Source organism: Oceanobacillus locisalsi (assembly GCF_042675985.1).
GTDB classification, from domain to species: Bacteria; Bacillota; Bacilli; order Bacillales; family Amphibacillaceae; genus Oceanobacillus; species Oceanobacillus locisalsi.
Window position 1 is genome coordinate 1 of sequence record NZ_JBHTKK010000017.1, and the last position, 57,671, is coordinate 57,671.

Annotated in this window: 50 protein-coding genes and 6 tRNA genes (1 of these 56 running past the window's edge); 47 read left to right on the forward strand and 9 right to left on the reverse strand. The window is 38.1% G+C overall.

Going from position 1 to position 57,671, the window contains the following annotated elements; translation table 11 throughout:
* From ACFQ19_RS13340 to ACFQ19_RS13375, 8 genes are all read left to right on the forward strand, one after another.
* The coding region (locus ACFQ19_RS13340; RefSeq protein WP_379592873.1) for a transposase at nucleotides 1–394 on the forward strand (394 nt) is incomplete at its 5' end.
* Between the two features lie 507 nt (nucleotides 395–901).
* Entirely contained in the window at nucleotides 902–1,144 is a 243-nt protein-coding gene (locus tag ACFQ19_RS13345) for an HPr family phosphocarrier protein (protein WP_080876014.1), read from the forward strand.
* 240 nt (nucleotides 1,145–1,384) lie between these two features.
* Nucleotides 1,385–1,780: a dihydroxyacetone kinase phosphoryl donor subunit DhaM gene (gene dhaM, locus ACFQ19_RS13350; protein ID WP_379592875.1), complete on the forward strand. Its 396-nt coding sequence runs from the start codon at nucleotides 1,385–1,387 to the stop codon at nucleotides 1,778–1,780.
* 90 nt (nucleotides 1,781–1,870) lie between these two features.
* Nucleotides 1,871–2,863 (forward strand): dihydroxyacetone kinase subunit DhaK, encoded by a 993-nt coding sequence (locus tag ACFQ19_RS13355; protein ID WP_379592877.1) that lies wholly within the window; start codon nucleotides 1,871–1,873, stop codon nucleotides 2,861–2,863.
* Nucleotides 2,864–2,919: 56 nt separating this feature from the next.
* A complete protein-coding gene (gene dhaL / locus ACFQ19_RS13360) occupies nucleotides 2,920–3,573 on the forward strand; it encodes a dihydroxyacetone kinase subunit DhaL (protein WP_379592879.1) in 654 nt (217 codons plus the stop codon).
* On the forward strand, nucleotides 3,519–4,346 hold the full coding sequence (locus ACFQ19_RS13365) for a triose-phosphate isomerase family protein (RefSeq protein WP_379592880.1): 828 nt from the start codon (nucleotides 3,519–3,521) through the stop codon (nucleotides 4,344–4,346). Before dhaL (ACFQ19_RS13360) ends, ACFQ19_RS13365 begins: the two co-directional genes overlap by 55 nt.
* A 57-nt stretch (nucleotides 4,347–4,403) precedes the next feature.
* The gene (gene glpK, locus ACFQ19_RS13370) at nucleotides 4,404–5,897 is read left to right on the forward strand and encodes a glycerol kinase GlpK (protein WP_379592882.1); all 1,494 of its coding nucleotides are present in this window, start codon (nucleotides 4,404–4,406) and stop codon (nucleotides 5,895–5,897) included.
* A 155-nt stretch (nucleotides 5,898–6,052) separates the two neighbouring features.
* Complete coding sequence (locus tag ACFQ19_RS13375; protein ID WP_379592884.1) at nucleotides 6,053–6,535, forward strand: RpiB/LacA/LacB family sugar-phosphate isomerase; 483 nt, start codon at nucleotides 6,053–6,055, stop codon at nucleotides 6,533–6,535.
* Between the two features lie 92 nt (nucleotides 6,536–6,627).
* Here the strand turns inward: ACFQ19_RS13375 and ACFQ19_RS13380 are convergent, their stop codons facing one another.
* A complete protein-coding gene (locus ACFQ19_RS13380; protein WP_379592886.1) occupies nucleotides 6,628–7,407 on the reverse strand; it encodes a DeoR/GlpR family DNA-binding transcription regulator in 780 nt (259 codons plus the stop codon).
* Between the two features lie 190 nt (nucleotides 7,408–7,597).
* Between ACFQ19_RS13380 and ACFQ19_RS13385 the strand changes: the two genes are divergently transcribed.
* Nucleotides 7,598–8,365 carry a GolD/DthD family dehydrogenase gene (locus tag ACFQ19_RS13385; RefSeq protein ID WP_379592888.1) on the forward strand — a complete coding sequence of 256 codons (768 nt, stop codon included), beginning with the start codon at nucleotides 7,598–7,600 and terminating at the stop codon, nucleotides 8,363–8,365.
* Nucleotides 8,366–8,450: 85 nt separating this feature from the next.
* Here the strand turns inward: ACFQ19_RS13385 and ACFQ19_RS13390 are convergent, their stop codons facing one another.
* Nucleotides 8,451–10,106: a ribulokinase gene (locus ACFQ19_RS13390; protein ID WP_379592890.1), complete on the reverse strand. Its 1,656-nt coding sequence runs from the start codon at nucleotides 10,104–10,106 to the stop codon at nucleotides 8,451–8,453.
* A 339-nt stretch (nucleotides 10,107–10,445) separates the two neighbouring features.
* On the opposite strand from ACFQ19_RS13390, the gene ACFQ19_RS13395 reads away from it, so the two are divergent.
* Complete coding sequence (locus tag ACFQ19_RS13395) at nucleotides 10,446–11,540, forward strand: alcohol dehydrogenase catalytic domain-containing protein (RefSeq protein WP_379592892.1); 1,095 nt, start codon at nucleotides 10,446–10,448, stop codon at nucleotides 11,538–11,540.
* A gap of 59 nt (nucleotides 11,541–11,599) precedes the next feature.
* On the opposite strand, the gene ACFQ19_RS13400 is transcribed toward ACFQ19_RS13395, so the two are convergent.
* Nucleotides 11,600–12,376 (reverse strand): SDR family oxidoreductase, encoded by a 777-nt coding sequence (locus ACFQ19_RS13400; protein ID WP_379592894.1) that lies wholly within the window; start codon nucleotides 12,374–12,376, stop codon nucleotides 11,600–11,602.
* A gap of 144 nt (nucleotides 12,377–12,520) precedes the next feature.
* The gene (locus tag ACFQ19_RS13405) at nucleotides 12,521–13,462 is read right to left on the reverse strand and encodes a hypothetical protein (protein ID WP_379592896.1); all 942 of its coding nucleotides are present in this window, start codon (nucleotides 13,460–13,462) and stop codon (nucleotides 12,521–12,523) included.
* Nucleotides 13,463–14,137: 675 nt separating this feature from the next.
* Here ACFQ19_RS13405 and ACFQ19_RS13410 point away from each other — a divergent pair.
* The 18 genes from ACFQ19_RS13410 (at nucleotide 14,138) to ACFQ19_RS13495 (ending at nucleotide 34,065) form a co-directional block, all read left to right on the forward strand.
* Nucleotides 14,138–14,953, forward strand: coding sequence for a sugar phosphate isomerase/epimerase family protein (locus tag ACFQ19_RS13410; RefSeq protein WP_379592898.1), 816 nt, complete (start codon nucleotides 14,138–14,140; stop codon nucleotides 14,951–14,953).
* A gap of 51 nt (nucleotides 14,954–15,004) precedes the next feature.
* A complete protein-coding gene (locus tag ACFQ19_RS13415; RefSeq protein ID WP_379592900.1) occupies nucleotides 15,005–15,967 on the forward strand; it encodes a 3-hydroxyacyl-CoA dehydrogenase family protein in 963 nt (320 codons plus the stop codon).
* A gap of 126 nt (nucleotides 15,968–16,093) precedes the next feature.
* Nucleotides 16,094–17,476, forward strand: a complete 1,383-nt coding sequence (locus ACFQ19_RS13420) for a GntP family permease (protein WP_379592902.1) — start codon at nucleotides 16,094–16,096, stop codon at nucleotides 17,474–17,476.
* 83 nt (nucleotides 17,477–17,559) lie between these two features.
* A complete protein-coding gene (locus tag ACFQ19_RS13425; RefSeq protein WP_379592904.1) occupies nucleotides 17,560–18,393 on the forward strand; it encodes a sugar phosphate isomerase/epimerase family protein in 834 nt (277 codons plus the stop codon).
* Between the two features lie 434 nt (nucleotides 18,394–18,827).
* A complete protein-coding gene (locus tag ACFQ19_RS13430) occupies nucleotides 18,828–18,971 on the forward strand; it encodes a hypothetical protein (protein WP_379592906.1) in 144 nt (47 codons plus the stop codon).
* Between the two features lie 82 nt (nucleotides 18,972–19,053).
* Nucleotides 19,054–20,064 (forward strand): C-terminal binding protein, encoded by a 1,011-nt coding sequence (locus tag ACFQ19_RS13435; RefSeq protein WP_379592908.1) that lies wholly within the window; start codon nucleotides 19,054–19,056, stop codon nucleotides 20,062–20,064.
* 1,290 nt (nucleotides 20,065–21,354) lie between these two features.
* Nucleotides 21,355–22,260 (forward strand): sugar phosphate isomerase/epimerase family protein, encoded by a 906-nt coding sequence (locus ACFQ19_RS13440; RefSeq protein ID WP_379592910.1) that lies wholly within the window; start codon nucleotides 21,355–21,357, stop codon nucleotides 22,258–22,260.
* A gap of 65 nt (nucleotides 22,261–22,325) precedes the next feature.
* Entirely contained in the window at nucleotides 22,326–23,306 is a 981-nt protein-coding gene (locus ACFQ19_RS13445; RefSeq protein ID WP_379592912.1) for a 2-hydroxyacid dehydrogenase, read from the forward strand.
* A 48-nt stretch (nucleotides 23,307–23,354) separates the two neighbouring features.
* Nucleotides 23,355–24,341, forward strand: coding sequence for a tripartite tricarboxylate transporter substrate binding protein (locus tag ACFQ19_RS13450; RefSeq protein ID WP_379592914.1), 987 nt, complete (start codon nucleotides 23,355–23,357; stop codon nucleotides 24,339–24,341).
* Nucleotides 24,342–24,463: 122 nt separating this feature from the next.
* A complete protein-coding gene (locus tag ACFQ19_RS13455) occupies nucleotides 24,464–24,898 on the forward strand; it encodes a tripartite tricarboxylate transporter TctB family protein (RefSeq protein ID WP_379592916.1) in 435 nt (144 codons plus the stop codon).
* A gap of 15 nt (nucleotides 24,899–24,913) precedes the next feature.
* Entirely contained in the window at nucleotides 24,914–26,395 is a 1,482-nt protein-coding gene (locus ACFQ19_RS13460; protein ID WP_379592918.1) for a tripartite tricarboxylate transporter permease, read from the forward strand.
* 64 nt (nucleotides 26,396–26,459) lie between these two features.
* Nucleotides 26,460–27,368: a dihydrodipicolinate synthase family protein gene (locus ACFQ19_RS13465; RefSeq protein WP_379592920.1), complete on the forward strand. Its 909-nt coding sequence runs from the start codon at nucleotides 26,460–26,462 to the stop codon at nucleotides 27,366–27,368.
* An 83-nt stretch (nucleotides 27,369–27,451) separates the two neighbouring features.
* Nucleotides 27,452–28,441, forward strand: coding sequence for a dihydroxyacetone kinase subunit DhaK (locus ACFQ19_RS13470; protein WP_379592922.1), 990 nt, complete (start codon nucleotides 27,452–27,454; stop codon nucleotides 28,439–28,441).
* A 21-nt stretch (nucleotides 28,442–28,462) separates the two neighbouring features.
* Nucleotides 28,463–29,122, forward strand: a complete 660-nt coding sequence (gene dhaL / locus ACFQ19_RS13475) for a dihydroxyacetone kinase subunit DhaL (protein ID WP_379592924.1) — start codon at nucleotides 28,463–28,465, stop codon at nucleotides 29,120–29,122.
* A 104-nt stretch (nucleotides 29,123–29,226) separates the two neighbouring features.
* Nucleotides 29,227–31,245, forward strand: a complete 2,019-nt coding sequence (gene tkt, locus ACFQ19_RS13480; RefSeq protein ID WP_379592926.1) for a transketolase — start codon at nucleotides 29,227–29,229, stop codon at nucleotides 31,243–31,245.
* A gap of 96 nt (nucleotides 31,246–31,341) precedes the next feature.
* Nucleotides 31,342–32,145 carry a class I fructose-bisphosphate aldolase gene (locus tag ACFQ19_RS13485; protein ID WP_379592928.1) on the forward strand — a complete coding sequence of 268 codons (804 nt, stop codon included), beginning with the start codon at nucleotides 31,342–31,344 and terminating at the stop codon, nucleotides 32,143–32,145.
* A gap of 84 nt (nucleotides 32,146–32,229) precedes the next feature.
* On the forward strand, nucleotides 32,230–33,225 hold the full coding sequence (locus ACFQ19_RS13490) for a dihydroxyacetone kinase subunit DhaK (RefSeq protein ID WP_379592930.1): 996 nt from the start codon (nucleotides 32,230–32,232) through the stop codon (nucleotides 33,223–33,225).
* A 60-nt stretch (nucleotides 33,226–33,285) separates the two neighbouring features.
* On the forward strand, nucleotides 33,286–34,065 hold the full coding sequence (locus ACFQ19_RS13495) for a DeoR/GlpR family DNA-binding transcription regulator (protein WP_379592932.1): 780 nt from the start codon (nucleotides 33,286–33,288) through the stop codon (nucleotides 34,063–34,065).
* Between the two features lie 165 nt (nucleotides 34,066–34,230).
* Here the strand turns inward: ACFQ19_RS13495 and ACFQ19_RS13500 are convergent, their stop codons facing one another.
* A complete protein-coding gene (locus tag ACFQ19_RS13500) occupies nucleotides 34,231–34,605 on the reverse strand; it encodes a helix-turn-helix domain-containing protein (RefSeq protein WP_379592934.1) in 375 nt (124 codons plus the stop codon).
* 771 nt (nucleotides 34,606–35,376) lie between these two features.
* Between ACFQ19_RS13500 and ACFQ19_RS20345 the strand changes: the two genes are divergently transcribed.
* The 4 genes from ACFQ19_RS20345 to ACFQ19_RS13525 all read left to right on the forward strand — a co-directional run bounded on the left by ACFQ19_RS20345 (nucleotide 35,377) and on the right by ACFQ19_RS13525 (nucleotide 42,505).
* Nucleotides 35,377–38,409, forward strand: a complete 3,033-nt coding sequence (locus ACFQ19_RS20345) for an adhesive domain-containing protein (protein ID WP_449290093.1) — start codon at nucleotides 35,377–35,379, stop codon at nucleotides 38,407–38,409.
* A gap of 78 nt (nucleotides 38,410–38,487) precedes the next feature.
* On the forward strand, nucleotides 38,488–40,182 hold the full coding sequence (locus tag ACFQ19_RS13515; protein WP_379592936.1) for a hypothetical protein: 1,695 nt from the start codon (nucleotides 38,488–38,490) through the stop codon (nucleotides 40,180–40,182).
* An 88-nt stretch (nucleotides 40,183–40,270) separates the two neighbouring features.
* Nucleotides 40,271–41,761 carry a glycosyltransferase gene (locus ACFQ19_RS13520; RefSeq protein WP_379592938.1) on the forward strand — a complete coding sequence of 497 codons (1,491 nt, stop codon included), beginning with the start codon at nucleotides 40,271–40,273 and terminating at the stop codon, nucleotides 41,759–41,761.
* Nucleotides 41,762–41,893: 132 nt separating this feature from the next.
* Nucleotides 41,894–42,505 carry a class D sortase gene (locus tag ACFQ19_RS13525; RefSeq protein WP_379592940.1) on the forward strand — a complete coding sequence of 204 codons (612 nt, stop codon included), beginning with the start codon at nucleotides 41,894–41,896 and terminating at the stop codon, nucleotides 42,503–42,505.
* Between the two features lie 92 nt (nucleotides 42,506–42,597).
* Here ACFQ19_RS13525 and ACFQ19_RS13530 read toward each other — a convergent pair whose 3' ends face one another.
* From ACFQ19_RS13530 to fabI, 3 genes are all read right to left on the reverse strand, one after another.
* Nucleotides 42,598–43,833, reverse strand: coding sequence for a metal ABC transporter solute-binding protein, Zn/Mn family (locus ACFQ19_RS13530; protein ID WP_379592942.1), 1,236 nt, complete (start codon nucleotides 43,831–43,833; stop codon nucleotides 42,598–42,600).
* Nucleotides 43,834–44,101: 268 nt separating this feature from the next.
* Entirely contained in the window at nucleotides 44,102–45,529 is a 1,428-nt protein-coding gene (locus ACFQ19_RS13535) for an aldehyde dehydrogenase family protein (protein ID WP_379592944.1), read from the reverse strand.
* A gap of 189 nt (nucleotides 45,530–45,718) precedes the next feature.
* A complete protein-coding gene (fabI, locus tag ACFQ19_RS13540) occupies nucleotides 45,719–46,495 on the reverse strand; it encodes an enoyl-ACP reductase FabI (protein ID WP_379592946.1) in 777 nt (258 codons plus the stop codon).
* Nucleotides 46,496–46,793: 298 nt separating this feature from the next.
* Here fabI and ACFQ19_RS13545 point away from each other — a divergent pair.
* The 10 genes from ACFQ19_RS13545 (at nucleotide 46,794) to ACFQ19_RS13590 (ending at nucleotide 52,303) form a co-directional block, all read left to right on the forward strand.
* Nucleotides 46,794–46,868: transfer RNA gene (locus ACFQ19_RS13545), tRNA-Glu, on the forward strand.
* Nucleotides 46,869–46,939: 71 nt separating this feature from the next.
* Nucleotides 46,940–47,012: transfer RNA gene (locus ACFQ19_RS13550), tRNA-Val, on the forward strand.
* A 7-nt stretch (nucleotides 47,013–47,019) separates the two neighbouring features.
* Nucleotides 47,020–47,095 (forward strand) — tRNA-Thr (locus tag ACFQ19_RS13555).
* A gap of 42 nt (nucleotides 47,096–47,137) precedes the next feature.
* Nucleotides 47,138–47,222, forward strand: a tRNA-Tyr gene (locus ACFQ19_RS13560).
* Nucleotides 47,223–47,232: 10 nt separating this feature from the next.
* Nucleotides 47,233–47,304 (forward strand) — tRNA-Gln (locus ACFQ19_RS13565).
* A 44-nt stretch (nucleotides 47,305–47,348) separates the two neighbouring features.
* Nucleotides 47,349–47,421: transfer RNA gene (locus ACFQ19_RS13570), tRNA-Lys, on the forward strand.
* Nucleotides 47,422–47,854: 433 nt separating this feature from the next.
* Nucleotides 47,855–49,144: a hydroxymethylglutaryl-CoA reductase, degradative gene (locus tag ACFQ19_RS13575; RefSeq protein WP_379592948.1), complete on the forward strand. Its 1,290-nt coding sequence runs from the start codon at nucleotides 47,855–47,857 to the stop codon at nucleotides 49,142–49,144.
* Nucleotides 49,141–50,100, forward strand: coding sequence for a mevalonate kinase (mvk, locus tag ACFQ19_RS13580; protein WP_379592950.1), 960 nt, complete (start codon nucleotides 49,141–49,143; stop codon nucleotides 50,098–50,100). Before ACFQ19_RS13575 ends, mvk begins: the two co-directional genes overlap by 4 nt.
* 101 nt (nucleotides 50,101–50,201) lie before the next feature.
* Nucleotides 50,202–51,176: a diphosphomevalonate decarboxylase gene (mvaD, locus tag ACFQ19_RS13585; protein ID WP_379592952.1), complete on the forward strand. Its 975-nt coding sequence runs from the start codon at nucleotides 50,202–50,204 to the stop codon at nucleotides 51,174–51,176.
* Between the two features lie 11 nt (nucleotides 51,177–51,187).
* The gene (locus ACFQ19_RS13590) at nucleotides 51,188–52,303 is read left to right on the forward strand and encodes a phosphomevalonate kinase (RefSeq protein WP_379592954.1); all 1,116 of its coding nucleotides are present in this window, start codon (nucleotides 51,188–51,190) and stop codon (nucleotides 52,301–52,303) included.
* Nucleotides 52,304–52,592: 289 nt separating this feature from the next.
* On the opposite strand, the gene ACFQ19_RS13595 is transcribed toward ACFQ19_RS13590, so the two are convergent.
* Nucleotides 52,593–52,745 carry a Spo0E family sporulation regulatory protein-aspartic acid phosphatase gene (locus ACFQ19_RS13595; protein ID WP_379592956.1) on the reverse strand — a complete coding sequence of 51 codons (153 nt, stop codon included), beginning with the start codon at nucleotides 52,743–52,745 and terminating at the stop codon, nucleotides 52,593–52,595.
* Between the two features lie 135 nt (nucleotides 52,746–52,880).
* Between ACFQ19_RS13595 and sigW the strand changes: the two genes are divergently transcribed.
* From sigW to glmM, 5 genes are all read left to right on the forward strand, one after another.
* Nucleotides 52,881–53,444, forward strand: a complete 564-nt coding sequence (gene sigW, locus ACFQ19_RS13600) for an RNA polymerase sigma factor SigW (RefSeq protein ID WP_379592958.1) — start codon at nucleotides 52,881–52,883, stop codon at nucleotides 53,442–53,444.
* Between the two features lie 15 nt (nucleotides 53,445–53,459).
* Nucleotides 53,460–54,101 carry an anti-sigma-W factor RsiW gene (gene rsiW, locus ACFQ19_RS13605; protein WP_379592960.1) on the forward strand — a complete coding sequence of 214 codons (642 nt, stop codon included), beginning with the start codon at nucleotides 53,460–53,462 and terminating at the stop codon, nucleotides 54,099–54,101.
* A 253-nt stretch (nucleotides 54,102–54,354) separates the two neighbouring features.
* Nucleotides 54,355–55,176, forward strand: coding sequence for a diadenylate cyclase CdaA (gene cdaA, locus ACFQ19_RS13610; protein ID WP_379592962.1), 822 nt, complete (start codon nucleotides 54,355–54,357; stop codon nucleotides 55,174–55,176).
* Nucleotides 55,169–56,398 (forward strand): CdaR family protein, encoded by a 1,230-nt coding sequence (locus ACFQ19_RS13615; protein WP_379592964.1) that lies wholly within the window; start codon nucleotides 55,169–55,171, stop codon nucleotides 56,396–56,398. Before cdaA ends, ACFQ19_RS13615 begins: the two co-directional genes overlap by 8 nt.
* Nucleotides 56,399–56,433: 35 nt before the next feature.
* Nucleotides 56,434–57,671: the 5' portion of a phosphoglucosamine mutase gene (gene glmM / locus ACFQ19_RS13620; protein ID WP_379592966.1), read on the forward strand. It continues 106 nt past the right edge of the window; the window shows 1,238 of its 1,344 coding nt (coding positions 1–1,238); the start codon lies at nucleotides 56,434–56,436; the stop codon falls past the right edge of the window.

Below are 57,671 nucleotides of genomic sequence, written 5' to 3' on the forward strand. Positions count from 1 at the left end.
ATTTCTTTGGGAGTATCAGGCACTTGTCACGAATATGGAAGATGCTGGAGATGAGATTTGGCGCTTTTATAACCATCGCGCCTGTATGGAAAATTACATCAAAGAATCTAAAACGGGCTTTGGATCCAATCAGGTTTCTGGGGATGCGTTTTATGCCAATGCTGCCGATTTATGGCTGAAAATGATGGCTTATAATGTCTATCTTTTATTTACTCAAGAGGTTTGTCCGTCCGTCTATTCCAAGTTTACGGTTTCCAGATTCAGAAGAGTATTTTTTGAGATACCAGCTGTTTTAACGACGCATGCACGTCGATGGAAATTAAAAATAGACAACAAGTTTACTCGTTTTTCTATTTGGATGAAAATGCTTCAAAAAGTTCATCAGTTAGAATAATAAAACCCCGGTTAAATATTGGAAATAAAAACCTGCTAAGTGGGGAGGGGGGAACTGTGCGCTTTTTGAAGGGTATAAGCCATATCGAATCAAAGTGCATTACCATTTATGCAGTATAATGGAATGGAAGTAAAAATCAAGCCTGTGAATAAGTGCTGTTATCCAAAAGCTCGAAATGCAGAATGAATATAGATTTAGATGCTTATTATTACTATTTGAAGCATAAAGGAAGAATGTTACTCATACACCTAAATATTCTTAATTTTCAAAAGCAAATTCTGGTATAGGAGCACTTTTGAATAGCAGAATGGAATCAAACAACATGGCCCCCCCAAAGCTTTGAAAAGTTTACAAAGTATCAAATGAATGAGAAAATAAAGATAATTATTCCCAAGTTATGATAGAATGGTAGAAACATCCTGACACAAGGATAAACATACACTATAGCAGTTGTCTTCAGAATGATTATAGAAGGAAATGCAACCAGACATATAAAGGAGGAGTTTGATGGTTGAGCGTTATGTGAGTTTAGAAAAGATTAATGATGTAAAGGATTTTGTGGAAATCGTATCTCGCTTTGATTACAAGGCAGAGATTGTATCAGACACGTATATTTTGAGTGCGAAATCCATTATGGGGATATATAGCCTGGATTTAACAGAACCGCTGAAGCTGCGTGTTCATGCAGACAATTGTGATGATTTATTAGCAGATATTGCAACGTATCTTCGTGATGAAAAAGTAAAATAGTAACATGAATGGTAATCGTCCATTTATCAGAATAATGGAAATGAGAAAACACACGTATATTTTTGAAAAAACGAATTGAAATAAAAACAAATAACAATATATGTGCAGATTTCGAAATAAAATGATATGATATAATTATCAAATAACTGTTCAAATGGATAGATAATTAACATACATCTAAAATGTTTGTAACAGTTAAAGAAAACAGATAATCAGTACTTTGATAAAGGAGAAATGATGATGGCAAACAGCGTTCAATCATCCGTTGGTATTGTTTTGGTATCACACAGTCAAAAAATAACAGAAGGATTGAAGGATCTTATCATTGAAATGAATGGGGAGCAGGTAAATATCCGTGCTGCTGGTGGAACAGATGACGGGCGCCTGGGAACAAGTGCTACCATCATCATGAGTGAAATAGAAGAACTGCAGGATTGTGAAAATATCTTGGTTTTTTATGATATGGGAAGTGCATTGATGAGTGCAGAGACGGCAATCGATTTGTTGGATGAGGATGTCCAGCCGAAATGTAAAATTGTAGAGGGTCCTCTGGTTGAAGGCGCGTTTGTTGCTTCTGTACAGTCGACCATTACGAGTGATGTGGATGTGATTCTTGAAGAAGTGTCTAAGCTGTAATGGCTGCACTTTTCATTTTCCAATTGAAAGGGCTTTCAAAAAATAAGAATAACTTAATGGGAATAACCAGCTGGAATGGGAGGAAATAAAATGAAACGTTTAGTCAATGATGGTTATGATGTTGTGGAAGAACTCCTGGAGGGTTTTGCTGAAGCAAACAAGGAGTATGTCGAACTATTGGAACACGATAAACGCGTGATTGTCAGCAAGAAGCGCGGTAACCAAAGCAAAGTAGGAATTATCATTGGCGGCGGATCAGGGCATGAGCCGCTTTTCATTAACTACGTAGGTGAAAATTTTGCGGATGCTTCGGTTGTGGGCAATGTCAATACATCTCCTTCTCCGGAGCCTTGCTATAATGCTGTGAAAGCTGTAGATACCGGGAAAGGCTGCCTTTATATGTATGGAAACTATGAGGGCGATGTGATGAACTTTGATATGGGTGCAGAAATGGCTGCTGATGATGATATTCAAGTAGAAACCGTCATCGTAACTGATGATGTGTACTCTGCAAAAAATATTGAAAATCGTCGTGGTGTAGCTGGAGATATTTTTGTATTTAAAGCGGCTGCTGCAGCGGCTGCAAAAGGTTTAGAACTTCCAGAAGTAAAGGCTGCTGCGGAAAAAGCGAATCTGGCAACCCGTTCCATGGGTGTCGCGTTGTCTTCCAGTACGTTACCTGCGACAGGTAAAAACATTTTTGCAATGGATGATGGCGATATGGAAATCGGTATGGGAATCCATGGCGAACCCGGAATAAGAAGAGATAAGATTCGATCTGCAGATGAAGTGGTAGATGAGATTTTAGGCTATATTTTAGATGATCACAGTTTAGAAAACGGCGATGAAGCGTATGTCCTTGTTAATGGTCTTGGCGGCTTGCCGTTGATGGATCAGTATATTGTATACCGCCGTGTCGAACAGGTGTTAAGCGAAAAAGGAATTACCATTTATCAAAACCTGGTTGGAAACTATGCCACATCCATGGACATGGTAGGGATGTCTGTCACACTTGTCAAACTGGACGAAGAATTAAAGGAACTATTGGATTATCCAACCGATATTCCAAATATTAAATTCTAACAAAACATCAATTGGTATACGTTTGTATATGCAGGAATATAATGGAGGGGAAATCAATGGCAACACTTGTACTGGATAGAGCATATTTTGTAAATGTATTCCGGGAGATGCTCCCGTTTGTAGATGAACAATCGGAGCATCTGCAAAAGCTGGATTCCGAAATTGGAGACGGCGATCATGGGATTAATTTAACAATCGGTTTTCGTGAAGTTACGAAGCAGCTGGATACGATTAAAGAAGAAGCGGAAGATATTTCAAGCCTTTTTAAAAAAGTCGGCATGATTCTTTTGGGGAAAGTTGGTGGCTCTTCCGGTCCGCTTTACGGCAGCTTCTTTATGAAGGCTGGTAAAGATGTAACCGGGAAAGAGGAAGTTACCTTTGATGAATTCTGCGGCATGCTTATTAATGGTGTCGAAGCGATTCAGCATAGAGGGAAAGCAGAAATTGGTGATAAAACAATGATTGATGCTTTTCAGCGAGGAGTGGACGTGCTCAAGCAGGATACCCCGGAAGATCCAGTTGAGAAATTTACTATGTTTGTGGAAGCGATGCAAGAAGGTGCAGACTCAACCGTACCGCTTGTAGCTAATAAAGGACGTGCTATGCGCTTGGGCGAACGCGCTATCGGACATAAGGATCCAGGTGCGGAATCAGCATGGATGATGATGGAAGTATTTTTAAAACAATTGAAAAAGGTGGCATCTGCATGAGACAGCCGGTTGTTGGAATAAGCTATAAAACGTATGTCAATACAGTAGATAAAGCTACAGAATTAGTGAAGGCGCTCGCAGAAGTCGCAACAAATGAACAAGCAGTAGAAAAATTTGTCTTTCCTTCTTTAGGTGTGGTGTATCCTGTAGCACAAGCATTAAAAGGGTCTGACATTGCCTTTGGCGCGCAAAATATTTCACCTTATGAAAATGGCGCTTATACCGGAGAGGTATCGATTGAGTCAATTATTGATATGGGCGGGACACATGTGGAAATTGGACATGCCGAACGACAGCATATTTTCCATGAAACATTGGATATGATTCATTTGAAAACAAAACTTACCCTGGAAAAGGGATTAACGCCTGTTTTATGTGTCGGCGAAGAAGAGCGTCTGGATAATAAAGAAGAACGGAAAGACGTATTAAAGGAACAAATTCTTACATCCTTTGGGGATGTGGACAAAGTACTGATTCCAAAAGTTATCTTAGCTTATGAGCCGGTTTGGGCAATCGGTAAAGCAGAAGCAGCCGAAGCGGTCTATGTGCATGAAACGCATGAAATTATCCGGGAAATTGTCCAAGAAGCATACACGACAGAACCAGCAGAGGCTGTCCGTATTATCTACGGCGGTTCTGTGAGCAAAGATAATGTTCATGAGATTATTTCCCATGACGATGTGGATGGGGTATTTATTGGGCGGTTTGGCCATGACCCCGCAAATTATAAGCAAATTCTTGAGACGGTAAAACAAGTAAAGCGAAAAGGTTAATCACTCCATATCTTTCAAGGATAGGCGGAGGAAATATATAGAAGGAGATGTTTCAAAATGAGTAAGAAGTATATTCTATCCATTGACCAGGGTACGACCAGTTCACGGGCGGTTTTATTCGATCATGATGGCACGATTGTAGAAGTTGCTCAAAAAGAATTCGAACAATTCTTCCCGCATCCGGGTTGGGTAGAGCACGATGCGAATGAAATTTGGACATCTGTATTAGCCTGTATTGCGGAAGTATTGCGAAAAGCGGATATTGAACCAGATCAAGTAGAGGGGATTGGTATCACCAACCAGCGGGAAACGGCGATTGTTTGGGATAAAAATACCGGCAAACCCATTTATAAAGCGGTTGTCTGGCAATCCCGCCAAACAGAAGGAATTTGTAAAGAATTGAGAGAAGCGGGATATAATGATTTATTCAGAGAGAAGACAGGTTTATTACTAGACCCTTATTTCGCTGGCACAAAAGTGAAATGGATTCTTGATAACGTAGAAGGTGCAAGGGAAAAGGCGGATAACGGAGACTTGCTATTCGGGACGGTTGATACATGGCTGGTGTATAGGCTGTCAGGCGGCAAAACGCATATTACAGATTACTCGAACGCATCCCGTACCCTCATGTTCAATATCTATGATTTAAAATGGGATAATGAACTGTTAGATATTTTAGGCATACCAAAAAGCATGCTTCCAGAGGTGAAGCAATCCTCTGAAGTGTATGCACATACCGTGGATTATCATTTCTTTGGAGAAGAAGTGCCGATTGCAGGAATTGCGGGCGATCAACAGGCTGCGTTATTTGGTCAGGCGTGTTTTGAAAGAGGGATGGCGAAAAATACGTATGGTACAGGCTGTTTTATGTTAATGAACACAGGAGAAAAAGGTGTCGCATCGAAAAACGGTCTGTTAACAACATTGGCTTGGGGAATTGATGGCAAAGTAGAATATGCATTGGAAGGAAGTATTTTCGTTGCCGGTTCTGCCATTCAATGGCTGCGTGATGGTTTGAAAATTATAGAAAACGCTCCGGCAAGTGAGGACTTTGCTAAAAAAGTGGATTCCACGGATGGTGTCTATATGGTGCCTGCTTTTGTGGGGCTGGGGACTCCATATTGGGATAGTGATGCACGAGGCGCGGTGTTTGGTTTAACGCGCGGTACCAGCAAAGAGCATTTTATCCGTGCGACATTAGAGTCTCTTGCTTATCAGTCCAAAGATGTGCTCGATGCAATGATTTCAGATTCGGAAATTGATTTGAAAGCATTACGGGTGGATGGAGGAGCTGTAAAGAATAACTTCTTAATGCAATTCCAGAGTGATATTCTAAACGTTCCGGTTGAACGTCCTGTTGTACAAGAAACAACAGCACTCGGTTCTGCTTATCTTGCGGGCTTGGCAGTAGGTTATTGGAAAGATCGGGATGAAATCGCGAAACAATGGCAAAATGAAAAAACATTCAGAGCGGAAATGGATAAAGCAGAAAGTGATAAGCTTTATAGCGGCTGGCAAAAAGCTGTCGAAGCTGCTCGTGTGTTTAAATAATACGAAAACAATGAAAGAACCTTTCATTTGGTAAAATATCAAAGGAAAGGTTTTCGTTTATTGTTACTTTGATTGAAAATGAAAACAAAAGTTGATAAAAGAAAAAATAAGCGTTATAATAAAAATAGATAAAATAAAGAGGAGGCGTTTGTATCATGAAAATTGGTATTGGCGGAGACCATCATGGATATGGCTTAAAAGAAACGCTAAAGAAATTTATTGAAGAATCCACAGATCATGAGACAGTAGATTTTGGAGCTCATTCCAGCGATGCGGTTGATTATCCTGGTGTAGCTTTTGAAGTAGCGGAAGCAGTTAGTGAGGATAAGGTAGACCGTGGTGTTCTTATTTGCGGAACAGGACTCGGTGTAGCTATTGCGGCTAACAAATATCCGGGCATTCGCGCTGCAACCACGCATGATACGTACTCTGCAGAACGCGCGCAGTTAAGTAATAATGCGCAAATCATTACGCTTGGCGCGCAAGTTATCGGTCCGGAAGCAGCTAAAAAAGTAGTGGAAGCCTATCTGAATGTCGAATGGTCCGGCGGATCTCAACGCAAAGTAGACCAAATTGTAGATAAAGAAAGCCAGTTCCTGGATCAAAACTTCAAAGACGCAGCAAAAAGCTCGTGCTAAGGCTTTTTACGTGAATAAAAAGCACTGTATGTTTTTACCATACAGTGCTTTTAAGTATCTGAAAAAATAATTCCCTTCTGAAAAAGAAAGGATTAAGAAGCAGAGATTGCTTGGATGTGATGGCTGTTAAGTATTTGCTCTGTATCGGAATCAATCGTACTATTTGTAATAAGCACGTCGACTTGATTGGTTGTTGCAAATGGGGCACTCGATGTCACACCAAGTTTAGAATGGTCAATGACAGCGATTATTTTCTGTGCCTTGTGAACCATCCGTTTTTTTAATTCAACTTCATATAGATTAAAATCGGTCAGACCATTTTCTACGGAGAATCCACTGGCCGATGTGAAAAGAATATCAATATGAAGCTTTTCTAATAACTCGATTCCGAGTGTGCCTTCAATGGTTGACGACCCTTGTGTCACTACACCGCCGATCAGAATTACGGTGACATTCGGATTATCTTTTAATTCCAAAGCAGTTTGAATCCCGCTTGTTACAACTGTCAGCCGAATCATTTTTTCATTAAGGTAACGCGCTAATTCTAAAGCGGTGGAACTGGCATCGAGTAAAATGCATTGTTTTTCCTCAATAAAATGAAACGCTTCTTTGGCAATCAGCGATTTTTCTGCCCGGTTTTGTTTCTCCCGTACAGAGAAACTCGTATCATGATCAACAGGGCTTTGCTGATTTAACATTGCACCGCCATGCGTACGCGTCAAAAGACCATTTTGCTCCATTTTATTTAAATCCGTACGCAAGGTTGCTTCCGACACGCCGATTTGCGTTGACAATTCTTTCACAGTCAAGCGTTGCTTCTCATGCAAAAGTTCCATTATTTTGTTTCTTCTTTCCGTTACAAACATTTTCATTATCCGTCATCCTCGTAAATAAGCTTTTTCTACCCCTAATTTATCATAGTTATACACTGTATTGTACCATAAAATGAATAAATAAAATAATAAATGAAAATGTTTGTTGCTTTATTAAGAGGGTATACTAAGTGTGTAAGCGTTATATAAAAGATATTTTATATATAAAACATAAAAGGAGTCGTTGTAAATGAGTTTCGAAGGTTATGACAAGGATTTCAAAATTACTGACAAAGTAGCTATTATCACAGGCGGGGCAAGTGGAATTGGAAGGGCCATTGCAGAGTTCTACGTTGAAAAAGAGGCAAAAGTGGCGCTTTTTGATGTGAAAGATGATGTTTCGGACGCAGCGAAAGAAGTCAGTGCAGAGAACGCAATCGGTGTCAAAGTAGATATCACGGATGGCGATAGCATTCAAGGAGCTGTTAACCAAACGGTAGAGCATTTTGGCAAAGTGGATATTCTGGTAAACTGTGCAGGCGTAGCGTTATTGGATGATGCAGAGAACCTTTCGGATGACTATTGGCAAAAAACAATGGATTTAAACTTAACAGGTACATTTAAAATGTCTCAACTCGTCGGCAGGCAGTTGATTGAACAAGGTCACGGCGGAAAAATCATTAATATGGCTTCTCAAGGAGCGATTATTGCACTTGATAACCATGTTGCTTACGGCGCAAGTAAAGCGGCTGTTGTTAACATGACAAAAGTGCTGGCTGTAGAGTGGGCGCAATTTGATATTAAAGTAAATGCCATTTCACCAACCGTTGTTTTAACAGAACTCGGGAAGAAAGCTTGGGCAGGTGAAGTCGGAGAAAAAGCAAAACGCGAAATTCCGCTTGGCCGATTCGGTTATCCGGAAGAAGTTGCAGGAATGGCTTTATTCTTGGCAAGTGATGCTGCAAACCTAATTACTGGTGAGAATATCGTAATGGATGGCGGTAATACGGTGAAATAAGAAGGATAAAGACAAGCCCCGTTTTCTGTTTAAAAAGAAAGCGGGGCTTTTTAGGGAAGGAAAACATTGCGTTAGAAAGAGTTGTTTATACTTTTTTTTGTTCCTCTTCTTCCTGGATTTCTTTTAAGTCTTTCATAACATGGTAGGAATGTTTAAATCCGAATTCATCATGCAGCTTATTATAAATTTGGAATAGCTTTTCGTATTTTTCAACATTCTCCGGAATGGGTTCCACTGTTTTCAGAAACGGCTGTTTCATTTTTGAAATCGTTGCATCCATGTCTTCATGTGCATTCCCTGCCACAGCTCCTAAAATAGCCGCGCCGACACCAGAAGCATAGTCACTTGCTGATACGGTAATAGGACGGTTCAGGACGTCTGCATAGATTTGCATGAGCAAATCAGATTTTTGCGGTAAGCCTCCTGAAGCAAATACATCATTTACTTCCATCCCCCAGTCCTCGTAAGATGCCATGATGATTTTTGTACCAAAGGCGGTAGCTTCCATATATGCTCGATAAATATCTTCTGCTTTGGTGTGGAGCGTCAAACCGATTAACAATCCACTCAAGTTACTATCGCTTAGTACAGAACGGTTTCCGTTATGCCAATCTAATGCAACAAGTCCGGATTCTCCAACTGCTTTTTGGCTTGCTTTCTCTTCCAATAATTGATAGATACTAATGCCGCGCTCTTCTGCTTCCTCAGTGTATTCTGCAGGAGTTTGTTGTACTGCATATCCAAATAAATCACCCACAGCGGATTGGCCGGCCTCATATGCATATAGACCAGGGATAATAGCATCTTTGACACTTCCGGATATGCCGGGAATTTTCACATGTTCTTCATGAAGCATAATATGACATGTGCTTGTTCCCATAACCAGCGTTAATTGATTTTTTTTCTTGGATCCAATCCCCAATACGCCGGAATGTGCGTCAATGATAGCAGGTGCTACGGGAAGGTTTTCCGGTAAACCGAGCATCCGGCTGCATTCCTCTGTTAACTTGCCGGCCTGTTCGCCAATTTTAACCAGGCGCCCTTCCAATTTTTCCTGGACGATATTTGGTAGTTCAGCATCCAATTTTTCATAAAAATCATAAAAGAACCCTTCTTCTTCATTCCAAAATGTTTTAAATCCGCGACCGCAATTACTGCGGACATTTTCATTGATAAGATTGGAAATAACCCAATCACCGGCTTCCATTACATACGCCGTTTGTTCCAGTACGTCAGGAGCATGGTTTTTCACTTCCAAAAGCTTTGGAATAAGCCACTCGCTGCTAATATTAAAACCGTAATAACCAAGCCAGCGGTTTTGATTCTTTACCGCAGTTTGAAACATATATTGTGCTTCTTCCTCTGCGCCATGATGCTTCCAAAGTTTTGTATAAGCATGCGGGTTATCTTTATTTTCTTCTTTGACATTTAGTGGTGTAAAATTTTTATCTGCAAATACAACTGTGGAAGCAGTAAAATCGATTCCTAAACCAATAATGTCATCTGGCTGTATATCAGCTTGTTTTAAAACTTCAGGTACGCCGCGCTTAAGAACATCCATATAATCTGTAGCATCTTGTAAAGCGAACGAGGAGGGAAGAGGTTGTCCATTTAAATTTTCTTCTATCGTTCCCGAACGGAAGTCTATCACACTCATAGCTGCGATATCACCGTTATCTGTATCAACAATCATTACTCTTCCGGAACCAGTTCCAAAATCAACACCAATGGAATAAGGCATAAGAATATCCTCCTTTAGATGTAAGCGTTCTCTTTATTGAATTATACTTTATAAATAATACAAATGCTAGCAAATGAATGCAAACGATTGTAAATAAAAACAAAAAATTGACGCGGAATTGTAAACGTTTTACTATGAAGATAGAAGATTGTATAGGGTAAGAAGAGGCTTAAAGATATACCAATTATTTCGATAGAAGGTTTCATTGCGGATCCTTAGCCTGATGATTTTAGCGATTGTTTTTGGTCTAGTGCTAGATTGTGTCGCAATTATCTGTTCACTTGAGAAGAGAAGGTATTTTTTAAAAAGGCATAAAAATAGAGGAATGAGGTATGCAAAATGTCCGAAAAAGTAATTTCAAATGTTTACCGCTTAACGGCTCCTGGAACGTTTGAAGCAGTGGAGGTGGAACGTGATGTTCATGATAACGATGTGGTTGTTCGTCCGCATATTGTGAGTGTTTGTCACGCAGATCTTCGTTACTATACGGGAAATCGCAGAAAAGACGCTCTGGAAAAGAAGCTGCCAATGGCTTTGTTTCATGAAGGTATCGGAACAGTAATAGAATCCAAGCACCCTTCTTTTAAAGCGGGGGATCGTGTGGTCGTTGTACCAAGTATTCCTGGTTTTGTTTTAAATAATGTACCCAAAGAGGAGTGCTGTCGTAATTGCCGTGATGGCGGAGATGATAACTATTGTTTAAACGGCAAATTTCTTGGGAGCGGTTATGATGGAATTGGCCAAAGTAACTTAGTAATTAGTGGAGAAAACCTGGTGCCTGTGCCAGAAGAGTTAGAAGATAATGTGGCTATTTTAGCAGAATTATGCTCTGTTTCTCTTTATGCAATTAATCAAGCAGAACAGACTTTGACAACAGCAAATTCTCCTAAGGTTGCTGTATTTGGCGATGGTCCGCTTGGCTATTTAACAGCAGCAGCATTACATTTTGTACATGGTATCAAGAAGGAAAACTTACTTGTGTTCGGAGCAATAAAGGATAAAACTAACCAGTTCGACAATTTTGCTACTACTGCACTTGTTCAAGATTATGATTTTAAAGCTGTGGAAGGCGTCCATACAGTATTTGAATGTACCGGCGGAAAATTCAGCTCCTCTGCTATTAATCAGTCCATTGATTTATTGGATAATGAAAGTAACCTGGTATTATTAGGCGTGACAGAGGATTTGGTTCCAATCAATACAAGAGACATTCTTGAAAAAGGAATCACAGTAAAAGGAAGTTCTCGCAGCACCGTGAAGGAATTTGAACAGCTGATGGAAGCATTTAAAAATCCGGATTATCGCAAGGTTCTCAGTAAATTGATTCCCGAGGAGCATTTTATAGTAGAATCCCCCGAAGATATGCGAAAAGCAATGGAACATGATGCCAATAACCGTGGCTGGATTAAAACGTATATAACATTAAAGTGGTAAGGAAGCTGATAAAAGAACAACCTCTATTCGAATGAGAGGTTGTTCTTTTGAATGTCCTATTAAACAATTGTGTATCCGCCATCAATGATAAAGTCTGAACCAGTAGCATAAGAGCTGGCGTCACTTGCCAGGAATAGAGCGAGGCCTTGCAGCTCTTCTGCTTTTCCTAAGCGTTTTTGTGGTGTTGCAGCTTCCCATTCCGAAATTAATGGTTTCAGCTTATCATTTTTGTATAGTAAATCTGTACCGATATATCCCGGGCTGATTGTGTTGACGCGAATATTATGATCTGCCCATTCCATCGCCAATGATTTTGTTAAATGGATAACAGCTGCCTTAGAAGCATTATAGGAACTTTGCGGTTGTGGTTTGTTCACAATACTTCCGGACATGGATCCGGTGTTAATAATCGTTCCACCGTCACCTTGTTTTATCATTTGTTTTCCAACTGCCTGGTCTGTGAGGAAGACACCATTTAAATTGAGATTAATCACTTTGTTCCATTCATCAAAAGTCATTTCTTCCGCGGGAATATTCAGTGTAATTCCTGCATTGGCAAAAGCGATGTCGATACGGCCAAATTCGTCCACGATTGTTTCTATCATGGTATTAACGGCTTCTTCATTTGTAACATCTGCTTGTACTGCAATCACTTTCGGGCCGATAGATGAAAGTTCTTCTGCTACGTTCTGAGCTGTTTCCAAATTAATATCGACAATAGCTACCTCAGCACCAGCTTCCAATAATCCTGTTGAGATTGCTTTCCCAATTCCGCCAGCTCCCCCTGTTACAAAAGCTTTCTTACCATCTAATCGGAATTTGTCAATAATCCCCATGAATGTCATCTCCTTTTAATATATTGAAATGAATTATTATAATTAATTTTACTCCGGTCATTATTCGTTTCCAATGAAAAAGTCCTGCAATGGATAAGGTTATCCTTCCCGTAAAAAATAATGTTATGTCTGAATATTTTCGTTTTAAATAAATGGTGCGATAACTCCCAGAATAATAAAACTCCAAAACGCGATTGTAATTGCTGGCATATCGACATGTGTATCAACATGTGTATTGAATAGACGTTGTACATATTCTCCTGTAATAACAGCAAATAAGCCAAATAACGCTGCTAGCCATGGACTGCTAAGCGCAATCGCAGCATGCCCTGCAACCATGGAAACATGGTGGGATACAGGAAATTTCAGTCCAAAATAGAGGAAAATAAGAGATGTTGCACTAATGGAGAATCCGATGTTGTCTACACCTAATGTAATGGCTGTATAACCGACTAAACCAGATAATGCAAATCCCCAAATAGCATTGAAAAGCAGCATTTTACCGGTGAAAGGGAAACGTTTTTCGTTTTTAGGGAATATACCGGTCAAACCAGAAGTACCAAATACATAACGCGTAATAATTGCGAAGGTGACAACTGTTAAAGCAACAGTGTCGATGGGTATTTCCCAAATGGAACTGAATACATATTCAACCAAAACTCCCAGGATACCAAAAACCCCGCCTACGAGGAGTACCATTGGATCTGTGGTTTTGAAAAGAGGGACGGTAACATCTGCACCATCAACATGTCTGTCATCTTCAGCAAATATCTTATCTTTATCCGAATGATCTCCAAGAACTGTTTTAGCATTGACAGGGTTGGTGAGAAATTCCGCATTTTCTAAACGTTTTTTGCTGATTCTTCCTGCATATCCTGCTGCTGCCACACCTCCGACGAAGGCTACATGCGGACCAAAAAAGGGACCAAAGGCGACGGAATCTAAGATTAACGTACTTCCAGAGGCAACGGCTGTAGCTGCTCCGGCCAACCCCAAAAATCCGGTGAATACAAAGGAAGTAGTCCCTCCAATAAGGGCTCCAAAGACACCGCCGCCAAAAGCAGCTAAAATCATAACGAAAGACATTCTAATTCCTCCCAAAAAATTAAAAATTATCTTACTTGATAAAATAAACAGGTACTATTTTGATATTGCATGAAATTAGCACCAGTGATCTTCTTTCGGGTCTATAAAACAAATAATATTGGCAACGCTTACAATACGGTAAATTAATTATATTACTTCATCCAAAATTTGTCTATGTTTCATACGAGGGTTTCCTATTATGATTCAACAAGACGGGTTTTTCATACATGTTTGATTAGTTGTTGAAGAAAGTAATGGGTTTATGGTGTGTGGAGCATGGCTGAGAGTGAGTAGGACTTTCTTGAAACACAATAGAATAACTGGATGCTGTTTTTTATAGGGGGTTTTTGAGTTTTTATTTTGTTTATTTTCGTTATAACTAATGAATGTGTTTTTAATAAATAAAATCAAATATTGCTTATTTAGAGTATATAAATTGATTGTTTTTCATAAAAAAGGTTACTTTCTAGATGATATTCAAAATTAGCCTATTGATGATAAAAATGATAATTACAATAATAATTGACAATAAAAAAACATTAACAGATTTCAATCGACATTATTTTTGCAAAAAAACAAAAATATTATTGACAAATCGAAAATAAATGATAATATTAATTTATGAAAATTGAAACCGATTGCAAATTTTATTTTCATAAGACAGGGAGGTTGCAAATGAGTATTAAATTTGGTTGCCACACTTCAACTTGGGAATTAGATTACGATAAAGAAACAGACTATTTAGATAATGTGATGGATGCAGTAAGTAATGCAGATTTTAAAGGATTAGATGTTCAAGTTGCAATGCTGGGACGGTATCAAAATGATCCTGAAAAGTTAAAACAGGCATTAAATGAAAGAGGAATTTATTTAGCAGCTTTAACAGTACCATTTACTTGGGCGAATGATGAAGAAACGCAAGAAGAAAAAGAACGTGCCGATTATTATATTGATTATCTGACCAATTTCCCGGGTGCCGTTATGAATCTCCCATCACGAGTTGGACCGAATAGAGATAATTTATTGAAACGTCAAAAGCAAATTATCGCTTGTGCAAATGCTGTTGGAAAAAGAGCGCACAAAAAAGGTGTACAAGCATCCTTTCATCCGGCTTCTCCAGAAACATCCTATTTCAGAACCAAGGAGGATTACGATGTTTTGTTTGAATTATTGGATAAATCTTATATGAGTTATACTCCCGATGCTGGGCATATCAAAGCTGGTGGAATGAGTCCGGAAAAAATTATTAAAGATAACCTCCCTATTATCAAACATGTGCATTTTAAAGATCGTTCCAACTATAAAGAGTGGAAGGAAATGGGGACAGGAGATATTGATTTTTCTTATATTGTGGAGACACTTAAAGATAGTGGTTATCAAGGTTGGATAATGATTGAAGAAGAGACTCAAGAAGCAGCGAAGGACCCGGATAATGTCATTTTTAATGTTGGAAAATATGTTGAGGAGAAATTGAAGCCGATTGTTCAATAAAACATTAAGTAACTAATTTGTTTAAAACAAAAATGTAAGGGGGTTTACTTTATGCCTAATAATGAACAACTATCAATAGCTGGATCAGGAATCATGGGACATTCTATAGCTTTAACTGCGGCCTGGGCAGGAATTGATGTGACAGTATGGGGAATGGATGAAGCAGATATTGAACATGCTAAATCTGGGGTAGAAGCTAAATTGAATGGATTAGTAAGTTATGACATTTTTGATGAAAATGAAAAAGAGAAAATTACAAATGCTATTACATTTACAGATTCATTAGAAGAATGTGTTTCTAATGCTACATTTGTAATTGAAGCAGTACCAGAAGATCTGGAGCTCAAACAAAACTTCTTTAAACAATTAGATGAGATGTGCTCTGAAAATACAATATTAGCTAGTAATACATCTGGTCTGAGTGCAACTGAAATTGCTAAATTAACAAATGTCCCTGAACGTACTGTTATAACTCATTTTTGGCTTCCTGCTCATTTAATGCCATTAGTTGAAGTTGTACGTGGTAATCAAACATCTGATGAAACGATTGAACGTGCATTGGCACTACTTGAATCCATGAACAAAAAACCAATTCTTGTTAAAAAAGATGTACTAGGTCAAGTTGGTAATAGATTACAGTACGCTATTTTTAGAGAAGCTCAATACCTTCTCGAGAATGAAATTGCTTCAATGGAAGATATCGATGCTGCAATCCAATACAGTCTTGGACGACGCTTTGGTATAACTGGACCATTTATGACAATGGATATGGGAGGTTTAAATACAAATGCTTCCATTACATCTTATCTTTTCGAAGATTTAAGTGATAGAAAAGATATTTTCCCAGCTATGAAAGAATTAGTGGATAATGGTCATTATGGACCGAAAACTGGAAAAGGCTACTATGAATGGACAACTGAATATATAAATCAAAAGGAACATGAACGTGAAGAAGAATTAATTAAATGGTTAAAAAAAGATATGAAAAATACAAATACGAAGATAAATAATTAATTGATTAGAGTGAGTGAAGAAGTGATATATAAAGAGTCAAAATAGATTCTTTTTATCATTTTTCACTCTTTCAAAAATGTAAGCGTTATCTTTAAAGGGGATAGTAATGGTTAAGGAGTGAATTATATGGGAGAGGCAACATGGTTAATTTTAGTTGCCATTCTAGGGGTTATCGCACTATTGTTTCTCGTAATGAGGCAAAAGCTTCAAGCATTTTTGGCACTTATATTGATAAGTTTTATTGTTGGTCTAGCTGTTGGGATGACACCAAATGAAATTATTGAAACTTTTGAGACGGGTATGGGGGAAACGGTGGCATTTATTGCTATTGTGATTGGACTAGGCGCTATGTTTGGTGAAATTTTAAGAGTGTCAGGTGGTGCAGAGCGTTTAGCGTTAACAATGATAAATAAGTTTGGTGAAAAAAGATCATCATGGGCACTTGGTCTAGCTGGGTTGGTTATTTCAATTCCAATATTTCTGGATGTCGCATTAGTTATTCTTATGCCAATTTTGTATACATTAGCGAATAAAACTAAAAAATCTCTGTTATACTTTGGAGTTCCATTGTTGGCTGGACTTCTTGTTGCACATGGTATGATCCCACCAACACCAGGGCCAATTGCTGCATCATCGATTATAGGAGCTGACTTAGGTTGGGTTATCTTGTTTGGTATTTTAGTTGGTGTACCAGCAATGATTATAGCTGGTCCAATGTTTGGCAGCTTTATCTCGAAAAAAATTCATGTACCTGTACCAGAAGCAATGAATGAACAGGTAGCAGCACTGGCTGAATTAGAAGAGAAGGCTGATGCAAAAGAAAAACCAAAGGAACTACCTAGCTTCATCAGTGTTATTTCTATTATACTATTACCCTTAATTTTAATGTTATTAAACACATTAGCACCGTTTATTTTAGAAGAGAGATCCGTTTTAAGAGGTATTTTAGTATTTATCGGTCATCCTTATGCTGCACTTACAATAACTACTTTATTAACATTTTATATTTTTGGTACAAAACGAGGCTACTCAAAAGATGAAATTCAACAAATTACTACCAAATCACTTGAACCTGCAGGGATTATTATTCTAATCACAGGGGCTGGCGGAATATTCGGAGAAATGCTCGTTGCTTCCGGAGTGGGGGATGTGTTAGCAAGTGCGATGGAACAAGTACAGTTGCCACTAGTTGTGTTTGCATTTCTAACGGCAGCCTTGTTAAGAATAGCAGTTGGATCAGTAACTGTTGCTATGGTTACCTCTTCTAGTATAGTTGCTCCAGTAATAAGTACAATGAGTATTAGTGACCCGATGATGGCGGTACTTGTTATTACTATTGCTTCAGGTGCTGTTATTGCACCGCATGTTAGTGATTCGGGATTCTGGATGGTAAATCGTTATTTTGGTATGAGTGTAGGAGACACACTAAAATCTTGGACGGTTTTAGCCACTATTATTTCGTTAGTAGGTTTCGGATTAACTTTGATTCTCAGTCTATTTCTAATGTGACAATTACGAAAAATTGAAAATAAGAACTCTATATTTTTTATAGGGTTCTTTCAATAAAGTATTATATAGAGGGAGGATTTTAAATGGCAATGGAATTTGGATGTCAAGGATCAACTTGGGTATTGGATTACGATGAAGAGGCTGACATCATGAACCAGATTATGGATGATATTAAAAATAGTGAACTTACGGGGTTAGACATGCAGATTTCATTATTAGGGGAATATAAAAATGCTCCTGAAAAGTTTAAGGAAGAACTCGATAAAAGAGGACTAAAGTTGGCTGCTTTAACTATTCCACATGCTTTTGAAGGAGGAGAAGCTTCTTCAAAAGAAAGAGAATTAGAAGATTACTATTTCGAATATTTAAAACATTTCCCTGGTGCAATTATGAATGTTCCATCTAGAGTTGGAAAAAATCGAGATAATTTACTACAAAGACAAAAAGAAATTATTAAGGGAGCAAACGAGTTAGGGAAACGTGCAATTGAAGATCATGGCATTATTACTTCTCTACACCCTATTTCTTATGTAACTTCTTATTGGAGATTTAAAGAAGACTATGATGTTCTTTTTGATGGATTAGATCCCAGGTATATGGGTTATACGCCTGATGCTGGCCATATTGAATTTGGTGGAATGGAGGCCGCTGATATTATAAAACAAGCATTACCTTTGATTAAACATGTTCATTTTAAAGATGCTTCTAAAAACAATGAATGGAAAAAAACGGGGGAAGGTGATATTGATTTTGTAAAATGTATAAATGTACTTAAAGATGGTGGCTATAATGGGTGGGTTATGCTCGAAGAAGAAACAGGTTCGGAACACGAAGATACAAGTGAAGTTATTTTGGAACTTGGTGATTATGTAAAAAAAAATATTTATCCGATTGTCAAAGGAGAAAAAGGAACATGAGTGTGAATTTTTTCCTTGCTTTTTAATATCAGAAATCTTTCATCCATGTAAATGGGAGAAAGGTTTTGCTGCTGAGGTAATTGAAGAAAATAACCTTGGTGTCTTATCACTAGATTAAAATTAAAGATAGTTTATATACATCTGTAGAAATCGGTACAAAAAATATAGCGATTGTAACAGGGGAAGTATCCGGTGTTGAACATTGGGTTTATGGAACTGAAGGACTTTATGAAAGTTTATGTGAAATTGTTGAATCAGCAAAAGAGTATGAAATAAATCTCTTGATTGAACCGCTTGACTGTTTGACACCGTTCATGCAGCACTTAATAGTGAGGATATTTTAATTTAGTGAAAAAAGGAAACTGCTTATCCATCAAGTTCATTTTTCAAATGTTGTTCTTGATTCAAATAGTAATTTATATGGTGGTTTGCATATGGAAATAGGTGCTGTTGAGTTTTTAACAATTGAAAAAATCATTTCGGTTTTGCGTAGAGCGAAAGAATTAAGTATACAAGAAAATGGCTTACGTGTAGCTGTCGAAGTAAGGGATAAAGAAGAAAAGAAACTTGTTATTTAAACGAAAGATAATTAAGAACAAACAATACTAAAAAAGGCATTAGGTACAGTGATAATTTAAGAATATGAAGGGTGGTAATACAGTGAAAGTTGTAATAACAGATCATGAATATAGAGATTTACGTTATGAAGAAAAAATACTCAATAGTAAAAATATTGAACTTGTGAAAATGCAATGTAAAACAGAAGATGAGGTAATTGAGGCCAGCCACGATGCAGATGGAATTATTAATCTTTATGCACCAATTTCTAGCAGGGTTATTGGAGAATTAACAAATTGTAAAGTAATTACACGGTATGGTGTTGGCGTAGATACAATCGATTTAGGAGCAGCAACGGAAAAAGGGATTTGTATAGGTAATGTGCCTGACTATGGAATTGATGAAGTATCTGATCATTCCCTTGCTTTAATTATGAGTCTTTTACGAAAAATAAATTCTTCCAACCAAATTGTAAAGAATGGTACTTGGGACGTAAATCTTTCCAAACCAGTTTATAGGTTAAAGACGTTAACTATTGGATTAGTTGGATTTGGTAATATTCCTAGGAGACTAGCGATGAAATTACAAGCATTAGGAGTGAATGTTGTTGTATCAGATCCTTTTGTATCAGTAGAAATTGCTGAAGAGAGTAATGTAACTCTTGTATCATTAGAAGAATTATGTGAGAAGTCTGATGTAATTTCAGTACATGCGCCACTTAATGCAGGTACAAGAGGAATGATTGGAACAAAAGAATTTAAATTGATGAAAAAGGGTGTCTATCTTGTAAATACAGCGAGAGGACCTGTTATTGATGAAAAATCACTTATTGAAGCTTTAGAAAATGGAACTGTGGCTGGTGTTGGTCTTGATGTTTTGGAATCAGAACCAATTGACCCTAACCATCCATTCTTAACAATGGATAATGTAACACTTACTCCTCATATGGCAGGTTATTCAGAAGAATCTGCTGAAGAAATGCGTTCAAAAACTGCTTTAGGAATAATCGATGTTTTATTGTATGGACAATATCCAAAGTACCTTGTAAATAAAGATGTTAAAGAAAAGGTAGGATTAAAACCATTCGTTATGAATGAACGTTATCAGTTTTAAAACAGCTTACTTGTTTGTAAAGAGAAGGATTTTGTTTGTTGAAAAGGTTTTGCCTTTAATAAAATATATGATCGATAATTAAATTAAACAATTTCTCTGGTAGGTTGTAGAAAGATTTGTGCACCTTTTTGCGTTGTGCATACATCGCCTCTGTCACATAATGGTTGATATAACCAGTTTATAATACAAATAGTGTGTAATATAATTTTTCAAAAATTTATAATATGTTGAATTAAATTCATGCTGACGATAGCTATCGGGTTTAACCAGTATATATAGCTATTTTCTGAAACTACTGTAAAATCTTTCTTTTTACTATTGGAGATGATACCAAATTTTAAATCACAAATTACTGTATTGTAGATTTGCCATTTTTAGAGAAAAAAGTAAAGCCAACTATCAGTTAATCATGTTTGATGGTATTTAGGTGTGTTTCCGATCTAATTGAAGATGGTTTCAGCCATCGTGTGAAATCTTAAGAGGTAGACATTGCTACGTGCTGCAATGTCATGTGTTTTTTCTTTTAATGAAGGTTGTAAAGGAAAGCTTTTTGTTAGGTACAAACTTATATGGCTAAATAAAACAGAAGAACTACGAGTATTTTTATTTATTTGGTTTAATTACTATGTATCATGGTAGGTTACTTATAATTTTTGATACTTACTCTAAAACTAAAATGAGATTCACAATAATAATCAATAATAAAATTTAATAAATGAAACATAGATAATATCTATTAAAAAAAAACGAAAAAAAATATTGACAAATCGAAAATAAATGATAGTATTAACTTATGAAAATTGAAACCGATTTCAAAACATTTTTAATAGAATAGGGAGGTTGTAAATGAATATTTAAGTTTGATTGTCATAGATCAACTTGCGAATTAGATTTTGATAAATAGGCATATAACAAAACGTAGTAAGTATTCAGAATTTAAAGGTGTAGATTTTCAAGTTGCAGTGATGGGAAGGCTTCGAAACAATCCGGAAAAAATGAAGCAAGTATTAGGTGAAAGAGGTATTTAGCAACCTTAACATTACCTTTTATGTTATCAAATATGTCCATGTTAAAGACTATTCCAACCATAAAAAGCAGCATGAAATGAAAACAGGTGATATCAATTTCCCATTATATCGTGTAAATGCTAAAAGATAGCGGTTAACTAGGGTAGGTAATGAATGAAGAGAAAACCAACGAAGCTGCGGAACGATAGAGGTAAAGTTATTTTAAATTATATGAAGAATGTTAAACAAAAATGAAATCGATTGCAAACAGGGGGTGAGCAGAATGACTGATCGATTTATCCCTTCTTTGCTAATACCAGAAATTTTCTTTCCGGTAAAAGATAAAGCGGGATTCACAGCAGATATTATAAAACAATTATCAGAAGAAGATTTTTATCGTTCTTTCGAAATTGGAGATGTATCTCAGGCTGCTGAACGGAAGCAGATTGCTGATTTAGCAAAAGAAAATCAATATGAGATAACACAATGGTTAACTTTTTTGATTGATAAAAATGGGTTAGACGTTTCCTCCATTGATTCTAAGTTAAGAAAGGAATCTGTGAAACAATTAAAAGAAAGCATTTATGAAGCAGCAGAGTGTGGAGCGTCCAACATTGCTTTTGTAACGGGAAAAGATCCGGGTGATAATCTGCGTGAAGAAGCCATGGAAGGTTTATACGAAAGTATATGTGAAATTTGTGAAGAAGCAGCTGCCTATCATATGAATGTTTTAGTAGAGCCGCTGGATCGTGACGCTCATAAAAAAAGAATAATAGGACCAACAAATGAAGCAGTGGGATTAATTAACCGTGTAGAAAAACAATTTAAAAATATTGGTTTGGCTTTTGATACAGCACATGCAGCGTTAAATGGAGAAGATATTCATGAAGCTTTGGAAGAAGCAAAGCATGAGACGCATCAAATTCATTTTTCCAATGCCGTTCTGGACAAGAAAAATCATTTATATGGTGATTATCATATGCCAATTGGAGAGCCGGGGTTTTTAACAATCGATAAAATAACTTCTATTTTAAGAAAAGCAGTAGAGCTTGATGTGAGAAAACAACAAGGTTTACGTATTGCTATAGAGGTAAGAGGAAAAGATATTAATGATTATTTGGATAACGAAAAAATAAGTAGGAATATCTTAAATAATTCGTTACTGAAAAATCAGAATTATTTTAATTAAAATATTATCAATTGCCTAGCTTCTTAATCTTATAACTTCGATGAACAATGAGGAGTGGACAAATTTTGAAACCTAAAGTATTTATTACAAAGCCCATTTCAAAAAAGGTAGAAAAATATATAGGTGAACATTGTGATTACAAAATATGGAGAGAGGAAAAGCCAATCCCTGAAGAACTGTTTACAAAAGAAATATCTGATATTGATGGACTTATGACCCCTAAAGCGTATATTACAGAACAATTTCTAACAAAAGCACCTAAATTAAAGGTTGTCAGTCATATATCAGCTGGATATGATACTTTTGATATTGATGCTATGCAAAGGAGAAAGGTTATTGGAACTCATACTCCATATGTCCTTGACGAAACTGTAGCAGATCTAACATTCGGAATAATGATTATGACAGCGAGAAAATTATCTGAATTTGATAGGTATGTAAAAAATAAAAAGTGGAAGAAAAATGATAACCAAGATTTTTTTGGTAAGGATGTGCATCATTCGACATTGGGGATATTTGGAATGGGTAGAATAGGTGAAAAAATTGTTAGGCGTGCTGTAAAAGGTTTTAACATGGAGGTTATTTATAATAATAGACATCGTCGTTTAGATCTAGAAAATGAATATGGAGTAGAATATAGAGAAAAAGACATCTTATTAGAAAACGCTGATTTTATATTATCTATGCTTCCATTAACAGAACAAACTTTTCATTTTTTTGATAAAGAAGAATTTAAAATGATGAAAACAGATGCATTATTTTTTAATTGCTCAAGAGGACAAGTAGTAAATGAAAAAGCGCTGACAGAAGCATTAATTAATAAAGAAATAGCTGGAGCTGGATTAGATGTTTTTGAAGAAGAGCCAATAGATTTAAAAAATCCATTACTAGAAATGAAAAATGTTGTTACTACCCCCCATATGGCTTCCGCTACAAAAGAAGCAAGAGAGTGTATGGCGATGAGAGCTGCTGAAAATCTAGTTGCTGGTGTAACAGGGCATGTTCCAAGAGATGTTGTAAAAGAATTAAAAGGTTTAATAATTTAAAGTGGAAATTTATTAAATAAAAAATTAAGAATATTCAGGAGGTACAAAATGAAGAAAATAGTATTAATCTTTTTATTATTTCTATTAATTATTGCTGGTTGTAGTAATTCAGAGGGCGAGGCTGACTCATCAAATGGGGAGGAAAATGTACTCGCTGGTGAAACAATTCAAATGATAGTTCCTCACGCTGCAGGTGGCGGATCAGACGTTGTAGCCAGGTCTATTGCCGCTGAAGCAGCAGAAAATTTAGATGCTTCTATTGGAGTTGTTAATACACCGGGAGGAGGAGGAGCAGTTGGCATGGCAGAAGGAGCTGCAGCTCCAGCAGATGGTCTGAATTTAACATTTGGAACAATTGAATTAACAATGTTACCTCATTTAGATTTAGCTGATGTTACTTATGAAGATTTTGAGCCTGTAGCTCAAGTTAATTTTGATCCTGCTGCTATTACTGTTCCGGCAGATGCTCCCTATGATACTGTTGAAGAATTTATAGAATATGCTAAAAATAACCCTGGAGAGATTCGTGTAGGTGGTTCTGGTTTTGGAGCTATTTGGCACCTTGCTTCTGAAACATTTGCATTAGAGAATGACATTGAGTTGGATTTTGTTCCTTTTGATGGAGCGGCTCCGTCGATTACTGCTCTTTTAGGCGGACATATTGAAGCGGTAACAGCCAGTCCTGGAGAAGTTTTGGAACAAGTTGAAGCCGGCGAATTAAAAACCTTAGCAGTCATGTCAGATGAAAGATCAGATGCTATGCCGGATGTACCTACTTTAGAAGAAGAGGGAGTGGAGCCAGTAAATACTGGGTTATGGAGAGGTGTAATGGTACCTAAAGATACGCCTGATGAAGTAATAGAGGAGTTACAAGAGGCTTTCTTGGAAGCAGCTGAGTCAGAAGAATACGAAGAATTTATGTCTAATAATGGTTTTGGCATTTCTGTCAAAGACGCAGACGGGTTTAGAGAAGATATGGAAAATGATCATGAATCATTTGAAGAAATTATTAACGAAGCAGGTTTAAACGAATAATATTAAACTTGTAAAAAAATATAATTCATAACAGTATTTCTATAACTACTGTTATGAATTATACATATAATAATTATATTAATGTGTACTAATACTATAGGGGGACAGGAGGTATAGATATTATGAAAACATCAAATATAATTGCTAGTACTATTTTCATCATAGGAGGTATATTAGTATTTTTTTATACAAACAGTTTCCCGAGCACTCCAGGAGAAGATGTAGGATCAGCTTTTATGCCGAAGATATATGCTTCTTTTTTAACAATTTTAGGAGTTATTTTATTATTTAAAAGTATATTTATAAACAATGAAGAAGGAAAAGGAAACATTGTGAAAATTATAATGTATATTCTTACTTTTACTATTTTCATAATATTGATTCCAATATTAGGTTTTTATGTAAGCGCAATTATATTTCTAATTATGCTTTTAGTAATTTCTAAAGAAAGAAATAAATTTTATTATTTGATTTTACCAATAGGTATTATCGTATTTATTTACTTGCTATTTCAACAATTATTGAATGTGCCTCTACCTGAAGGATTATTATTTTAAAAGGAGGTTAGAATTATGGAACTGTTTATGCAATCATTTAGTAACTTCATAGATATAGGCACTGTGTCAATTTTGTTTTTAGGTTGTGTAATTGGAATATCAATAGGTTCTTTGCCGGGGTTAACAGCTACAATGGGGGTAGCGTTAATCTTGCCGATAACATTTGGTATGGACCCATTACCAGGCATTTTGCTACTTATAGGAGTTTACTTTGGTTCTATATATGGTGGTTGTCTTGCGGCAATTTTATTAAATACACCGGGAACTCCTTCTTCAGCAGCAACTGCAATTGCCGGTTACAAGTTGACTCAGAGAGGGTTAGCTTATAAAGCATTGACCGTTTCTACCCTGTCCTCAGGAATAGGAGGAATAATTAGCGTAATCATATTACTAATCATAGCACCTCAATTAGCCAGATTTGCATTAAATTTTAGTGCGCAAGAGATATTTGCTTTAACGGTATTTGGCTTAGCTATTATAACTAGTGTAGCAGGTAAATCTTTAGTAAAAGGGCTAATTGTTGCAGCGGTGGGACTAATTATAAGTACTGTTGGAGTCGATCCTATCAATGGATATCCTCGTTTTACATTTGGAAATTATAATTTAACTGGGGGAATAAATTTCATCCCTGTAATGATTGGAGTATTTGCTGCTGCTCAAGCCTTTCATTCGCTTGAAGGCAGTCTAAAGAATCAATCAGTAAAAAAAGTGGAAGTTGTAAAATTGAAATGGAAAGAATTTAAGACGGTGATTCAAACTATTTTACAATCTGCTGGAATAGGTACTGGTATAGGAATGATACCTGGAGCTGGTGGGGATATTGCGTGTTTTGTAGCTTATAACGTAGCTTCAATGACTGCAAAAGATAAAAAAGAATTTGAAGAAGGAAATATAAATGGAGTTGCAGCACCGGAGTCTGCAAATAATGCTACGACTGGTGGAGCAATGATTCCATTATTAACTCTAGGCATACCAGGAGATGCTGTTACAGCTGTTCTTTTAGGAGCTTTGATGGTTCAAGGATTACAACCTGGACCTCAACTGTATCAACAAAATGGGGAATTGGTATACTCCTTATTTATAGGTATGTTTTTAGCGAACATTTTAATTATAGTTTTAGGGTTGTTAGGTATAAGGTTATTTGTAAAAGTGTTAGAAATTCCAAAAGTTATTTTAGCCCCAATTATTTTAACATTGTGTGCTGTTGGTTCGTATGCATTGAATAATAGTATATTTGATGTCTATGTCATGCTTATTGCAGGGATTATAGGATACTTAATGATTAGATATGAGTTCTCTGCTTCACCTTTGGTTTTAGCTTTGATATTGGGACCAATGATGGAATCAAATTTAAGAAGAACGTTATCCCTATCTAATGGTGATTTTATGACTGTCTTTACTAGGCCGATATCAGCAACTTTATTAATATTAACAGTCTTGACTTTATTTGCCCCTTTAATTCTCAAAAAAATAAATAGGGGGAAAAAAAATAGTTAGAAAGATTGTTATTGCAATGAAAACATAATGCATTATTAAGTTTATTTAATAAAGGAGATTTTTAATGAAAACAATTAAAGAATTCAAAGGAATTATCCCCCCTGTTTCAATAATTTTAAATGATCAAGGCAAACTAGACACAAACGGAATGGCATTGGTGATAGATTATTTAATAGATTCTGGTGTTAACGGTCTATTCTTTTTAGGTAGTGGTGGAGAATTCACACAAATGTCTGTAGAAGAAAGAAAAAAAGTTGCAGAATTTACCACAAACTACGTGAATAAAAGAGTGCCAGTTCTTATAGGAACTGGAAGCTCGAATACAAAAGAAGCTATTTTATTGAGTGAACATGCAGAAAAAATTGGAGCAGATGGTATTGTTGTTATTAATCCATATTACTGGCAGTTAACGGAAGAAAATTTAATAAAACATTTTGGTGATATTGCTGAAGCTGTTGAGTTACCAATTCTTTTATATAATTTCCCAAATTTAACTGGGCAAGACTTGAGTCCGGAGCTTGTTCTGGAATTGGCCAACCGATATGACAATATCGTAGGGATTAAAGAAACGGTCGAATCCGTTTCACATATCCGCGACATTATCTTTACGGTAAAAGCAAAGCATAAAGATTTCTGTGTATTTTCAGGTTTTGATGACCATTTATTAAATACCCTTACTTTAGGCGGTGATGGAGCGATATGTGCAAGTGCGAATTTTGCTCCAGAGGTGTCAGTAGGAACATATAATGCATATATTGCAAAAGATTTTGAGAGAGCTATCGAACTACACCGAACCTTAGCATTACTTCCGACTATATATAAGTTGGACTCACCATTTATAAATGTAGTTAAAGAAGCAATGAAATTAAGAGGATTAGATATTTCGACACATGTGCTTCCACCAACTAGAAAATTGAGTGAAGAAAAGGTGAAAGAATTAGTGTCAATATTGAAATCTGTAAAGTTATTATAATTTGTGGATCTCTTTCTTTTAAAAAGCTAAAGGAAAGAGATTTACAACACAGTACATAAAAGATAACAAAGGAGGTTTTTCATTTGAAAAAAGTCATCAATCACCCAGGCGATGTCGTAGCAGAAATGTTAGAAGGAATCATGCGTGCACATCAAGATGATTTCCAAAAACTGGACGGAGTAAACGGACTTGTTAAGAAAGAATTAAAAGATAAAGTAGCTGTGGTTACTGGCGGTGGCAGTGGTCATGAACCTCTTTTCTTTGGCGTTGTTGGCGATGGACTTGCAGATGCAGTAGCGATAGGTAATGTTTTTGCAGCACCAACTCCAAACACGATTCAAGAAGTGGTGAAAGTAGCAGATGCTGGAAAAGGAGCTTTATTTATATACGGGAACTATGAGGGAGATGTTCTGAACTTTGATATGGCAGCAGAGTTGCTTGAATTTGAAGATGTGCAGACGACAACGGTTAGAGTAACAGACGATGTTGTTTCCGCTCCGATTGAAAGACAACAAGATCGTCGCGGGATTGCAGGAGATATTTTTGTTATTAAAGTAGCAGGAGCAGCAGCGGAGAAAGGTCTTTCTTTGGAAGAAGTGACAGCGGCAGCGCAAAAAGCAAATGAACATACTTACTCTATTGGGGTTGCCTTATCGCCAGGGACTATTCCTGATTCTGGTGAGCCTACGTTTACACTAGCAGATGATGAAATAGAGCTGGGGATGGGAATCCATGGCGAGCCGGGAATGGAACGGACAAAACTTATGCCGGCTGATGAGCTTACAAATCAATTAATGGAAAAGTTACTAGATGAAAGCAAATTGACAACAGGTGATGAAATTAGTGTTTTAATCAATGGACTTGGTTCAACAACATTGATGGAATTATTTATTGTTAATCGTAAAGTAGCACAAATTCTGGAGGAAAAAGGAATCCGCATGCATGATATGGATGTTAATAATTATTGTACAACGCAAGAAATGGGAGGGTTTTCAATTTCCTTATTGAAACTGGATGATGAATTAAAAACATATTATGATGCTCCGGCAAATGCACCTTATTATAAAAAATAATGAAGGCAGGAGGAAGTTAAAATGACAACAACAGGCATCAATAAATTAGACGTTTCGCAAACAAAAGAGATGATTCTTTATGCAGGAGAAAAAATCAGAGAAAACAAGCCGCTGTTAACAAAAGTGGATAGTGCGATTGGTGATGGAGACCATGGCATTGGCATGTCAGTGGGATTTGAAAAAGTAGAAGAGAATTTAAAAGATAAAGAGTTTACAACGATTAATGATATTTTTAAAACAACAGGCATGTCAATGGTGCAATCAATGGGAGGAGCCTCTGGTGTCATTTTCGGGTCCATGTTTCTTGGTGGTGTAAAGGGACTGGATCCTAAAAGTGAGTTGGATGTACCTACAATTTCGGATATTTTTAGTGCTTCTTTAGAAGCAATTAAGCAACGAGGCAAAGCAAATTTAGGAGATAAAACAATGATTGATGCTTTGGAACCGGCTGTTGATGGATTAAAGGAAAGCGCATCTGAATCTGCAACCCTTTTAGAGGCCTTAAAAAAAGCAGAAGAAAAGGCCGCTGAGGGGGTAGAAAATTCTAAGAATTACATCGCGAAATTCGGAAGAGCAAAATCTTTAGGTGATAGAGCGCTGGGTAATCAGGATGCTGGTGCTACAAGTGTATGGATTATCTTTAAATCCATGAGAGAATGGGTAGAGCAATTAAATAAATAGACAGAATCGATTTTAATATAGAGGCATTTTCTAGTATATGCCTCTATATTATTAATGAGATGGCAACCATCAGCTTATATAAAAAATGGAAAAGGTGATTTGAAATGACAAATACAGCAGCCTTATCAACAGAACAATTATCTATTGATGCCATTCGTACATTATCCATTGATGCGATTGAAAAAGCAAATTCAGGACATCCTGGTTTGCCTATGGGAGCCGCTCCGATGGCTTATACACTATGGACGGAATTTATGACGCACAACCCGAATAATTCCCAGTGGTTCAACCGGGATCGGTTTGTACTTTCTGCAGGTCACGGCTCTATGCTTCTTTACAGTTTACTTCATTTATCTGGGTATGACCTCTCTTTAGATGACCTGAAAAACTTTCGTCAATGGGGATCTAAAACGCCAGGGCATCCGGAAGTGCATCATACCGATGGGGTAGAAACAACAACAGGTCCGCTTGGTCAGGGGATTGCGACAGCTGTCGGGATGGCAATAGCTGAAACGCACTTAGCCGCTACGTATAATAAGGTTGATTTCAATATAGTTGACCATCATACGTTTACCCTTGTGGGTGATGGAGATTTAATGGAAGGGATTTCTCATGAAACAGCTTCTTTAGCTGGGCATCTCGGCCTAGGGAAACTGATTGTTTTATATGATTCCAATGATATTTCCCTGGATGGTGATTTGGACAGATCTTTTTCGGAAAATGTGCAGGAACGTTTTCAAAGCTACGGTTGGGAAGTTATTCGTGTGGAAGATGGTAACGATATACATACATTGAAAAAAGCAATGGAAGCTGCCAGACAAAATACGGAACAGCCGACACTAATTGAAGTGAAAACAGTGATTGGATATGGATCCCCAAATAAATCAGGATCTTCTTCTGCACATGGTGCACCACTTGGAGAAGAGGAAACGCAACTTACGAAAGAAAATTACCAATGGGAATATGATGATTTTCACGTTCCAGAACAAGTATATGAAGATTTTAAAAATAAAGTAGCAAAAAAAGGTGCTAAAGCAGAAACTGATTGGGACGAACTACTTCGAGCTTATACAGAAAAGTATCCGGAAGAAGGAGAGCGTTTACAATTGGCGATAAAGGGAGAGCTGCCAGATAATTGGACTGATGATCTTCCTGTCTATGAAACAGGCTCTTCTCTTGCAACACGAGCATCATCTGGCGAAGTTTTAAATGCCATAGCAAAGAATATACCCAATTTGATTGGAGGCAGCGCGGATTTAGCCGGATCGAATAAAACAACGATAAAGGATGTATCTGATTTTTCAAAGGTTGATTATGCCGGGAAAAATATTTGGTTTGGAGTGCGTGAATTTGCGATGGCAGCAGCACTGAATGGAATAGTGCTTCATGGTGGATTAAAAGTCTTTGGCGGCACCTTCTTTGTATTTAGTGATTATCTGCGTTCAGCAGTAAGACTGTCGTCTTTAATGAAACTACCAGTGGCATATGTTTGGACGCATGATTCCATTGCAGTCGGAGAAGACGGTCCGACTCATGAACCGGTGGAACATTTAGCTTCTTTCCGGGCAATGCCAGGATTATCTCTTATCAGACCAGCAGATGGCAATGAAACGCAGGCAGCATGGAGACTTGCGCTGGAGTCAACGGAACAACCAACAGCTTTAGTATTATCGAGACAAAACTTGCCGACTTTACCAGGAACACAAGAAAATGCTTATGAAGGTGTGAAAAAAGGTGCTTATGTCGTGAGTGATTCTTCTAAGGAGACTCCTGATGCCATCATTATTGCTACTGGTTCTGAAGTTCAGTTAGCCGTAGAGGCTCAAAAAGTTTTGTGGGAGAAATATATAGATGTTTCTGTAGTAAGTATGCCTTCTTGGGATCGGTTTGAATTGCAGGATCAAAAATATAAAGATAGTGTTTTATTGCCTCAAGTAAAAAACAGAATTTCTGTTGAAATGGCTTCTCCATTTGGGTGGGATCGTTATGTTGGCAATGAAGGCTTATCTATTGGTATTGATACATTCGGTGCTTCGGGTAATGGAGATAAGCTTATAAAAGAATATGGATTTACTGTAGAAAATATTGTTACTAAAATAAAGCATATTATTGGAGGAGAATAATGTAGAAATAGCATTTTTTCTCTCTTGTTTGAAAGAGTGTATTCATACTTACAATTAAATATAGTGGTTAGATATGCTGGAAGGAGGAAGAGTGGAATGTCTAAGAAAAGGAAATTATCAAGGATATTTTCAGAGAATGGAAAAACAATTATCCTTGCGCTTGATGCTTATTATTTTTCTCTTAAAGTAGATGGAATAGATAAAACAATAAACCTTCTCCCTGAGTTAGCTGAACATGGCTTGAATGCAGTTATTACTACTTATGGCATGGCTAAAATGTATGTGGATTCCTTTACTGATTTAGGTATGATTATTCGTGCAGATGTTTCCAGTGATATATTTGGAAATAATGTTCCGAGAACATCGCAACTTTTATCTGTTGAAGATGCAATAAAGTTAGGCGCAGACGGTGTAATGACAATGACTTTTCCTGGTTCAGAGAATGAAATGAATTCACATCAAATAGCGTGGAATATTGCAAGGGAGTCGGAAACTTGGAATATCCCATACTTTTGTGAAACGTTACCTTATAGCTATCATGTTACTACCCCGGAATCTAATCAGACTGAATTTATTGCAGCTGCTTCAAGAGTGGGAACAGAGTTGGGAGCAGATATTATCAAAACAAGGTTAAGAGGTGACGCTGAGGATTCTGAAATTATTCGTTCCGCTAAAAAACCGGTAGTAGTATTAGGGGGACCAGAAACACAAGATATTCTAACTTATTTCAAGTATGTCTATCACTGTATGCAGGTAGGCGCTAAGGGAGTCGCGGTTGGAAGGAAAATTACTTTGAATAGTAACCCGATTGGCGTTGTAGCGGGTTTAAACGCTATTATTCATCTTGAAAAACCTCCAGAAGAGGCTTTAGATATTTATCATCATGTAATGAGTGGATAATCAAATCTCTTATTAATAAAATAGTAATTATAATAGAAATATGCTTTAAATAATGTAATTAAATTACGAGAGGAGAGAGAGTATATGAGTAAAAAAGTTATTAATCATCCTAGTGATGCTGTACAAGAGACAATCGATGGATTTGTGATGGCAAATAAACACTCTTATAAAAAACTAGAAAATCATACAGGGATTGTGTGTAAAAATTTAAAAGATAAAGTAGGAGTACTAGTAGGCGGAGGAAGTGGCCATGAACCATTGTTCTTAGGGCTAATTGGAGAAGGATTAGCAGATGGTGTTGCCTTAGGGAATTTATTTGCTGCACCAACCCCGGATACAATTACAGAAGTTGCAAAAACAATTCATGCTGATCAAGGAGTTATATTTGTCTATGGTAATTATAGCGGGGATGTTTTGAATTTTGACATGGCTGCTGAATTACTAGAGATGGAAGGAATTAAAGTTGAAACAGTGCGAGTAAGTGATGATATAGCTTCTGCTCCTGCTGAAAAAAAAGAAGAACGTAGAGGAATAGCAGGAGATATGTTTGTGATTAAAATCGCAGGTGCTGCAGCTGAAAAAGGAATGCCTTTAGATGAAGTAGTAAGGGTAACAAAGAAAGCAAATGAGAATACTTTTTCAATGGGAGTTGCCCTGTCACCGGGGACTATTCCGGGAGAAACAGAACCCAATTTTATTCTTGAGGAAGATGAAATAGAACTGGGTTTAGGGATACATGGTGAACCAGGTGTAGAAAAAAAGAAAATGATGCCAGCAGATGAATTAGTTAATATTATGGCAGAAAGAATCCTGGAAGAGAGTACAGTTACTAAAGGTAGCGAAGTCTGTGTACTAGTTAATGGTCTTGGCTCGACAACATTGATGGAACTATTGATAGTTAATAAAAGAGTAGGAGAAGTTTTAGCAGAAAAGGGTATAACTATCTATGCTATGGATGCAAATAGTTATTGTACAACGCAAGAGATGGCGGGATTTTCCATTACACTTTTTCAATTAGATGAGGAATTAAAAGATTTATACGATGTTCCTGCAATAGCCCCTTATTATAAAAAGTTATAATACAATATAAGCGTTTATGAACTATTCAGAAATAGATATTTTTTGCGAGGATGACAGAGGATGAAAATGTTTGTTATGGAAAGAAGAAACGAGATAATGAAGCTCTTACATGATAAATACCGGCTGACTGTAAGGGAATTATCAGAACAAGTCGGTGTGTCTGAAGCAACCTTGCGCGCGGATTTAAATAAAATGGAGAGGGAAGGTCTTTTAACTCGTACTCATGGCGGTGCGATGTTAAATCAACAGAGCGATGATGATTATGATACCAGTTTTTACGTGCGTGAAAGGCAAAATCGTGAAGAAAAGTCACTAATCGCCAAGGAGGCTTTTCAACTTATTGAAGAAAAACAATGTATTTTGCTGGATGCTAGCTCAACAGCTCTCGAATTAGCACGTTATCTAAACGAAAAAATGATTCGGCTGACTGTCGTAACGAGCGGTATACAAACAGCGATTGAATTAAAAGACAACCCGAATGTTACGGTTATTTTAATTGGTGGAGTGGTAACAAAAGGATCTACGACAATGGAAGGCACACTAAGTGTGGAGATATTGGATAAATTGAATATTGATATTCTATTTACTTCTGCCAATGGTTTTTCAGTGGAGAATGGTCTGACCGATTTTAATTTGTATGAAGTGGAGTTAAAAAAGCATATGGTTCACAAAGCGCGCAAAATTGTAGCTGTCATTGACCATTCAAAGATTGGGGCGACATCCAGCGCACCATTTGCTTATACAGATCAAATAGATGTACTTATCACGAATAATTTTATTGGTTCGGATACAGAGCAGAAGCTGGTGGATCATAACATCCAAGTGATTTCTGCTCTCTAAAGGTATTGGTTTCTTGTTATCATATTTATTTAAGGGTAGCACTGTACAAAGGATTTTTCCTGTACAGTGCTTTTATTCGTGGTCATAGTAGTATTTTCCAGCAGTTTTGACTCTTGAATAGAAAATAGGATTTCTAATTACGTCTTCATCTGCATTTTAACGCGTTTATTTCATGTTTCTCTTTCTGCTTTTTTTAAAAAGTAGGTAGTCATAAACATCCTGCATTTGCTCGGAGGAAAGACTTGCCATATCCTGAAACATAGCATTTGCATCTGGGAAATTTCTCTGAATACTTTTGATATATGTATTTTCTGGTTTCTGTTTAGGCATTTTAGAAACGGGGGCCTCTTTGCCTAATAAGTAGTCTGTTGTGACCCCTAGTGTATCCGCAATAACAATTAATTCATCGCCTTTAATCGGACGTTCTCCAGCCTCAATTCGATTCATCACACTGACATTTATCTTTACTTGTTTGGCCAACACTTTTTGTGACCAATTTTTTTGTGACCGTAATTGTATAATTCGTTGACCGGTATTCATGATACACCTCTTGAATTTCTATTTTAGAAATTATTATAACATACTCGTTAAATGAAAAAATACTTTTTGGCAATAAAAGACCGTTATATGTTATTTGAGACAACATAATTTATCACAAGTTGAGCAATTAGACTTATTTAAAAATGATAATAAAAATTAAAAAGGGATTAATTATTCATTTTACTAAAAAAATATAATGTTATGTTTTGCTTATTAGGTATAAAGACCAGTGTTAAACTTTTGAAATAGTTTTGAAATAGCTTTGAAACACTTCTGATTGAAGAACAAATAGTAAATTCAGAAAAAAATAGCAATATTATTGGAAAATAATAGCAAACAAAAACTAGAAAAGTCCTCGGTTTACATGGATAAATGACTTAGTTAGAATTGCCTCAACTGGTGAAAAGTTCAGTATACTTTTACTAGTAACAGATTTCCATTTGATAGTTTCGAAATTTATTTAAGTTATTATTATTTTTATATTGATAATTAAAAGATTCTATTTTCTGCCTATCTATTAAAAATTTAATTTATTTGTAGATGATTGTTTCTTTGTAAATTATTTTATATCTACTATCAATGGAATTTATCTGAAACTTTCTATTTTAGCTAATATACTTAATATTTATTTGTTTCATTCAGTCACCTTAGAATTTAGCTAAATAATAAGGAGGCGTTTATGAAGAAGTAATACATATCATACTGTTGCTATTGTAAATTTTTGTTGTTGCATCAATATTTTAGTAGAGAAATCAACGGAAGGGTGAGTATTTGAGTAAAAAGAATTTTGATTATAAACGTAAAATGCAGGCTAAAAATGTGAGTCGATCGAAAAAAATGCGGAAGGTCTTCGCTTCTTCAGCAGCTGCTTCATTATTAGTATTTAATACATTGCCTGCAGCTGCAAGTGCATCAACACCTGGTGAGGCATTAACGAATCCAAAAATTGCTAGTACAGCAGCTAGTTCAAATGTTGCTCCGTTTGCTAGTTTGGCAGAAGTGCGCTTACTGGAGAATGTAGATGTTACAGCGGATTTATCAGAACCAACATCTGGTGAAGATTATAATCTAAATCTTAATTTAGATGGTACAGGTGTCGCTAATGCGGAAGCGCTTAATCCGGACAGAGTTGTTGCATTTAGCATTCCGGAATTAGCTGGTCAAATGTATCAACAAGGTTCAGCTGATGTAAGTGTTGATCTTACAGCAATCACAATGGATGATCTCCCTGCAGTCGGCGGAGCCGTAGATACATTATCAGGAACATTAACAGGTGCTGTATCAGATGTGTTGGATGTTGTCGATGACTTGCAAAGTAGTATTATTCCAGCAGATTTGCTTACTATCAATGGAGTAGATGAATTAAGTAATGCAGTTGATGCGCTAAACAATTTGGATGATGCATTAGCCGATTTACTGCAATACAATGATCAAGTGGATTATACAATCAACCCTGATGGTACAATCGTTGTCGAATTTACAGATGGCGTTGGCCAGCATCTTGAAACAGCTGTACAAGATGTAATTGTTGAAACGCTTCAAAACGTTGTTGATGCTGCCAATGGTTTAGAAATTGAAATTTTACCTGAAGCTGAAAATATTCCGGGCGTTGGTGAAGTTGTAAGTGGATTGAATGAGACTGTTAATGGAGCCCTGGGAGCAGTTACAGATGCAGCAGATGAAGCGAATGGACTTATAGGTCAAATTACTGATGGAACAATTGATTTATCCAGTGATCTTGCAAGTGTACAAGCTATTGGTTCCATGACAGTGAACTTGGACGTAGGTGTAGAAAATCCAGCTGGTGTATCAGGAGAAGTTCCAGTAAATGGCGCTGGTGTTGCGACTACTGCTATTGATGTAGACTTGTTGAATGATTCAGATGGTCAAGATACGATTGTCTTTGATGAAGAAGACGATTCCGATGCAGATAGCGATTCTGATGCAGACAGCGATTCCGATGCGGATAGTGACTCTGATGCAGACAGCGATTCCGATGCGGATAGTGACTCTGATGCAGACAGCGACTCCGATGCGGATAGCGATTCTGACGCAGATAGCGATTCTGATGCAGACAGCGATTCCGATGCAGATAGTGACTCTGATGCAGACAGCGATTCCGATGCGGATAGTGACTCTGATGCAGACAGCGATTCCGATGCGGATAGTGACTCTGATGCAGACAGCGACTCTGATGCGGATAGTGACTCCGACGCGGATAGCGATTCCGATGCAGATAGTGACTCCGACGCAGACAGCGATTCTGATGCAGATAGCGACTCCGACGCAGACAGTGACTCCGATGCAGACAGCGATTCCGATGCGGATAGTGACTCCGATGCAGACAGCGACTCTGATGCAGATAGTGATTCCGATGCAGACAGCGACTCTGATGCGGATAGCGATTCTGACGCAGATAGCGATTCTGATGCAGACAGCGATTCCGATGCGGATAGTGACTCCGACGCGGATAGTGATTCCGATGCAGATAGTGACTCCGATGCAGACAGCGATTCTGATGCAGATAGCGACTCTGACGCAGACAGTGACTCCGATGCAGACAGCGACTCTGATGCAGACAGCGATTCCGATGCAGATAGCGACTCTGATGCGGATAGCGATTCCGATGCAGATAGCGATTCCGATGCAGATAGCGACTCTGATGCAGACAGCGATTCCGATGCGGATAGTGACTCCGACGCGGATAGTGATTCCGATGCAGACAGCGACTCTGACGCAGACAGTGACTCCGATGCAGATAGCGACTCTGATGCAGACAGCGACTCCGATGCGGATAGCGATTCCGATGCAGATAGCGACTCTGATGCAGACAGTGATTCCGATGCAGACAGCGATTCAGACGCGGACAGCGATTCCGGTGCGGATAGTGACTCTGATGCAGACAGCGACTCCGATGCGGACAGTGACTCCGACGCAGACACTGAAGCACCAGTATTAAGCGATGCAGATATAAATGGAAATAGCTCCGATGGTTATGAGATTTCATTCACATCCGATGAAGAATTAGCTGATATCGGATTAATTAACAATGAAACAGGAGAACCAGTTGAAATCGTTGAAATTGCATATGATGAGGAGACGGGAGAATATATCCTCGGAATAGCTGGAGATTCTGTCGAAGAAAATGATGAGCTGACAATTGAAGCTTCGGATGAGGCTGGAAATATAAATGATGAGAATACTGTGGTAGTACCAGCGGATCCAGACGAAGGAGATTCTGACGCAGACAGTGACTCCGATGCGGACAGCGACTCCGACGCAGATAGCGACGCAGATTCAGCCGCTCCTGATTTAAGTGATATAAGTATTTCTGGGGATAGTACAAATGGCTATGAAATATCCTTCATCACCAATGAGGAAATTGCTGAGTTGAATTTAATTAATAATAGAACTGGTGAGACAGTTAATACGCAAGATGCTTCTTATAACGCAGCTACCGGTGAGTATGTCATTTCAATTGCAGGAGACGCTGCAAATGCAGGTGATGTATTGACGATAGAAGCGGCAGATGATGCAGGAAATGTTAATAATGACAATGAAGTTACCATTCCTGAAGATCCAAAGGGTGAGGAAAGTAAAGAAGATGAAGATAGTGTTGTTACCACACCTGGCGGAGATATAGATTCCGATGATCAAACAACAGTTACAGAAAATGGGCAGAGTGATGAAACACTTCCAGATACTGCAACTTCTGTTTGGACAATTGGTCTTGTTGGTCTAGCCGCAGTAGCTATTGGGGCAGGAGTAACGTTATTTTCCAGAAGAAAAAATACTGGCCAATAAAAAATTAAAGCGCAAAAGCAAATGTTAAAAGACATTTGCTTTTGTGTACATAGTACTACTTTATATCGGGAGGATCCTATGTTAGCAGTGGAAAAAATATCTTACCAAGATTTTGAAGAAAGTTTAGAACAGTTAAAGCGTTATATAATAGAAGATAAAGATATGGTCCAACAAATAAATAATCAATCCTCTGTAACTATATTTCTGTCTATAGGATTTGAAGATAAACGCGCAACCGTTTTTAATTCAAAAAGTAAAAATTTCTCTCAAGCTTGGGCAAACATACACAATCAAGGACAATCTTATTTACGAGCAATAAAAGAGCAGTTCACATCATTAAAAATAGATATTGTAACAGATATCATACCTGTATCTATATATGAATTCATACAGCGGATTACAAAAACAAGGAAAAATTATTTTCGTCAAGGAGTCAGTTTTGATAAGGATTTTAAACATGCTTTCTTAGAACAGGAATTAAACGGAAATGCAGTCATTCAAATTGATTCAGAAACAAAAAGAGGTTTTATCAAAGAAAGAAATCTACAAAATTATATAAAAAAACATCGTCCTAAATTAAGTCCGGTCCATTTTAAGCAAGTAGAAAAAGTATATCTTTTCGAGACAAAAGGGTATTTCTATGAAAATGATCAATGTTTTCCTTTGAAGCAAGGGGATTATGATAATGGAAGAAGAGATACGCCGCTGAATACTGATGAAGTTCAGATGATGGTGGACGGGGCACAACAATATTTAGCCAGTTTAAGTAAACCTAACGGAGAATTTGTTTATGGTTATTTTTCTTATTTTGATAAAGAAATAAAATTTTATAATATGTTACGTCATTGTAGTACACTTTATGCCATGGTAGAGTCATATGAATTTATTCCAAATGAGAAAGTCTCTCAAGCTATTACACAAGGGATAATTCATTTAATAAAGCGCAAAATATATTTTGATGAGACCAATAATACTGCTTATGTGATTGATGGTGTTGAAGAAGGTAAACAGGAAATAAAATTAGGCGCCAATGCGGCAGCTATTCTTGCATTAACAAAATATGCAGAAGTCTTTTGTGACAATCAATATATTCCTGTAGCTCAAAAATTAGCAAGAGGTATTTTAGAACTTCAAAAAAAGAATGGCAGCTTTGTGCATGTATTACATTACCCTTCTTTAGAGGTTAAACAGGATTTTCGGATTGTTTATTATGATGGAGAAGCAGCTTTTGCACTAATGCGTTTATATAAAATAGACCAAGACAACCAATGGTTGCAAGCTGTAGAACATGCATTTGAATACTTTATTGAAAATGACCATTGGCAACATTATGATCACTGGTTGAGCTATTGTACGAATGAGCTGACGTTATACAAGCCACTTCGTAAATACTACCAATTTGGCTTGCAAAATGTGCAAAATAAATTGGACTATATTTATAAAAGAATCACGACTTATCCTACTTTCTTGGAATTAACGATGGCTGCATATCACATGATTAATCGTATGAAAAAAGATGGCCAGGAAGACTTATTAACGGAATTGGATTTCGATGAATCGAAATTAGAAACAACGATTCATAAACGAGCAGAGTACCAGCGTAATGGTTTTTTCTATCCAGAGCTTGCCATGTATTTTGAAAATCCGAAAAGGATAGCCGGCAGCTTTTTCATCAGGCATCATTCCTTCCGGACACGCATTGATGACGTAGAACACTATTTGTCTGGATACTGTGCGTATTATGATTTATTTTTGAAGGGAAACGAACAGTGAAATTTAATAATTTAAGTAAAGTTTTGCTCCATGAATAAGTCAACAGCGTTTTGCAGTTATTATTTTAGATAAGGAAAGGTGCTCAACTTTGGAGAAGAAAAAAGTTTATTTTTTACATTCAAATATTGGAGAACATCTTACAGGTATTGAGAAATCAGCAATGAAACGTGGAAATATATTTGTGAAATACTTGAATATTGAACCAGTATTTGTGACATTCAGTAAAAACGTGAATGTACATACAAATTGGGAACGTTATGTTGAAAACGGCGTTGTAGATAAAAATATAACTATGATTAATTTATTCGAGTATTTTCAACGCAGTGAAGAAGGGAAAAATCTCTCCTCTTATCAAATAAAAAAGGAAAAAACATATAGCTATGAGGAAGAAGAGTCAGAAGGTATAACGTATTGCCGTATGTATGATTCGAACGATAATCTTGTGAAATATATGATATGGAGACCGAATAATCTTTTAAGTTATATCAACTATTTTCATGACGGGAAGAAAATTGTTCGTGACCGGTTTAACCGGTTCGGCCAATTATCTCATACAGAATATTTACGTGAGGATAACTCCGTATTCATGACAGAATATTTTGATGTCTATGGTAAGCGCGTTATAATAAAATATGAGGATGGTCCTTATCTTATAAGTGATAAAAATGCTGTATTTGATACAGTGCTTCCGGATGAACAGGCGCTTATTCTTTATTTTTTGAAAAAAATCATCGGAGAAGAAGAGCCTGTTATCATTATTGACCGTAATAAAAGGTATAGCCCGCTTTTTACAGAGAGAAAGCAATTAAATGCAAAAACAATCTCGGTATTCCATTCTACGTATTTTGCAAATACGAAATTCCGTTCGAAGTTAAATAAGAATTATAAAGATGTTCTGAATAGTCCGTACAGCTTTGATAATATTGTTGTGTTAACACATAATCAAAAAAGAGATATTGAAGAACAATTTGGTATTAATAATTTAGTTACGATTCCACATCCTTGCCAGACAGTTGAAAATCTGGATGAAATAGCACCTCGGACAAATAAATTAGTTTCGGTCGGCCGCTTATCTTCTGAAAAAAATTTAGATCATTTATTGGAAATTGTGTCTTTGGTAAAAAAACGCATTCCAGATGTGTTATTAGAGATTTATGGAACCGGGAAGGAAAAGAAGAATTTAACAAAGTTAGTTCATCAGTTAAATTTAAAGGATAATGTGAAGTTCAAAGGATATGTAGATAACGTGGATAGTATCTATGCTACCAGTGAATTATTTTTATTTGCGGGCCAAGGAGAGGGCTTTACGATGAGTGTTTTAGAAAGCCTTTCATGTGGCTGTCCGGTTGGAAGCTATCATGTTCGTTACGGTGTTGATGAGATGATTCAGGAAGAGACAAATGGCTTTCTTGTTGCATTTGATGACAAAGAAAAATTTGCGGAGAACATTATTGCTTACTTAAATAAAACAGATGAAGAAAAGCTTCAGTACCGCCAGGAAGCAGTGAACACAGCTGCAAAGTACGCAGAGGATAAAGTAGCAGATAAATGGAAACAATTAATGAATAATCTGAGCTAGTTTGTTAAAATGCTTAAATCAGTCATATATTGTGGTATAGTTAATATAAAGATAGGATAATGCTTTATATTAGAAAACTTTTACATATTTTATTGTAATAGAAAAAATGAGCGGCAGAAGGGGGCGGCTTCCATGAAACGTATTGGTATCCTTCTCATAATTATAGGGGTTGTTTGTTTAGGTGTTTTCGGATATCAAATTATAGGGCAAGAACAATCGCAACAGCAGTCTTTAATCCAGGCCGAAGAAAGAATAAAGCAAGGAATGGATAAACAGGGTGAAACTGAACTAGATAATGCATCCAGCCAGGATACAGCACAGGCCGTAGAATCATTCGACACCGAGCAGGATGAAGCGTTCGCTACACTGGAAATCCCCAAGTTGGAAAAAACATTGCCTATCGTAGAAGGAACGGATCCGGATTCATTAGAAAAAGGAGTCGGCCATTTATCCAATTCGGTATTTCCCGGACAAGAGGAACAGATTCTTTTATCAGGACATCGTGATACCGTTTTTCGTGATTTTGGTGAACTGGAGATAGGAGATACGTTTGTTGTACAGATGCCTTACGGGGAGTATACGTATGAAATAAGAGAAACGGAAATTGTGCCGGAGGACGATACTTCTGTTATCCGGGAAATGGGGGAAGAGGTGCTAGTTGTTACGACCTGCTATCCATTTCATTTTGTAGGTAGTGCACCGGACCGGTTTGTTGCTTATGCTTATCCAGTTTCTGAAAATTAGAAAGGGAGTTTACGTGCTGTTTTGGTGTACATGTATGCAGGTGGTAAAAAAAGCTTTCTTCCAGAGGTATCCTCCCTGGAAGAAAGCTTTTTTTAATCATTTAGTACGGTTTCTAACGTCTCGATATTTTTTTCCATCAGGCTGAAGTAATCTTCACCGTTTTCTATATCTTCGTCGGTAATGGTCTCCATATTACTGAGAACGGCACTATCTGCACCGATTTCTTCCTGGATAATTTCACTGATTCTGCTGCTGATATTTCTTTCAAATACGACGTAGTTCAAGTCATATTCGCGAGCAGTATCAACGATTTCTACTAAGGCTGATTGAGAAGGCTCTTGTGAGGAGGACAGCCCCTGAATACTTATTTGCTCTAATCCGTAACGGTCTTCCCAGTAACCATAGGCAGCATGGGAGACAATCATTTGCGGATGATCTGCTTCTTCAATGGTTTGTTCTAACTCCTGATCCACTTGTTCCAATTGCCCTTGTAATTCCTCAAAATTTTCCGTGAAGTAATCTTCGTGTTCCGGCATTTCTTCAATGAGAAGGTTTGTAATATTTTCAGCTAATTGAATGCTTCTGACGGGGTCCAGAAACACGTGCGGATCACCAACACCGCTTTCGCCGTCATGATTATCAACGAGTAATTCTACAATACCTGATTCTGCAATGACTTCCCCGTCAGCGTCTTCAAGCTCCAGTTTAACTTCTAAAGTATCATTGATTTGCGTTTCAAAGGAAGCATTGTCTGCATCTTCATCCTGTTCCCATTCCTCCGAACCGGCAGTCCGGTAATACCAATTCCATTCTGCGATATCTTCTTCCGTGTCTGCTTCTGCTTCTAAATTCGCTGTATCGCCACTGTGATAATGGTCATTTATACCGTCAATGATAATATCTCCATTATCTTCTGCTTCTTCCTCTTGGTAATGCTCTTCCTCATCATGGTCATGGCCTGATTCTCCTCGAAGCGGAATATCTTCGCCAATTGCGGAGACTTCAACTTCTTCACTTTCCAGAATATCTTCTGCTTTAGAGGCGAAAGGTTCCATGCCGACGCCGGAATAAATAAATAAATCTTCTTTAGCTAAATCGACCATCTCACGGGAGCTAGGCTCGTAAGTATGTGCATCTGCATTCGGCGGGTAGATACTTTCTACATCAACATAATCTCCGCCGATTTTGGAAATAAAATCTTCCAAAGCAAAAATAGTTGTAGAAATTTCTAGCTGCTCTTGGTTCCCGTCCTGGCCGTCCTCAGCAGATTGACAACCGGCAAGAAAGAGTAGGAAAAGGCCGGAAAAAATAATCATTCGTTTTATCATCATATGTACCTCCGTTATTTAATAGTGCGTTTGAATACTTTCTAATTAAGATCCATTGCGAATGTAGTTTCACTTTATTGTGGTTTTCTTTATAAAAAAATAAACCGAAGTAGCAATAATTTCTGAATTTCGTAATCGTTACGATTTAAAATGTACAGGTTTTTAGAATGGATGTCAAGATATTTTTCAAAAAAAAATCAGCAGCTAAGAAAGCTGCTGATTTTAAAGATCCTTTTGCATCTTTTTATTTTGTGCTGTTTTAATCTCTTTAAGAAGGTAATCCTACAATAGTTTTTGGTTCTAAGAATTCTTCAATTCCGTAGTCTCCCCACTCACGTCCAATACCAGATTGACCGAAACCGCCAAATGGCGCAGTGAAGTCGGCTTTTTCGTTATTGACAACGATTCTGCCTGAACGCAGGCTCCTTGCTGTTTTGGTTAGTGCTTCTGGATCATTGCCGACAACATAACCTGCTAATCCGTAAATGGTGCCATTGGCAATATCGATGGCTTCATCTAAATCTTTATACGTGATAATGGAAAGAACCGGACCAAAAATTTCTTCTTGAGCAATCGTATCTTCAGGTTTTACATTTGTAAATACAGTCAGCTTAGAATAATATCCGGTTTCCAAGCCTTCTGGTTTACCTGCTCCGCCCGTAACAAGGGTTGCTTCGCTGTCGAGGCCTTTTTGGATATAATCTTGAACTGTTTTCCACTGATCCTCAGATACTTGCGGTCCAGTGAAAGTAGATTCATCTTTAGGGTCACCGACAGGATATTCAGAAATATGGTTTTTAATCGCTTGAATAAAATCATCATGCATGGATTCTGGAACGAGTGCCCGTGTTCCGGCAGTGCATACTTGACCGGTATTGCCGGCGATGTTGGAAATTGCTGTTTTAGCAGCATAATCCACATCGGCATCATCTAATACGACAATTGGCGATTTACCTCCAAGTTCTAAGGAAACTTTCTTAATATCTTGAGCGCCGTTTTCCATAATTTTCGTACCTACGCCGCCGGAACCAGTAAAGGATACGAAATCAATATTCGGGTGATTGCTGATACCATTACCAATGGTAGAGCCTGTGCCGTTCACCAAATTAAATACTCCTTTAGGAACGCCGGCGGCTTCAAATACTTCGGTGAGTAAGACAGCGGCAAAAGGTGTTTCCGTAGATGGTTTTAATACGACTGTGCTTCCTGCTGCAAACGCACTTGCCAATTTTGTGGATGCTTGATTTGTCGGGAAGTTCCATGGTGTGATTAAACCAGCCACACCAATCGCATCTTTTTGGATAAAGGAATTTTCTCGTTGTTCGGTAAATGCAAAATCACGTACCAGCTTGGCAGCTGTACGGAAATGATTTAATCCCATTTGATACTGCACATTGGTAGTAAAATTAATTGGAGAACCAAGTTCTTCCATAATTACTTCAATAAATTTATCTTTTCGTTTTTCATATTCATCTGCAATGCGGTCTAACAATGCAGCGCGCTCTTCTTGAGTTGTTTGTGAAAACGCCGGAAAAGCATCTCGTGCAGCTTGAACAGCTTTATCAAGATCTTCTTCTGTACCGGAGCTGATTTCACCGATTTTTTGTTCTGTTGCAGGGTTAATCACATCAATTGTTTCGTTTCCAGTGGAATCGACCCACTGACCGTTAATATAATGCTGTATATAATTATACATTTTATTCCACCCCTTTGTATATTTTTCAATTCATCTTATTTCAAAAGCTATTTTTTAACCTTTCCGAAGGCTACATTATGATTCATTCCCGTTATAATAAAACGTTAAACACAAATGAATCCTTTCTTTTTCCAATAAAAAACTGTCCCTCCTTTGAAAGAGAGACAGTTTTTAATGTCTGTAAGCGAGTTAACCACCAATAATATTGAAACCGGCATCGACATGCAATACTTCTCCAGTGATTCCGCGTGCTAAATCACTCAGGAAGAATAACGTAGCATCTCCGACATCGTCTTGATCAATGTTACGGCGCAATGGAGCTTTTTCTTCAACAACTTGTGCTTTTTCATTGAAGTTAGCCACCCCTTTTGCAGAAAGTGTACGGATAGGGCCTGCTGATACTGCATTCACACGGATTCCGTGTTTACCTACATCTTCAGCTAAGTAGCGTACGCTTGCTTCCAGAGATGCTTTGGCAACGCCCATGACATTATAGCCGGGAACGACTTGCTCTGCCCCGATATAAGTTTGTGTCACAATTGCACCGCCTTCTGTCATCAATTCCTTTGCAGCATTTGTTACTGTGACTAAGGAATAAGCGCTGATTTCTTGAGCCAGCAGGAAGCCGTCGCGGGAAGTAGTGACAAATTCATCCTGTAAATCTTCGCGTTTTGCAAAAGCAACAGAGTGAACCAAGCCATGAATGACTCCGGTTTTTTCTTTTATCTCCTGGAAAGCTTCTTTAACACTTTCATCTGATGCAACATCGCACGAGATAATCGCTTTTGGTTCTATTTCATGTTTCTCTAAAAGTTTTACTAACTTATTATAGGATCTTTCCTGCCGATTTGTAAAAATAAGATTAGCCCCGGCATTATGTAACGATTTGGTAATCCCCCATGCAATACTTCTTTCATTTGCGACACCCATTACAACAATATTTTTACCTTCTAATAGCTTTGTCATACTTTTCCTCCATTCAACATTTTACTTACTTTCTATTATAACGGATTAGTACCAGGTGATAAAGGTAAAACCTGTTTTTCTTTTTATATAGAAGAAACGAGTTGAAAAGATGAAAATTTGTATAAAATGCTATCATTAACAAAGCCTTAAAATAGGGGCTGATGGTGCTTGTGTATCTTTTTGGGAATAAAATAAAGTTTTTTTCATTTTCCTCTTTACAAACGGTTGGTTCCTCGATATAATAAAATTCGTCAGTTTGCGAGAGATATTTTCAAAAACACCTCATAGTAGCAATCATGGCCCGTTGGTCAAGTGGTTAAGACACCGCCCTTTCACGGCGGTAACACGGGTTCGAATCCCGTACGGGTCACCAATATTTTTAATAAAAAAATATATAAAGCACGCATTTTTTTGCGGCATTTACATGCATACATATTATGCTCTGGAGGATTAGCTCAGCTGGGAGAGCACCTGCCTTACAAGCAGGGGGTCGCAGGTTCGAGCCCTGCATCCTCCATCATCACGCCGGCCTAGCTCAACTGGTAGAGCAACTGACTTGTAATCAGTAGGTTGGGGGTTCAAGTCCTCTGGCCGGCACCATTTTTTATGTATAGTTATTTATAATATGGTTAACAATATGACGGAGGGGTAGCGAAGTGGCTAAACGCGGCGGACTGTAAATCCGCTCCCTCAGGGTTCGGGAGTTCGAATCTCTCCCCCTCCACCATGATTTTTGTTGGGCCATAGCCAAGCGGTAAGGCATCGGGTTTTGATCCCGTGCACCCCAGGTTCGAATCCTGGTGGCCCAGCCTTTTTTTTATGCCTTTTTTATTCTCGGCAAGATATATAATGGGAGCCATTAGCTCAGTTGGCAGAGCATCTGACTTTTAATCAGAGGGTCGAAGGTTCGAATCCTTCATGGCTCATTACAAGAATGACAAGTATAGAGCACACAGAAAAACGGGATAAGCTTATCTCGTTTTTTTCTTTATCACGGAGAACCGCCCGTAAAATTTCCGCTTCCAAATAAAGAGAGAGTAAATGTATTTTAGACGGGAGATAACGGGCGCTAACTCCCTGAATCACTCAACTAATCATTCAGTGGGAGAAAAACAAAAACTCCCACTGAATGAAGTTTCGTTTTATAGATAAGCTTTAACGAATGCTGTTTCTTTCATTTGTTTCACTGAAAAAAGACAGGGCTTGACCATCGCATCAAGTATTTGTTCTAGTAACGAAATAAACATCTTCAAAATGAAAAAACGGTGGAATTCGTGTTATAATCAAAATAGTTTCTTTTAGTACTTCGTAATAAAAAGTATATTTTTAGATATGATAAATAAAAAGGATGAGCTAGGCATGACCTCTTCAAGGATACCCGGTTTTTATAATATGACAGTAGAAGAAAGACGGGCACTATTGCGTGAAGCCTTTTCTTTAACAGAAGCTGAAACGCAGAATGTGTCTGATGCAGATGCGCTTACAGTAGGAAAAGCTGATAATATGATTGAAAATGTTATTGGCACCTATCAGCTGCCTTTTGGTTTAGGATTAAACTTTTTAGTAAATGGGAAAGAATATGTTGTGCCGATGGCTATTGAAGAAGCGTCCGTCGTTGCTTCTGCCAGCCATATTGCAAAGATTGTCAGAGAGGCTGGCGGGTTTCAAACAGAGTCGAAAGAGAGACGGATGATTGGACAGATTCAGGTTGTCGGTTGTCCGGATTTTCAAGAAGCAGAGCAACAAATCCTTCATCAAAAAGAACTTTTAATGAAAGCTGCTGATGATGCTTACCCAAGCATTGTTCGACGGGGCGGCGGTGTAAAAGATTTAGATGTCCGGATTCTCAATGAAGAGGATGCGTCGTCATATAGCAAAATGCTGGTAATGCATATCTATGTAGATACCTGTGACGCAATGGGAGCAAATATGATTAACACGATGGTAGAATCTATCGCTCCGATTGTGGAAGAAATAACAAAAGGAAAAGTATATCTGCGTATTTTATCGAATTATGCAGATCGCAGCCTTGCCACAGCTAAATGCGTGATACCTCCACATTTGTTACAGACAGGTACATTTGCTGGAGAAGAGGTAAGAGACGGTGTTATTCATGCGTATGAATTTGCTGCTTCAGACCCATATCGTGCTGTGACACATAATAAAGGAATTATGAATGGAATTGATCCTGTCGTGATAGCGACAGGCAATGATTGGCGAGCCGTAGAGGCTGGAGCGCATGCTTATGCCGCCAGAAACGGACATTATGGTTCTATGACCACATGGTCAAAAGACGAGGAAGGGAACTTAGTTGGTGAAATAGAACTGCCGATGTCTGTAGGAACGGTCGGAGGCGCGACCCGTGTGCATCCGTTGGCTGACTTCTCTTTGTCCATTATGCATATTGAATCAGCAGAGGAACTTGCGCAAGTCATTGTGGCAGTCGGTCTTGCCCAAAATCTTGGAGCGCTCAAGGCATTGGCGACAGATGGTATTCAAAAAGGGCATATGGCTCTTCATTCACGTTCTGTTGCAATAGCTGGAGGAGCAACTGGGGAGATGATTGATGTGATAGCAAAACAATTAGTAGAACAACAAGAAATCCGTGTGGGAAAAGCTGAAGAATTGGTGGAACAGTATAAAAAATGAGTAGTGCAGAAAAAGTAACAGCATCGGAGAAAACAGCTATCGGCATAGCTCATAGTAAGGTCATTTTAATTGGAGAGCATGCGGTTGTACACGGACAGCCGGCAATTGCTATTCCATTTCCTTTGATCGGTGTAGAGACGGAGATTGAGTACGTTCCAGGAACGGTGAAAATGGATAGTACTTTTTATCATGGTCCATTGCAGCATGCTCCGAAAGAGTTGGAAGGGATTGTGGAATGTGTTTCCAAATCTTGTGAATATCTTGGGATTCCTTATAAAGATTTGCTGATACGGATTAATTCTTCTGTGCCTCCGGGGAAAGGGCTTGGATCCAGTGCATCTGTAGCTATTTCTGTTATCCGATCTTTATTCCATTATTGTGAGAGGGAATGTTCGCCAGAAGACTTGCTGAAATTAGCAAATGTGGCAGAAACCTATGCACACGGAGCGCCTAGTGGATTGGACACTTTGACCATTACTTCGGACAAACCGGTATGGTATAAAAAGGACAATCCTGTAGAACACATTGAATTAGGAGAAGACCTTCATTTTATTGTGGCAGATTCCGGCAGATTTGGAGATACTCGTACTTCGGTTGAATCTGTAGCAAATTTATTAAAAACAGCTCCACATCGTATCCATTCTAAAATAGAGCGGATCGGGGAGTTAACGCATCATGCAAAAGAAGCTTTAGAAAAAGCGAGTAAGCAGTTTTTAGGGCAACTGCTAAATGAAGCACAAAAAGAATTGGAAACATTAGGCGTAAGTGATGCTGGATTAAATAAATTAATCCGTTTTGCCCGTGAAGAAGGAGCTTTAGGGGCAAAATTAACAGGCGGCGGAAATGGCGGCTGTATCATTGCCCTTGCGCAAAATGAAGTTCATTCCAAGCAACTGGCAGAAAAATTACGCCGGTTTGGCGCAGCAGCGGTCTGGCCATTTGTTTTAAAGAAATAAAAGGTCATTTCATTCCGTACAAGTTTTTTCATTGCTTACAGCTGCGTGTAATGGGATAACAGAATGATTCAGGGATTGCAGATAGAAAAGGGGATTCAAATATGAAAGCAACAGCAAGAGCACATACGAATATCGCTTTAATTAAGTACTGGGGAAAGCGGAACGAGTCATTGATTCTTCCTGCAAATAGCAACCTTTCCGTGACATTAGATGGTTTTTCCACAGAGACAACAGTGCATTTTCAGGAACACCTGACAGAGGATTCCTTTATCTTAAATGAACAAAGCGCAGAAGAAGATGCACGCACAAAGATAGCGGTATTTTTAGATAAGGTACGAGCTCTTTCTGGAAAGGAAATCTATGCACAGGTTCAATCTGTGAATCATGTTCCTACTGCTGCCGGGTTTGCTTCCTCTGCTTCCGGTCTTGCGGCATTGGCTGCGGCAAGTACCAAAGCAATCGGGCTTTCCTTGGAGGACAGGGAATTATCAAGATTGGCCCGTCAAGGTTCCGGATCTGCTTCCCGCTCCATCTATGGAGGTTTTGTGGAATGGCAAATGGGAGAACGTGAAGACGGTTTGGATTCATATGCTATTCAAGTTGCTGATGCGTCTCATTGGAATATCCGCATTGCTGCAGTGGTTTTGTCCAAAACAGTGAAAAAGGTTTCAAGCAGAGAGGGGATGCGTCGAACCATAGATACCTCTCCTTTTTATGCCGGCTGGCTGGAGCAAACAGCAAAGGATTTGCAGGAAATAAAACAGGCTATTGCTGATAAAGATTTTGAGAAAATGGGGAGCGTTACGGAGGCAAACTGTTTGCGAATGCATGCAACGACCTTAGGAGCGAATCCGCCTTTTACTTATTGGCAAGATAACACGATGCGGGTGATGCAGACGGTACAGGGCTTGAGAGAACAAGGAATTCCTGCCTTCTTTACGATTGATGCCGGACCAAATGTAAAAGTGCTGTATCTTCCGGAAGATGAAGATAAAATAAAAACACGTCTCAATGCAGTAGAAGGCGTTGAAGATATTATTATTAGCAAACCAGGAAGCGGAATCAGTTATATGTAAGGAGGGAGAATATGGCGGTCAAATCAATCACAGTCAAAGTACCGGGGAAATTAATGATAGCGGGAGAGTTTGCCGTATTAGAGCCTTACCAGGACCTGGCAGTGATGGCTGTTAACCGATTTGTCTATGCAACAGTATCGGAAGCGGATAGTCACCAGTTGACGTTATCGGACTTTTCCCTTCATAAGGTTCCTTGGTCATGGCGAGAGACAGATATACATATTGAATCAGATGATTCCCGGTTGTCTTTTGTAAAGGACGCACTCCGGGTTACTTATCGTTATTTGGAAGAACAAGGTTTGCCTGTCCGCCCAATGCATGTATCTACGCGCAGTGAATTAGACGATGCTTCTGGAGTGAAATATGGTTTAGGCTCGAGTGCAGCTATTGTTACGTCTATTGTAGCAGGAGTATTGCGTTTTCAGGCTCCTGAATTGGCTGAAAAAGATACGATTTTTCGCTTGTCTGCGTTATCTCATGTGATAACACAAGGAAATGGATCAGGCGCAGATATAGCAGCATCTACTTATGGCGGGTTGTTGCAATTTTCTTCCTTTCAGGCTGATTGGCTGTTAGAAGCATACCGTGAAGCGGATTCTATTTCTGAAGTCGTGGCGAAGGATTGGAAGTATTATAAAACCAATCCAATTACTTTACCTGCCAATGTTTATTTTTGTGTGGGCTGGACAGGCAGTGCTGCATCGACGAAAGATTTAGTGAATCAGGTTAGTTTATTAAAAGTAAATAACGCAACAGCCTATCAGACCTTTCTGCAAGATAGTAAACAAGCTGTCACTCAATTTTTGACAGGTGCTGAAAATAATGCTTCCTGCCAATTGTTTGAAGGGATAAAGGCAAATCGGAAAGCTTTGAATCAAGTAGGAAAAGCAGCTGATACAAATATTGAAACCCCGGATTTAGCAGTCTTATGCCGTCTAGCAGAAGACTTGGGAGGTGCTGGAAAGCCTTCCGGAGCTGGAGGCGGTGATTGTGGTATTGCTTTTATGCCTTCCAAGGAAGCAGCAGAACAATTAGCAGATGCTTGGGAGAAAGCCGGTATTAAAGCATTGACACTGTCTCCATTTATAGGCGGAGAAATAGTGATTGAAGAAAAGGAAACAAGTTAAAAGATGCATAGGAGAAAGTATAATGAAGAACCGCTTTGCAATACGTCGCATTGTAAATCGGTTTTTTTATTTGGAATTGAGATGAAAGAAACACCGTTACTATCTTTCAAATATTTTTAAGTTTCTTATAAAAAATGAAAATGATTAATGAAGTGTGGAGAAAAATAAGATATTATTATCATAGATATATATTTAATTGGAGAAAAGTACATATAGATGATTGTGGAGAAACCTTGTCACAAAAAAAGACATACAGGACATGTCTTTAAAAATAGGCATACGTATCTATCTAAGAAGGTTTTTTTAAATAAGCATAAATTAATGCATCCAGCTTTTCGCTTTTCGTTAAAACAGATTCGGAGTCTAATCCGTATTCTTCGGATAACGCCAGCATTTCTTGTCTGCATGCTTCAATTTCAGTAAATAATGTCTTTTTGTCCACAAATTTCACTCCTTTTTTAGTATACTTATCATTAGATATACCCTGCCCAAGAAAAAATAAACATTCTTTTTTTAAGTGAAACCTTACAAGCGGTTGTTTCGTATAGAGAGTACCGCATCATGCGGAGGTAATGAAATGGACCAATTTATAAAGAAACAAATTATACAAGTAAAAAAAGGGGATCAGTCTGCTTTTTCAGATGTAGTAACCTTTTATCAAGATAAAATATACCGGCATTGTTATCGTATGCTTGGTAATAAGCACGAAGCGGAAGATATTGCACAAGAAGCATTTATACGTGCGTATGTGAATATTGATTCATTTGATGAGAATAGAAAGTTCTCGACATGGTTATACCGTATCGCTACCAATTTAACGATTGACCGTATGCGCAAGCGTAAACCGGATTTTCACCTTGATGCGGAAGTGAAGGGAACAGATGGTTTGGATATGTATTCGCAGCTTGCCAGTACAGAGCGTCTTCCAGGAGAAGAAGCCGAAAGCAGAGAGTTGAAACGGTATATTCACCATGAAATTTCGCAGCTTCCATCTAGATATCGAAGTATTATCATGCTCCGGTATTTAGAAGAATTTTCACTAAAGGAGATTAGTGAAATTCTTGATGTTCCTCTTGGTACGGTGAAAACGCGAATTCATCGTGGGAGAGAGGCTTTAAGAAAGAGGCTTCGACATGTGTAAAGGAGCGTGCTTGATGTGAGTTGTAATGAAAAATATATAAAAATAATGCATGATTATTTAGATGGAGATATTTCCGCAGAAGATGAAAGCTTACTTAAAAAACATCTGGAGGATTGTGAAGAATGTCAGAAGCATTTTCACGAACTGAATCGAACCATTACTTTCATTCAAAGTGCAGAACGAATCGAAGCGCCCAATGGTTTTACCGACAATGTTATGAAACATTTGCCTACAGAGAAGAAATCTATGAAGTACAAGCGATGGTTTAAACACCATCCAATCTTAGTCGCAGCAGCGATTTTTTTCTTGTTAATGGTGGGCAGTCTTTCTTCTACGTTTAATCAGGGAACCGATCAACTCGTTGTTTCTGCCCAAGAAGAGCTGATTGTTGATGGCGATACAGTAGTTGTTCCAGAAGGTGTTACTGTTCCAGGCGATGTCTATGTAAAAAACGGTGATTTATTAGTGCTTGGAACAATTGATGGAAATGTCACCCTGTTTAATGGCGAATTGGTAGATGGTGAATCAGAGCTTGAAGGCGGCGGTCTGATGGCGTCAGCAGGAGGCGTAAATGGCGAATTGGAGACCGTTGACCGTTCGTTCGAGTGGGTTTGGTATCATATAAAGCATTTTGTTAAAGGATTAATTTCATTTTAAAAAGATGTTCAAATAGATAGGACAGGAGAAAAGGGAGCTGTATAGTGCTCTCTTTTTCGTTAGGAGAAGAAGGGGTTACTACCAAAGTTATGATATATAACATCAGAAAAAAACGAAAAAGAATCAACAACAGACAGGTCTGTTTTTTTAAATTTATGATATAATAAGTACCGACTGTAAATTTGTTCATAATAATACAATCGGTTGTTGTAAAAATAAACAGGTTATTCTATTGGGTAAAGGATGTGTGCGCATGCTTGATGGGGGATTTGACATTTTAAATCTGCTGCGAATTGGCGTTGATATCGCTCTCGTCTGGTATGTATTATATAAATTAATCATGCTGATCAGAGGAACAAAAGCTATTCAGCTGTTAAAGGGAATAGCGGTTGTATTGGTTGTATGGGGTGTAAGTATGCTGTTAAGCTTGCAAACTGTACAATTTATCACCGGCCAAGTAATTTCTTGGGGAGTTATCGTAATTGTTATTTTATTCCAGCCGGAATTGCGGAGAGCGCTGGAACAGCTGGGACGAGGGAACATATTTGCCAGATCTGGCAGTTCTGAAGAAGAAATTATACAAAATGAAATTGAGGCAATTGTTACATCTTGTAATTATATGGGAAAAAGAAGAATTGGTGCGCTAATCTCTATTGAAAGGGAAACAGGGATTGGTGATTATGCAGAAACAGGCATTCCGATTAATGGAAAGCTTACGCACCAGCTTTTGACAAACATATTTACACCGAACACACCGTTGCACGACGGTGCGGTGATTATAAAAAATGAAGAGATTACTGCTGCAGCATGCTACCTTCCTTTATCGGAGAGCCCGTTTATTTCAAAGGAGCTGGGCACGAGGCATCGTGCAGCGATGGGAATAAGTGAAGTAACTGATGCGTTGACAATTGTTGTCTCTGAAGAAACAGGTTTTATTTCCTGTACGAAAAACGGGGAATTACATCGTGATATTAATGAAGAAAAATTAAGGGAAATGCTGCTAACACACTTGTCAATTGTACCAAAATCCTCTGATAAAAAATTATGGAAATGGGGGAATGGTAAACGTGGATAATTGGTTTAAGAGTAAATGGTTTGTCCGTATTCTTTCTTTAGCCTTTGCCGTCACCCTTTATGCTTTCGTCAATGTGTCAGAAACACCAAATTCTGATGCAACTTTCTCTAGATCCACCAGCTCCACAGAGGTTTTGGACCAGGTCCCTGTGGATATAGATATTGATCGCGAACGGTATGTTGTCAGCGGGGTTCCAGAAGAAGTGCAAATAAGCTTGGAAGGGACGCCTGCCAATGTGACACCACTATTGCTTCAGCGTAATTTTGATGTGTTTGTTGACTTAGAAGGATTAGAAGAAGGCACGCACGTTGTGGAATTACAACATAACATTACAGGTGATGTGGAAGCATTTATTGAACCAAAGACGGTAGAAGTCACGATTGAAGAGCGCGCATCACAAGAGTTCACGGTAACCCCTGATTTCATTAATCAGGATAGGATGGCAGACGGTCATGAAGTCGTTGACTACAGTATTGACCCTGAAACAGTGTCCATTACGAGCTCCAGGGAAGTGATTGAAGCCATTGGCGCAGTAAAGGTCTATGTGAATATGGAGGATGTAGATTCTTCCATTGATAATCGGGAACTTCCGGTGAATGTGTATGACGTTCAGGGAAATGAATTAAATGTCGGAATGGAACCGGAAAGTATTCAAGTTTCTGTTGATGTAGATAATCCAAGCAAATCGGTGCCGCTTTCTGTAGAGACTACAGGAGAATTGGAAGAAGATCTAGAACTGGACTCTATTACCGCAAATGAAGAGGAAGTAGAGATTTTCTCTCAAAGTGATGTGTTGGAAGATGTTTCAGAAGTAAGTACCGAACCATTAGACTTATCTGAAATTGAAGAATCCGGAACAGTGGAAGTACCGCTGGATTTACCGGAAGAGGTACAAGCACCTGACGCAGAAGAAGTGGAAGTAGAGGTTGAAGTGGAAGGAACAAATGAATTTGAAAATGTATCTTTAGAGGAAGAAGGTTTAGCAAATGGACTGGAGACTTCTTATACAGACCCTGAGCTGAATGTAGAAATAACAGGGGATGCCTCGGAGGTAAATGATGTAACGGCAGACGACGTTCAGGCTACACTGGATTTATCAGATTTGGAAGCGGGAGCACATGATGTGCCTATTGACATTGAAGCTCCAGATAATGTAACAGCCACAAGCAATGTAGAAGAAGTAACGGTTGAAATAACGGACCCGGCTCAAGCCGAAGAATAGTTGTATATTGGATGGTCAAAGGAGAGAGATAAAAAATGGGTAAATTTTTTGGAACAGACGGGGTCAGAGGAGTAGCGAATGAAGGGCTGACTCCTGAAATGGCATTTAAGCTCGGCCGGTTTGGCGGTTATGCTTTAACAAAAGACAATGATAAGCCGCGTGTTCTAATCGGCAGAGACACCCGTATTTCCGGATACATGCTGGAAGGTGCGTTGATTGCGGGTTTATTATCAACAGGTGTTGAAGCGATGCGGCTTGGTGTTATCTCCACCCCGGGTGTTGCTTATTTAACAAAGGCAATGAGTGCGCAGGCAGGTGTGATGATATCTGCATCTCATAATCCTGTAGAAGATAACGGTATTAAATTCTTTGGATCGGACGGTTTTAAATTGACCGATGATCAAGAAGCAGAAATCGAAACTCTATTAGAAAAAGAAGTGGATGATTTACCTCGTCCGACTGGCGCTGCTATTGGTTCCGTAAGTGATTACTTTGAAGGCAGACAAAAATATCTGTCCTTCTTAAAGGATACGATTGATAATGATTTTGACGGTTTACGTATTGCAGTGGATTGTGCGCATGGAGCGACATCCAGTCTGGCTACACATCTATTCGCGGATTTAGAAGCAGATATTCACTCCATGGGCTCTTCTCCAAACGGGTTGAATATTAATGACGGTGTTGGTTCTACACAACCGGAACGTCTACAACAGTTTGTGCTCGATAAAGAAGTGGATGTTGGTCTGGCATTTGACGGCGACGGAGACCGATTAATCGCAGTGGATGAAAAAGGAAGGCTGGTAGACGGCGATAAAATCATGTTCATCTGCGCAAAATACTTAAGTGAAATTGGTATGCTGCGTGAGAACACGGTGGTGTCTACGGTGATGAGTAATCTAGGCTTTTATAAAGCATTGGAAGAAGCAGGTTTAAAAAGTGAAAAAACAGCAGTTGGCGACCGTTATGTTATGGAAGAAATGCGCAAAAACGGCTATAATTTAGGTGGAGAACAATCTGGTCACATTATCTTTTTAAATTATATTACAACAGGCGACGGACTTCTCTCTGCATTACAACTTGTGAATGTTGTCCGGGAATCAGGAAAGCCCTTATCTGAACTGGCTGATGAAATGACTATCTTTCCACAGACATTGGTCAATGTCCGGGTCGTTGATAAAAATGAGGCGCTGACCAGCCCGATTGTTTTAGATGAGGTACAAGCTGTGGAGGAAGAATTGGGCGAGAACGGCCGCGTTTTAGTGCGCCCGTCCGG

Coding starts and splice junctions, on each gene's coding strand:
- ACFQ19_RS13485 (WP_379592928.1), top strand. CDS start 31,342: ATGTCTAAGAAAAGGAAATTATCAAGGATATTTTCAGAGAATGGAAAA.
- ACFQ19_RS13395 (WP_379592892.1), top strand. CDS start 10,446: ATGTCCGAAAAAGTAATTTCAAATGTTTACCGCTTAACGGCTCCTGGA.
- ACFQ19_RS13495 (WP_379592932.1), top strand. CDS start 33,286: ATGAAAATGTTTGTTATGGAAAGAAGAAACGAGATAATGAAGCTCTTA.
- ACFQ19_RS13415 (WP_379592900.1), top strand. CDS start 15,005: ATGCCTAATAATGAACAACTATCAATAGCTGGATCAGGAATCATGGGA.
- ACFQ19_RS13465 (WP_379592920.1), top strand. CDS start 26,460: ATGAAAACAATTAAAGAATTCAAAGGAATTATCCCCCCTGTTTCAATA.
- ACFQ19_RS13420 (WP_379592902.1), top strand. CDS start 16,094: ATGGGAGAGGCAACATGGTTAATTTTAGTTGCCATTCTAGGGGTTATC.
- ACFQ19_RS13385 (WP_379592888.1), top strand. CDS start 7,598: ATGAGTTTCGAAGGTTATGACAAGGATTTCAAAATTACTGACAAAGTA.
- ACFQ19_RS13405 (WP_379592896.1), bottom strand. CDS start 13,462: ATGTCTTTCGTTATGATTTTAGCTGCTTTTGGCGGCGGTGTCTTTGGA.
- ACFQ19_RS13490 (WP_379592930.1), top strand. CDS start 32,230: ATGAGTAAAAAAGTTATTAATCATCCTAGTGATGCTGTACAAGAGACA.
- dhaL (WP_379592879.1), top strand. CDS start 2,920: ATGGCAACACTTGTACTGGATAGAGCATATTTTGTAAATGTATTCCGG.
- ACFQ19_RS13440 (WP_379592910.1), top strand. CDS start 21,355: ATGACTGATCGATTTATCCCTTCTTTGCTAATACCAGAAATTTTCTTT.
- ACFQ19_RS13425 (WP_379592904.1), top strand. CDS start 17,560: ATGGCAATGGAATTTGGATGTCAAGGATCAACTTGGGTATTGGATTAC.
- ACFQ19_RS13575 (WP_379592948.1), top strand. CDS start 47,855: ATGACCTCTTCAAGGATACCCGGTTTTTATAATATGACAGTAGAAGAA.
- ACFQ19_RS13380 (WP_379592886.1), bottom strand. CDS start 7,407: ATGAAAATGTTTGTAACGGAAAGAAGAAACAAAATAATGGAACTTTTG.
- ACFQ19_RS13355 (WP_379592877.1), top strand. CDS start 1,871: ATGAAACGTTTAGTCAATGATGGTTATGATGTTGTGGAAGAACTCCTG.
- ACFQ19_RS13400 (WP_379592894.1), bottom strand. CDS start 12,376: ATGGGGATTATTGACAAATTCCGATTAGATGGTAAGAAAGCTTTTGTA.
- ACFQ19_RS13365 (WP_379592880.1), top strand. CDS start 3,519: ATGGATGATGATGGAAGTATTTTTAAAACAATTGAAAAAGGTGGCATC.
- sigW (WP_379592958.1), top strand. CDS start 52,881: ATGGACCAATTTATAAAGAAACAAATTATACAAGTAAAAAAAGGGGAT.
- ACFQ19_RS13535 (WP_379592944.1), bottom strand. CDS start 45,529: ATGTATAATTATATACAGCATTATATTAACGGTCAGTGGGTCGATTCC.
- dhaM (WP_379592875.1), top strand. CDS start 1,385: ATGGCAAACAGCGTTCAATCATCCGTTGGTATTGTTTTGGTATCACAC.
- ACFQ19_RS13375 (WP_379592884.1), top strand. CDS start 6,053: ATGAAAATTGGTATTGGCGGAGACCATCATGGATATGGCTTAAAAGAA.
- ACFQ19_RS13345 (WP_080876014.1), top strand. CDS start 902: ATGGTTGAGCGTTATGTGAGTTTAGAAAAGATTAATGATGTAAAGGAT.
- glpK (WP_379592882.1), top strand. CDS start 4,404: ATGAGTAAGAAGTATATTCTATCCATTGACCAGGGTACGACCAGTTCA.
- ACFQ19_RS13430 (WP_379592906.1), top strand. CDS start 18,828: ATGGAAATAGGTGCTGTTGAGTTTTTAACAATTGAAAAAATCATTTCG.
- ACFQ19_RS13455 (WP_379592916.1), top strand. CDS start 24,464: ATGAAAACATCAAATATAATTGCTAGTACTATTTTCATCATAGGAGGT.
- ACFQ19_RS13515 (WP_379592936.1), top strand. CDS start 38,488: ATGTTAGCAGTGGAAAAAATATCTTACCAAGATTTTGAAGAAAGTTTA.
- dhaL (WP_379592924.1), top strand. CDS start 28,463: ATGACAACAACAGGCATCAATAAATTAGACGTTTCGCAAACAAAAGAG.
- tkt (WP_379592926.1), top strand. CDS start 29,227: ATGACAAATACAGCAGCCTTATCAACAGAACAATTATCTATTGATGCC.
- ACFQ19_RS13590 (WP_379592954.1), top strand. CDS start 51,188: ATGGCGGTCAAATCAATCACAGTCAAAGTACCGGGGAAATTAATGATA.
- ACFQ19_RS13460 (WP_379592918.1), top strand. CDS start 24,914: ATGGAACTGTTTATGCAATCATTTAGTAACTTCATAGATATAGGCACT.
- ACFQ19_RS13530 (WP_379592942.1), bottom strand. CDS start 43,833: ATGATAAAACGAATGATTATTTTTTCCGGCCTTTTCCTACTCTTTCTT.
- mvk (WP_379592950.1), top strand. CDS start 49,141: ATGAGTAGTGCAGAAAAAGTAACAGCATCGGAGAAAACAGCTATCGGC.
- cdaA (WP_379592962.1), top strand. CDS start 54,355: ATGCTTGATGGGGGATTTGACATTTTAAATCTGCTGCGAATTGGCGTT.
- fabI (WP_379592946.1), bottom strand. CDS start 46,495: ATGACAAAGCTATTAGAAGGTAAAAATATTGTTGTAATGGGTGTCGCA.
- mvaD (WP_379592952.1), top strand. CDS start 50,202: ATGAAAGCAACAGCAAGAGCACATACGAATATCGCTTTAATTAAGTAC.
- ACFQ19_RS13450 (WP_379592914.1), top strand. CDS start 23,355: ATGAAGAAAATAGTATTAATCTTTTTATTATTTCTATTAATTATTGCT.
- ACFQ19_RS13500 (WP_379592934.1), bottom strand. CDS start 34,605: ATGAATACCGGTCAACGAATTATACAATTACGGTCACAAAAAAATTGG.
- ACFQ19_RS13410 (WP_379592898.1), top strand. CDS start 14,138: ATGAGTATTAAATTTGGTTGCCACACTTCAACTTGGGAATTAGATTAC.
- ACFQ19_RS13390 (WP_379592890.1), bottom strand. CDS start 10,106: ATGCCTTATTCCATTGGTGTTGATTTTGGAACTGGTTCCGGAAGAGTA.
- ACFQ19_RS13525 (WP_379592940.1), top strand. CDS start 41,894: ATGAAACGTATTGGTATCCTTCTCATAATTATAGGGGTTGTTTGTTTA.